This window comes from Paenibacillus sp. FW126-R14, assembly GCF_058789495.1.
On sequence record NZ_JBYTBS010000013.1, the window covers coordinates 1 to 57,671 of the forward strand.

The following is a 57,671-nucleotide window of genomic DNA, read 5'->3' on the forward strand; positions in this document are numbered from 1 at the left end:
AATTGTGATCGGCCTGCTGCTTTGTTTATTCATTTTGCTGCAAAAAGCATTAAGTGAACGGAGATGGTTCGCAAGAAGAAGCATGGAAAGATAGACTGAGGACTTTGAAGGGCAATGAATCATTGTCAGGCAAAGTCCTTTTAGCCTAAACAGGCGAGAACTCCCCCCACACGTCGCAACAAGAGTCTTCAGTCCCCAGGCACTATGCTCGGCAGGAGGATTGTGGGAACTACAGGGCGTTATTTTGTGAAAATAGCCCATTGGGCGAGGGAAAGGGAAATAGGGTCCGCTATTTCACCATTCTGAACACATATTTGTCAGGTTGAGGTGAAATAGGACCCTGTAGTTCCCCTCCAGCCCCCAAAATTCGGCTTTTTGCCGAAATAAGGGAATAGAGTTCCCTTCGATCAGGCGGATCTCAAGAGGAGCTTGTCCCAAGCCTACTTGCTAGTTGCAGCTACGAGGAGGGCTTAATCTTTTTTAGCTGCATGTATATTGTACCTTTCGTGAAAGCGTTTTATAATACAAGAAATGGACTAGCATGGTTACTTTTGCCAATAAAGGAGACTCCCATGTTTGGTAGAGCTTTCATCTCATTATTTAAAAGTAAACTGTTGATTCTACTGTTTCTAGGTATGATTTTGATCATATATACGTTTGATTCCGCTCAAAATTCTTCCAATTCCTTTACTTCCGGCGAGGAGAAGTCAGCGGCCAAAAACGTTGTGAATCAAACGTATCAAGAACCGGCACCCGTCCGGCGGATCGTATTAGGATTTTCTCAGCTAGGCTCGGAAAGCGCATGGCGGAACGCCAACACGATGTCGATTCGGGAAGCGGCGGAAGAAGCAGGCATTGAGCTGCATTTTGAAAATGCCGATCAATCGCAAACGAAGCAGTTCGAGGCCATTCGCTCGTTTATTAAGCAAAAAGTGGATGTCATCGCGATTGCCCCTGTCATTGAATCCGGCTGGGAACCGATTTTGAAAGAAGTGAAGCAAGCCGGCATACCGCTGATTATGCTGGACCGTTTAGCGAATGTGAGCGATCCGTCGTTATATGTGACTTACATCGGCTCTGATTTTTACGAAGAAGGCCGAAAAGCAGGCAAATATGTGATTGATAAAATGGGCAGTAAAGAAAACATTGGTATCGTGGAGCTTGTAGGCACAGAGGGTTCAACCCCATCCATTGCCAGGGGAAAAGGTTTCCGGGATGTCATTAAGGACCGTGCGAATTTTAAAATATTAAAAAGCGAGCCCGCCGATTTTACTTTTGAGCAGGGCAAAAAGGTGATGAAATCTTTTTTGACAAAGATGGGCGGGGAAATCCGTGTTCTTTACTCGCATAACGACGATATGGCGTTAGGGGCCATTGAGGCGATCGAGGAGTACGGGCTGCGGCCAGGCAAGGACATTATCATTATTTCCGTGGACGGAACGAACAAAGCGTTTGAGAAGATGGCCCAGGGCAAAATCAACAGTGTTGTGGAATGCAACCCTTTGCTCGGCCCTAACCTGATGCAAGCTGTCAACGAGCTAATTCAAGGACGCAGCTTGCCCAAGAGGATTGTAACGCCGGAAAGCGTCTTTACGGAGACCATGGCGGAGGCGGAAGTTGGGAAAAGGAAGTACTGAGAGGCAGGAAGCCGAAGGTCTGAGAAGACTTTCCGGCTTCTTATTTTTTGCGGATAAAAACGAACTTTTATAACCAAATAATCTATTGAGAGTGGGTCTGCGATTACATAAAATGAAGGTGTGAAATTGATGTAAAGGAGGGGACAACCATTCATGAACAACCAGAATAAAATGGCCGTACTCGCGTTATCCGTTGTCATGCTTTCAGGGGATCTGCTTTCCGGACAGGCTGTTTTTGCTGCAGCAACCGACACGAGGGCCATTTTGGATGCTTCGAAAGTTTTGTCGCTTGAATTTGAAAATAACGTCATGGACAGCTCGGGTAAAGGCAACAACGGAACGATCACGGGGACGAATTATTCCTATGTCGCCGGTGTTAACGGAGGCAAGGCTTTAAAGCTAAACGGAAACACGTTTGTTAATCTTGGTAAAAGCGGTTCGCTGCAGCCGTCGGATTTAACCGTTTCCTTTTGGTTTAAGCCCAATGAAAAGATGACCGGCGAGCAGATGCTGATGTGGAATAAAACCGCCTGGTATAGCAACGGTTGGTACTTAGGATCGGAAAACGACAGTAAACCGCTGGCTCTGTCGATAGGCTCGTCAGATGCCAATAAGCAGCCGTATAAGGTTAGTGTCAGCGGTTCAAGGGCGGACTTTTTCCCATTGGATACGTGGACTCATGTGGCGATTACGTATGACAGCGCTACGAAAAAGGTCAATGTTTACCGAAATGGCATTAAGCAAAGCACGACGATTGATTACGGCATCGGGACGGATGGCGCGGACGGCATCATTAGATCCGATGAAACGACACAGAAATCGCTCGGGTATAATGGGCCTAACTATAATGGCTCTTACGGCAAATTCGCGATCGATGATTACGAGATCTACAAAACGGCCGCAAGATATGAGGACATTATTTCATTATTTGAGGAACAGTCAGGAACGGCTTTCGACTACGAGCAAGTGGCGAGAGCCGATGCGGATGCGATTACGCTGCCTGCGAAAACGTTGGGCAACCTGTCCCTTCCTCTTGTAGGAAAGTCGGAAGCATCCACCATAACGTGGAAATCCGACAATGAGGCCGTCATTGATAAGCTCGGACATGTCCAAAGGCCAAAAGCCGGTGAGAGTGACGCAGGGGTTACCTTAACGGCAGAGGTTATCTTTAGCTCCAAAAAAGTGACGAAACAGTTTAACGTCATTGTGCCTGCCATGAGAGCAACGGATTCATTGCGGAATGCACCTATGGCCAATGTTACTCTAACGGATGACTACTATACGAATGCATTCAATAAAGATGTTAATTATTTATTATCTTTGGAAGCGGACCGGCTGTTGAGTGCGTTTCGCACGACAAGCGGGCTGCAAGCGAAGGCTGCGGTTTATGATGGATGGGAAAATACGGAAATTCGTGGTCATACCTTAGGTCATTATTTGTCAGCCATTTCAATGGCTTATGTCAATGCTACGGGCGAGGATAAAGTTCGCTTAAAAGCGCGGGTCGATTATATCATCGATGAATTGGCTGCCTGTCAGGATGCCAATGGAAACGGTTACGTTTCGGCATTTCCGACTTCTTTCCTGGACCGGGTTGAAAATGGGCAGGCCGTTTGGGTTCCGTGGTATACCATTCACAAAATTTTAGCGGGATTGGTTACGGCAGCCGAGTATGGCGATAATCCGAAAGCGATCCAAGTCGCTGAAAAGTTTGGCGAGTACATCTATGACCGCACATCCAAGTGGACGGAAGCTATGAAAACCAAAGTGCTTAAAGTCGAATACGGCGGTATGAACGACGTTCTCTATGATATTTACGGTCTTACAGGAAATGACCATATGAAGAAAGCAGCAGAAAAGTTCGATGAGTTGAGTTTGTTTGACTCCTTTTATAATAATGTGGATGTTTTGGATGGCAAGCACGCGAATACGACGATCCCCAAAGTCATCGGCGCTCTAAAGCGTTATTCCGTTATGGAAGAGGGAGAAAGCGAAGAATATTACTTGCAAGTCGCTGAAAATTTCTGGGAGATGGTCGTCAAACATCATACCTATCTGACAGGCGGAAATAGCGAGAATGAACATTTCGGTCCTTCGGATGTTTTGGATGCGGAGCGCACGAACGTCAACAACGAAACCTGTAATGTGTATAACATGCTGAAGCTTTCAAGAGAGCTGTTTAAAATTACGAAGGATAAAAAGTATGCCGATTATTATGAGAACGCTTTTACAAATGCGATCATGGCATCCCAGAACCCGGAAACCGGCATGGCGATGTACTTCCAACCGATGGATACCGGCTATTTTAAAGTGTTCAGCAGTGAGTTTTTTCATTTCTGGTGCTGTACGGGAACGGGGATGGAGAATTTCTCTAAACTGAATGACAGTATTTATTTCACGGACAAAAACAGCGTGTACGTGAATATGTACATTTCCTCGAGCATTACATTGCCGGACAAAAACATGACGATCACCCAAGTGTCCAACCTTCCGAATACGGGGGTAGGCGACAAGGCAAACGGACAAGTGAACTTCACCATTCATACGACTGGCGCAGCGAATACGGCCCTGCGGTTTAGAATTCCGGATTGGGCGAAGACGAATCCGGTGGTTAAGCTGAATGGGACGACGCTTGCTAACTACTCCGTTGATAACGGTTACATGATCTTGCAGCAGGAGTGGACAGATGGAACGAACATTTCTTTGGACTTCCCGATGGAAGTCGTTCTGTACGATCTGCCTGACGCGAAAGATACGGTTGCTTTCAAATACGGTCCGATTGTGTTAAGCGCCGGTCTTGGGACTAACAATATGACGACCAGCACCCACGGCGTTAATGTGTTGAAGCCAAACAAAGATACGTCGGCCAAAGATTTTATCACGATTACAAGCGGCGATATCCAAACATGGAAACAAAACGTTACGCAAAATCTGGTTAAGACACCAGGCAAGCTTGAATTTACGTTAAAAGGAACAGATGCTGACGAAGGCGTTCTGACGTTCACGCCGCACTTCCAAAGATATAAGGACCGGTACGGCATATACTTCGATTTGATCACGGCCGACTCCGAAAGCTATCAGAAATCGCTGCTCTCGGCGAAAGAAGCAGGCAGAGCTGAGGCCTCCAGCGTAAGCTTCGTCATCGTGGCTAACGATCAATACGAGCTGGCGGCAAACCGTCAGACCGTCAATTCCACGGTCGGTATTTATAACGGCAAATCATACCGGGATGCAACGGCAGGAGGATGGTTCAGCTATGACATGGAAGTTAAACCCGGTGTCGCCAACTATCTTTTTAGCACGTACTATAGCGGCGATGTGGGCAGAAAATTCGATATTTACGTAGATAATACGAAGCTCGTATCTGAGGCCATTGAAAATAAAAACCCGGGCAATTTCTATAACCAAACCCGGCAAGTTACGCAATCGCTCGTGGAAAACAGCCGCACGAAAATCGTGCAAGAAGCAGATGGGAACGGGAATCCCGTGTCCAGAACCGTGCATTATGTGACCGTCAAATTTGCAAGCACAGGAGGTTTGGTAGGCGGATTATTTGATATTTTCCGTGTTATCACAGATTATAAAACCAATCCGAACTTAAAGAGCTTGGCTTTTGATAAAGGCGTTTTATCCCAGTCTTTCGATCCTCAAGTAACCAACTATACGCTCACGGTACCTTCAACTGCGACGACGGTTGCAATGACGGCTTCGCCAAATGACGAATACGGTTTAATCTATGCCGGCAATATTCTCATCAATGACAAATCGGAGCGCTCGATTGCCTTGACGGGAGAGACAACAGAGCTAGTGCTGACGTCCAAAGCGGAAGATCACGCCACTTCCAAAACGTATACCGTTCATATTGTAAAAAAAGATGTGGCTCCAGTAACCCAATTGCAGTTAACAGGGCCGGCAAGTCTTGTTCCCAATCAGGTCTTTGATATGACAGTTGGCATAAATACGGTCTCACAAAGCGTGTATGCGCACGACTTTACGTTTAACTATAATCCTGCCCAGGTTGGATTTGTTTCAGCGGAGTCTCTTAGATCAGGTCTGGTTGTCGTAGATAAATCTGCTGGATCGGGACAACTGCGCATCCTTACCGTTGATTTGCACACGGCTCAAGGCAACGGCAATCCGGCAGATCTCTTGAAGCTGCAGTTTAAGGCGAAAGAGACGGCTCAATCGCAAACAGGGAGCATATCGTTATCCAACGTTATTTTTGCAGATGGCACCGGAGCCGAATCCGTCATCCCAAATCCAACGCCATACGCTTACGAAATCAAATCTCAAGTCCCTCCTCCGGTTATCGGGGATGTGAATGGAGACAATGTTGTTAGCGTCGGTGACCTGGCCATTGCAGCTTCGTATTATGGTTTAACTTCTTTAGATCCGAATTGGATTCGAGTTAAAGCGGCAGACATCAATAATGACGGTAAGATCGATATTCTGGATCTTGCGGCCATTGCGAAATTGATTTTGCAGTAATCCGGGATGAAGGAGTGTCGCCTAATGACACTCCTTTTTCACTCCAAATAGGTTAAAATATTGTTCAAATTGGTTGATTTGTTTCCTTATCTATTCTTCTTTTTTGAGCTATCATAAATCAAGAGTATGAAAACGGCTCTATGCCGTTAGAAAGGAGACGCATGCAGGTTTTATGAAAGCGCTTAATCACAACTTAGAGGATTTGGAGCATAGTTATTTCTAATCATTTTTGGAGGTGTATAGGCATGATAAGAAGTAAAACCTTGCGAAAAAGTATTGCATATATGCTGGCATGTGTCCTAGTGATTTCCCTTTATCCGGCAATGCCGGCATCTGCTGCCGATCCGCTTCCCAAAGTGGTCACCATCGACGCCGCAGCCGCCGACACGAATCCAGCCAATACGTTTAAAGGCTATGGCGTCGTATCCGGCAACAACACCTCCCGTTTATTGCTGGATTATAAGGAGGAGAACCCGACGCAGTATTGGGAGATCATGAATCAGCTCTTTAACCAGGATACCGGCGCTGGCATAAACGACATCAAGATCGAGATGGGTAACGATTCCAATACTTCATCGGGTACGGAGCCTGCGACGAAGCGCTCGGAAGATGAGACAGCTAACGTTCGTCGTGGCGCAGGCTTCGTATTTGCAGCGGATGCCAAGACGATTAATCCTCAGATCAAGGTAAGCATACTCCGCTGGACACAGCCGAATTGGGTTCAACCTTGGAGCGATGGCAATACCGATCCTTCTGTTCCTGCAACCCTGGCATCCTATGAGCGGATGTACAAGTGGTATAAGGACACCGCAATCGCGATAAAAGAAGCATATGGTTATTCACTCGACTACATCAACCCGGACCGCAACGAAACCAGTACACCCAATGTAAATTTCATCAAATGGTTTGCTAATCGGATGCGCAGCGACAGCAGTTTCCCCAACTACGATAAAATCAAAATTATCGCCTCTGACGAGAACACCACGTTGAATATTCCAACTAGAATGCTGGCGGACGCCGAGCTCATGAAAGCCGTAGATGTTATGGCCTACCACTACAATTTGGCAACAAGCGCAGACTATCTGAAGGTAAACGAGCAAAATCAGAAGGAGGTTTGGTACAGCGAAGGCGTAGCTCCACAGACCTTGGCCAAATACCGGGCGAATTCAGACAGCGTATTTGGCGGCGTAGCCAGCGCATTGGACATTGCCGGACGCTTCATTGCGATGTATACCCAAGGTAAGCGCACGCACTATATGTATCAGCCTGCCGTAAGCTCTTTCTATAGCGGCGCTCCATACAGCTCCAAAGAAATTATTGCGGCCAGAGACCCATGGTCAGGCTACTATACACCTGATGTGGGCATTCAAACTACGATGCATTTTACCCAGTTTGCCGCCAAAGACTGGATGTACATCCCTAATGCCAGTGCCGGTGTAATTGGAAGCCGGGGCAATAGTGAGATGGATGGCAACGTGACGGATGCCGAATATAACCGTCTTGCTTTTGTAAGTCCGGACAAGAAGGACTTTTCTGTCGTCATGGTCAATGACAGCGATCGTGTGGCTTATTACCAGTTTGATGTGAAGAAGACGATTGGCAATGCGGGCAATCCCGTACAAGTATGGGAGACTCGCGGACCTGACGCTGCACAAGCGTACGATGCCAACTGGTATAAAAAGCTTAGCAACGTTTCGGCCACAGACAACGGGGATGCATTTACATATAAGCTTACCGTTAAACCGCATTCCATGGTCAGCTTGACCAGTACGGTCAATAACCCTAACACAGGCAATGCCCGTACTGAGTATGCGCGTAAGAATAACATTCCGGCGCAATCCGTTTTGGACGTTGCGGGCAGCAGCCCTGCTATTCTTTACGAAGATGATTTTGAGTACAGCGGTTACTCTGCAGTCAACGGTTTAAGCTACTTGGAACGCCGTGGCGGTACTCCACGATACACCGCCGATCAAGGAGGGGCGTTCGAGGTATATAAGGGCATTGGCAAAGATGGTTCCAACGGTATGAAGCAAATGATTTACACAGCCAACAAGCCCGGTACTTGGGCTACTACGCCTTTTTCCTATACTGTGCTTGGCGACGAGAGATGGGCCAATTATTCAGCATCCATCGATTTCAAAATGGATTTGGACCCTGCCCATACAGGGGAGAACTATGTCGCTGTCGGTGTTCGTCATAAACTTAACGGTACGACAGCCGATTCGGAATCCGGCTATAAATTCCGGATCTATGCCGACGGCACGTGGCGCCTAATTCGCCTGACAGCAGCAGTGGCTAGCGGAACGATTGCGAACTTCGATCCCGCCAAGTGGCACACGATGTCGATTAAAGCCGCTGAAAAATTCATCACGGCTTCGCTCGACGGAGAAATCGTCACCAGTTATACCGACAATGCCAGCGGATCGCCTTTGACCGGTCAGGTCATGATTCAAAGCAGTTTGCGCCAGTCGGTCTTTGACAATTTGAAAGTTGAGGCCGTTAACGGCTATGTGCCTTATGTGACTGAACGAGTGGATGATCTTGATTCCCGTATCGTGTATCACGAAGGCAGTCTCCCGTGGCTCCATAACTTAGGAGGCGGTGCCGGCCGTCTGAATCGCACGATTACAAACAGCGGCACGAGCATTATGTTTGGCAGCACAACCCAGATTGAGGGTACGCTTAACAGATGGTACATGGTGAAAAATGAAGGAAACACAGCGGCTTGGAGCTCTAATACCGCAAATGCCTGGGCAGGCGAAAATGGCAGCTATGCCTCCTTAACCTTTACCGGCACAGGGGTTTCGGTCTACGGTCTCGGGCAAGGGACTAGCTCTGTTGTCAGAATGGATGTTTATTTGGACGATTTCGGAACAGGCTACAATCACGACACGACGAAAAGAGTTGTTACAAACAAAGCATTCAGCAACGGCTCCAGCTCCCAGCTTATTTATCAAGTAAGCGGACTTGCTCCGGGCGTGCACAGGGTTAAAATCGTGAAAACCGCAGCAGCCTCCGGCAGCGGCAATTACATTTCGATTGAGAAAGCCGTTATTGCAGCCGACGCGACCACTCCGACTTATTTGGAGCTGCCGTTCACTGGCACAGGCTTTAACTTGGTGGGCGATACAGGCAGCGGGACGGCTGACATTTATGTGGACAACCAGCTGGTTGATCCGAATGTTGTCATCCCTGCCTCTACGATTAACCGCACTGACGTCTACACGTACCGCGGGCTGAAGGATGGTCCCCACACGCTGAAGGTTGTAGTGAAAGACGGCAATCTGTATATTGACTCTATTGATATTTTGGGATCCGTTTATGGCACAGTTTCCAAAACAGCGCTTAGCGCTTTGACAACCCAGTCAAGCAGTTATAACGAGGGAGATTATATGGCGGCAGAATGGACGCCGTTTGTGAATGCGTTGGCTGCGGCTCAAACCGTGCTGGCTGATACGCAAGCGACCCAGTATGCGGTCGATAGCGCTTTAAATGCGCTTCAAAGCGCAGCGAATGCATTGAAGTTGAAGAAGCAGCCGGTAGCTGTAACAGGCTCATATCCTGCGATCGTTGCCACCAAAGTGGGAGAGGCAGTCACAGGTCTTCCACAAAGCATTAAAGTTACGCTTGCGGACGGCACGACGGATGTGGATGCCAGCATCAACTGGCTAAACAATGCAGCAAGCCGATATACAGCTCCATACTCTACGGTACAGCTGACCGGTGAGATCGTTGGCGGCAAGAACCTTGTGATTAATGTTCAGGTAGAAATTGTACCTAGCAACCTGGTTTACTTGATTGATGCCGGTGTCCCGGGCGATACAACGCCGCCTTATGCCGCAATCAAAGCTTTGCTGGGTAACGGCTTGCTCAATGATAAAGCCGACCAACCATCCACAAGCGATGCGGTATGGGGGCATACACCTGTGGATGCCAATTACAAGTACAAAGCACTTGGCGGTTCTGTGGTTGCCACCGACAAAAGTCAGACCGGTGTCTACGGTTCGGATACAATGAACCAGCCTCTGGGTTATGTTTTTCCTCTGAAAGCCGGTGATTACACGGTTACTTCTTTCCACAGGGACTGGTGGAGCAATGGCAACCGGACGATGGATATTAGCTTGAACTATAAAGATCAAGATGGCAATCCGCTGAAAGTTCCGGTACGGTCGGGGCTGATTGCCGGTTCCGACGGCGTCATGGTGACTTACGATTTCACGCTTCCTGCCGATGGTACGGTGAAATATATTGTGAATAACACCTATACCGGGAATCAGGCTGCTCTGATCTCCTACGTAGGTATAGCGAAACGAGTAGTCCCTGTGCCGATAGATAAATCTGCCCTGCAGATGAAAATCACCGAGGCACAAAGCTTAACGATGTCAGAATATACAGCGGAAACTTGGTCGGCTCTTCAAAATGCATTAAGCGCAGCCATCACAGTGAACAATTCGGCAAGTGCTGTTCAGACTGAAGTGGATGCGGCGACGGCAGCTCTGCAGGCGGCAATCAGCGGTTTGCAGGCCGTGCCTAAAGTTCCGAAAGCTTCCTTCTCCGTACCAGACAGCGTCTATACGGGGCAAGAGTTCGACGTGACTTACGGTCTGACCGGCTTGAGTGAGCCGATTTATGCACAAGACTTAAGGATCGCGTATGATCCGGAAAAAGTGGAATACCTCTCCTCCCATACGTTGAATCCGGGCATTCAAATAGTAAACGAGCCAGGCCTTCAAGCAAATGGCGTGCGTTTGATCGTGGCGAGCTTAGGCAGTGAGAATGCGGTGACAACTGGCGGCGATCTGATTAAGCTGCATTTCAAAACGAAGTCGCTCACGGCCTCGACGGTAGCAACGATTTCTTTAAGCGATGCCGTTATATCCAATGCTGCGGGCAAGGAAACACCGCTAGCGGGAATTTCCCGCAGCGTACAGATTAGCTTTGTTGACAAAGCAGCATTGAACTTGTTAATTAACAATGCTCAAAGCAAGCATGATTCGTCAACGGAAGGAACCTATGCCGGTCAATATCCTCTAGGTTCAAAAGCTGCGCTGCAAACGGCTATTAACAGCGCTCAAGCAGTTGCGGGCAACCTGAAGGCGACTCAGGCAGAAGTCGATCAAGCGGCAGCTAATTTGAACGCAGCATTACAAACATTTGCGGGATCCGTCCTTACAGGCATTCCTGGAGATGTGGACGGCAACGGTAAAGTTAGCATCGGCGACTTGGCGATTGCAGCTAAGTACTACGGTAAAACGTCGGCTGACGAGGATTGGGATCTTGTTAAATTCGCCGATGTGAATCATGACAACGTCATCGATATCAGCGACCTTGCGGCTATTGCAAGATTAATACTCGGCATTGAATAACGGTCAAATGAAAAGATTTGGGAGGATGGCAGAAATGCCTCCTTTCCAAATCTTTTTTTGGTTACCCTTCCAGCCCACCAGATCCATAGTTGCAGGTACGAGTAAGTATAGTTTACTTTTTTGTGCGAAGGGGGAGGAGGCAACGATCGGGGGGCAGAATGGGGAACTACATGGCGATTGGGCGACTAGTTTGAAATCAAGACCCTGTAGTTCTCCTCGAACTCCAAGATCCCGCTTTTCGCCCGAAATAAGGGAATGGAGTTCCCTGATTCAGCTGACGGACAGCGAAGCCCTTATTCGATGGAAGAATCCCTCTTCGTACATGTAACGGACAGCGGCGCTGTTACTTGCTCAACGGGGGACTGATCTCGCCTCGAAATCGGCAAATACAGTCTCTCGTGTCCGCTAAAAGAGAGACATGACGCTTTTCGCGAAGATAACGACCGCTGTGTCCGAAGCGTGATGAAACCCAGGATTCCATCACCGCTTTAGATAAAAACCCAGCCGCAGGCTAGGTTTATTGTGCATGCTACAGCACATTTCGAATGACAAATAAGCAAAATTTATCCAATTAATTGAGATAACTAAATAAGTGCAACATTTGATTAAATAATCACATTTTAATTCGGATATCGGCACTTTAATATAAAGGTGAAAGAAACTACCCTATTGAGATGACGGCTCTATTTTATTAAATATTGATTGGGGAGGATCTGTATGTACAACTTATTAATTGTTGATGACGAACCAAGACATAGGGATGGACTCGCAAAACTTATAGGTAAGTTAAGGCCGGAATATCATGTTTTTAAGGCAAAAAACGGGCATGATGCACTTGCCATAATGGCAGACAACTCCGTTGATATTGTTTTTAGCGACATTCACATGCCGCAAATGAACGGACTGCAGCTTATGGAGCATTTTGATAATACGGACAACCCGCCTAAACTTGTGATTCTCAGTGGTTACAAGCAATTCGAGTACGCGCAAGCAGCGCTAAGATTGGGCGTTTGCGAGTATTTGTTGAAGCCGATTGATGTGAATACGATAAATCACACGCTGGACAAAATTGAACAATCCATTTTCAGAAGTAAAAATGCAAATCAAAATGATACTCATCCTACGGAAGCAAATCAGGATAATCACGACGGGGAAAAAGTGAGAGCCATACAGAAATGTCTTCAATATATCGAGCAAAATTATGCAGAGGATCTATTCCTGGAGTCGGTTGCCAGACATTTCAGCTTCAACACGAGCTATTTCAGCCATTATTTTAAAGTAAACACCGGAACGTCCTTTACGCAGTATTTGCTTCAAACCCGTCTCGGAAATGGGAAAGCGCTGCTGGAAGAAACGACGTTGAAAATTTATGAAATTTCCAAGTTAATTGGCTTTAAGGAAACGAGGTATTTTAACAGGGTATTTAAGAAGGAATTCGGTGTAACCCCTTTGAATTACAGACGGGTTTTTATGATTGATTCGAATATGAGCATGAAACAATGAAATAAAAAGCTAGAAAGGTACCAAATCTAAGAAATTTCCACAAACCCAAAATCTTTTGAATATAAAGATGTAAGCGCATTCGTTATACTACGAGTATTACGTGATTAGGCGGGGTTAGTGGTACAGGATGCCCCCAAGCATGTAATGACTAATGAACCGGAGAGGAGGTCTTGCTCTCAAGAAAGGGGTAATCATTTTGACTTCTTACAAGAAAGTAAATCAACATGTTGCGCTGTGGAAAGGATTATCGATCGCATCATTTTCGCTGCTGCTTGTAACGGTATTGATTGTTTTTCTAAACAAAGAGCATGACACTACAGTTGCTACCGTGAACGGTGTGAAAATTGGCAAAGATCAGCTTTATCATGCGCTTGTTGATTACGAAGGACCCAAAATATTGGAAAAGCTTATTTTAGAGGATTTAATTATGAAAGAGTCCAAAGCAGCGGGGGTGAGCGTGACCGAAAGTGAATTTAATGAAGCATTTGATAAAGTTAGAAAAGCCTACAGCACAGAAGAAGATTTTCAAAATAACTTGCTAAAAGACGGGTACACGGAGCAATCGATGCGCACGGAACTTAGAACTCAGCTGTATATTCGCAAGCTGCTTGAGCCCCGAATCCAGGTCGATGACAATGATGTTAAAGCGCATTATGCCGAACACATGGCCCATGACCCGGCTTCCAATACGAAGAATGAGTCACAAGTCATAGCGGAAATTCGCGATGAATTGGTAAATAAAGAAATTCTGGATCTCATGGAGCCTTGGTTTGAGGAACTTCGTTCCCGTGCCAATATTTCCATCTCATTGCCTGGGATCAAAATGATTTCCCCTAAGGAGGTAGCTAAACAGCAATGATCACTTACTCATTAAAGAGAGTTGTATCCATTGTTAATATTTTCATTATTTTTGCAGTAAATATGCTGCTCGGTTTTACGGATATCACGCCTCATGCACACGCTGTAGGAACAACGGATGGCTTGATTGCGTGGTATAAATTTGACGATGTGAACGGGACTGTGATCAAAGACGCATCGGGAAATGGAAATAATGCGACTGCAGCAGGTGAAACGTATAGCTTTTCGGATTGGGAGCAGGGCAAAGCGATCTCGTTGAGTGGCGGAACAAGCACGGCGGGTGCCAATGTCAAGCTGCCGAACGGCATTTTCAATGGCGTGAAAAATTTTACCATCTCAACATGGGTGAATTTGCGCGCAACAACGAATTATACCCGTATATTCGATTTCGGATCCGGGAATACGACCAGCTATATGTATTTAACGCCAACCGGAAATAATGACGGAGCGAAGGGTCTTGCCTTCGGTATTACAACTAGCGGATGGTCCAATGAACAGAAGGCGCAGAAGGGAACGGCTCTAACGACGAATGCTTGGAAGCATGTGACGGTTGTGTTAAATGGAAGTACCGTGACAATTTATGAGAATGGACTCAAAGTCGGGGAAAATACGGCATTGACTTTGAATCCAACCAGCCTCGGAGCGACGACAGCCAACTATATCGGGAAAGGGCAGTTTGCCGATCCAACGATTAATGCCCTATTTTCTGATTTCCGTATTTATAACAGAGCCCTCGATGCTTCCGAAGTTGCAGGGTTAATCAATAAGCCTGACAGCGAATTAGTGGCTGCTGACATTGCCGCCTTGCTTGCGGGAGTAAATCTTAGAACGGTGGACGCCGATTTATCGTTAATCAAGAAAGGCCCATACGGTTCAGATATCTCATGGCAATCGAGCGCCCCGAATGTGATTAGCACAGATGGCAAAGTGACGCGTCCGGCTCCAGGCCAATCCGACGCAGCGGTTACTTTAACAGCAACCGTTACAAAGGGAAGCGCGCGCGATACCAAAGTTTTTGAGGCTGTTGTTCTGGCACAATTATCGGATTGGCAGAAGCTGCAGTTAGATAAGGATGCCATTAGTTTGGGGAGCACTAGCGCAGTAATCAAAAACTTGGATTTACCGACGGAAGGACGCAATGGATCCAATATTACTTGGCAATCCGACAACACCAATGTGATTCGAAATGACGGCACGGTCATTCGGCCGGCAGCCCGCTCAGGCAATGCAACAGTTAACCTCACAGCTACGATCACGTACGGAAACGAAAAGGATACGAAAACTTTCGTTGTGACGGTGTTGGAAGAACCGTTTGTGTTGACGCTCAGTGCTATTCAAGCTTTGAGTGTGGATACGGTCGTAGGCACAGCGCCTGTTTTGCCCAACACGGTTATTGCGGCATATAACGACGAGGAAACGACTCGCCAGTTAAGCGTCGGTTGGGATAATGTGAACGCTGCGGATTATGCGGCAGAGGGGACTTTCACCGTTCAAGGGACGGTTGAAGGAACGAGCATCAAGGCTCTTGCGACGGTCAAAGTGAGATCTTTAAGCTTTAGCTCAGCGTTCAATATGAGCAGCTTGCAAGGCGGTCAAATGCTTACTGCCAACATTACCGGTACGAACAAGGGAAGTGCGGCTGTATCCTCCTTGGCCACGCTCGCTCTATATGACGGCGCCGGCAAAATGGTTGATAAAGCACAGGCGAGCAAAAGCGTAACGGTTGGAAATCCCGTGAGCTTATCGGCTAGCCTAACGTTACCGTCTGATGTGGCAGGCTACACAGCCAAAGTATTCGTTTGGGACGGAACGGATCTGCAAACGTCTCGCTTGCAGCCACTTAGCGGAGTAGCCCAATTGACAAGCGTGCCAGGGATTCCAGCGGGAATAACCGCTGCGCCGGCTGCCGATATTCCTCAGATTGAGATTGCATGGCAATCATCGCCTGAGGCGGCCAGCTATGATTTGGAGATGGATGGAACCACGATCAGCAACGTAACTAGCCCGTTCGTACATCAGGGCTTGCTGTATGGCTCCACGCATTCTTACTCCGTGAGAGCAAAAAACAGCTCTGGCGTTAGTGCTTGGAGCAAAGCCATAAGCGCACAAGTAAATGCAGCCCCAGGTACGGCAACCCGTCTGATAGAGCCGTTTAGTTTAGGCGATGTCACCTTGCAGGACAGTATCTTTACAAAGCTTAGAGATAGCGAATATTTATATCTCGATGGTTACAGCTTGGATAAATTGTTGTTTGCTTTCCGTGCGGCTGCCGGACTTGATACCAAAGGGGCAACCGCAATGGGAGGCTGGGATTCTGCAGCAGGCAAACTAAGAGGCCATTCTACAGGTCACTTCTTGTCTGCATTCGCTCAGGCTTATGCCAGCAGCGGCGAGGCCAAATGGAAAACGAAGATTGACTACATGATCGACGAGTTGGCAAAAGTACAGGATGCACTGGCCACTCAACCGAATGGCATGGAGAAATCAAATCTCGGCAAAAGCAATCCATCCTTAGTTGGCAATAACAGTCCCGGTTATTTGAGTGCGTATGGGGAATGGCAATTCATTTTGTTAGAAAATGGTGCTGTGTACAACGGAACCGAAACCGATTTTAATACGATTTGGGCTCCTTACTATACGCTGCACAAAATTATGGCGGGCTTATTGGACTGCTACAAAGCGACTGGAAACGCCAAGGCGTTGAACATTCTTGTTAAAATGTCGGATTGGGTGGATGGCCGTTTGACCAAGCTGCCGCAATCCACGCTTAACAGCATGTGGGGCCGATACATTGCCGGCGAGTTTGGCGGTATGAACGAAACGCTGGCTGAAATCAGCGCAATAACCGGCAATACGAAGTATTTGGGGACAGCAAAACTATTTGACAATTCCAAGCTGTTTACGCCAACTGCAAACAATCAAGATACGTTAAACGGCCTTCATGCCAACCAGCATATTCCGCAAATTATTGGCGCTTTGAAGGTGTATGATCGAACTAACGATCCTTCATATTATCAAGTAGCCAGCAATTTCTGGGGCATGGTTACGAAGCATCGCCAGTTCAGCAACGGAGGCAGCGGTGTCGGCGAGTTGTTCAAGGAATCCGACAAAATCGCTTCGTATATTCTGGAAGGCGGCAATAGCAAAAACAGTCAGGCCGAGGATTGCGCTACGTATAACATGCTCAAGTTGACAAGAGAGCTGTTCTTCCATAATCCGGATGCGAAATATATGGACTATTATGAAAGAGGTCTCTATAACGGCATTCTTGCTTCCAAGGATCAAAGCGCATCGAACAGCGGCGTTGTGTATTTCATGCCTCTGGGGCCGGGCAGCACGAAGGGCTATGGCCGCACGAGCTTTACCTGCTGTGCAGGAACCGGGTTGGAAAGCCAAACGAAATATCAGGATTCCATCTATTTCCGCTCGAATGATAAGAAATCGTTATATGTTAACTTGTATATGCCTTCAACGTTGAATTGGACGGAAAAAGGGATATCCATCGTACAAACAACCAACTTCCCAAGTGAAGAAGGCAGCACACTTACTGTGAAGGGCAGCGGACAGTTGGATATCAAGCTTCGTGTGCCATATTGGGCTGTCAACGGCTTCACTGTCAAGGTCAATGGGGTTGCGCAAAATGTGACAGCCACACCAAGCACGTATGTCACCCTGAGCAAAGTATGGGCTAACAACGATAAGATCGAAATCGCTATGCCTTACAGTTTGCGAATTGAAAAAACACCGGACGATCCATCGATGGGCAGCATTTTCTATGGACCTCTCTTAATGGTTGGCAAAAGCACCAGCACCAAGTTTATTGACTTGAATCTGAAGGAAAGCAATCTTTCCCAATCGATTACGCCGGTAGCAGGCACACCTCTGAACTTTACTACGAATGGGATTACGCTGGTTCCGATGTACACCGCCTATAATTTCGCTTATCACGCTTATTTCAAATTAACTCTGCAATGAGTTTTCCAGAAGGAGGGGAAAGTGTGTCAAAACGAATCATTTCTGTTATCACGACCTTAGCTGTGCTCATCTGCATGCTGGCAATCGTTCCATTGGCGGCAGCCGAAACATCAGCACAGATTAATCATGTTGAGACGAAGGTAGACGCAGCAGCGCAAGTGGTCACATTCCAAGGGGATATCAGTCTGGGCAAGGGAAAAGATGTTACGATTATGGTAGCGAATCCGCTTGGTCAACTGGACTATTTGAACCAAACCGTCAGCGGATCTGATGGGAAGTTCGCCTTTACGTATAAACCAACCAGCGCTATGGAAGGTACGTACACGGTCAAAATAGGCGGCGAAGGAGTGAATCTTCCATACTCCGGAAGTTTCCAACTCTTAAATACGGCGCCAGTGTCAGCGACATTGACAGGGCCGGCCTCGGTTACAGGCGGTCAAGGATTAGATTTGAAACTTGGCGTTAGCAATTCTCCGTCGAAGTTCTCCATTCTAAATGTCGTCCTGAATTATGACCCGAATCATTTGCAATTTGAAACGGTGACCGATCATGGACATATCTCCTTGGCGGAAGCAGCGATTAGCTCGCTGAAAGCGAACTTTAACGTGCTTGTGACAGGTGTAAAGCCTGACAAGGGGCAAATTCTAATCATCATGTCCAGCATCGGAGCGGGCAATGAGGTGTCTGGCGGTGAGCTTGTGGCTGTGCATGCGAAGGCAAAATCCGTATCCTCTTCGGTGAGCAGCAGTGTGTACTTGTCCGATGCAGCCGTTTCATCTGAGGGATCTCAGATCGATTTGGCCGGAGCTTCATTGGCGCTTCAAATCCAACCTTTGAACAAAGAGGCATTGAACGCTTTGATTCAAACAGCTCAGAGCAAGCATGATGGGGCTGTAGAGGGCACTCAGGCCGGTCAATATCCGTCCGGTTCCAAAAATGTGCTGCAGCTCGCTATTAACAACGCCAAAGCTGTAGCAGATAACGCTTCGGCAACAGAAGCGGAAGTGCAAGCGGCTGTGAGCAGCTTGGATGCTGCATTGCGCACATTCATCCTTTCGGAGAATCCTTCCAATCCGGATCCGGGCCAAGTGGACAAAGCAGCGCTGAACACGGCGATTGTCAGTGCCGAGAGCAAGCTGAATGCCACGGTCACAGGAACTAAAGTCGGACAGTATGCAAGTGAATCCAAAACCGCCTTGCAGGCAGCGATTGCGAGCGCCAAAGCGGTATACGACAATTCCTCCGCTACGCAAGCCCAAGTGGATGCAGCGAAAGAGGAAATGGATGCGTCACTGCAAGCGTTCGTGAACAGCATTATTACTTTGGTTCCAGGTGAAACGAAAATTACGATTAAAGACTTGTCCGTCATCGCTAAGTACTACGGTACGACTTCTGCCGATGCGAACTGGAGTCAAATTGAGAAAGCGGACATCTTCGGCACCGGCAAGATCGATATTCAAGTACTTGCAGCAGTGGCAAGAATGATCATTGACGAGTGGCTTTCAGAAGATTAAGTTTCTCGCATTAACAGGTTTGTTCTAAAATTGTAAAATTAAGGCTGGCGGCAGAGCGGTTGTCGTCAGCTTTCATTTTTTGTTGGTAATTTACAAAATATCCCATTCCTTTATTTAGGGTAAGCATTACGCCATAGTATTCTCAAATTGATGAAAAATATAGGGATACCCCATTCATATTTCAAATGCAAAAGGGCAATGTTAAAAACAAGCGTACATCCTTGATGAAAGAAGGCGAACAACCATGCTGCGAATGCTTGGGAAGCTATTTTTGAAGCTGCTGTTAAACGGTGTTTTTATCGTTCCTCTTTTGATGTATCTAACACAAGCTACACTGGTTGAGGCGATATTTGCCACGTATACGTTTTCGCTTATGTCTTATATTGCAGTCGATCAACTGCTGTTAAGAGTCACCAACAATGGGGCTGCTACTTTAGCCGATATAGGTATGGCTTTTGTTTTCTTTTGGCTGGTAGAACAATACTTCTTCCATTGGTCTTTAAACTTTACGAATGTAGCGATCGTTGCATTGGTGTTCGGCATTATCGAGTTCTTTATGCACAGCTATTTTCAAAAGGACAGAGGCAGACTTGATCGGCATAGTTTTAGCGATAACTAACGTATAGCGTCTACATGAAAGGGATTTGAGCTCTGGAGGTTGCCGAAGCTCCTCCGGAGACAAGTGTCGAAGCAGAAGCGCCGCGGCCAAGGGGAATCCCGTTTAGGGGTTGACGCAATTACATATCTTGTTTATAGTGTTTGTATACCTATACGGGTATACGTAATAATCGTGGTGATAAAGGTGGTGTAAAAAAGAATTCTCATATAACAAAATAGCTAGAAGCTTTTTTTTTGCTCTTTTATATACCCCCATGGGTATTAGATGAGTCATTTAAAGGAGGGAACCAGACATGAACGAAAATCAAATACAAGGCATAACCGCGGCTAGTTTAGCTCAAAAGGTCCTAAGCCCTACTCCTGTTTTTATTTTAGATGTTCGTAATGAAAATGATTTCAACGATTGGAAAATCGAAGGCAAGAACGTCACGATTCGCAACGCGCCCTATTTCGAGCTGCTGGATGGGGTAGATGAGATTGCTGATCAAATCCCGGATGACCAAGAAGTTGTGGTTGTTTGCGCGAAAGAGGGCTCGTCCAAGTTTGTGGCGGAACAGTTGATCGAGGGTGGCAAACGAAATATCGCTTATTTGATTGGCGGCATGAAATCCTGGAGCGAGCATCTGGAGCCTGTGAAAATTGCCGACTTGCAAGAGGGGGGAGCGCTGTACCAATTCAAGCGGTTAGGGAAAGGATGCTTGTCTTACATGATCATTTCAAGCGGCGAAGCCGCAGTTATTGATGCGGTTCGTACTACCGCGGTATTCGAGGATTTTGCGAAGGAAAATCATGCCGTCATCAAACATACCGTGGATACGCATCTACATGCCGATCATATCTCGGGCGGCCGGCAATTAGCCGAGGCAGCGGGAGGATCTTACTGGCTTCCGCAAAAAGATGCGGCAGAGGTTATATTCCCCTACGAGAAGCTGGAAGAAGGCAGCTCTCTTGTTGTTGGCCGTACGAAAGTCGAGATCCAGCCGATCTATTCGCCGGGTCACACGATTGGAAGCACATCGCTCCTTATTGATAATAAATATTTGCTTTCCGGCGATATTTTATTCGTGAAGTCGATTGGCCGCCCTGATTTGGCTGGGAAAGTGGAAGACTGGGTCACAGACCTGAGAACGACTTTGTATGAGCGATATAAACAGCTATCCGACGATTTGATTGTGCTTCCTGCCCATTTTGGCAAGATCGAGGAATTAGGTGACAGAGGGCAGGTGACAGCACGACTAGGTGATTTGTATAAGCAGAATCCGGGTTTAAACATCTACAGTGAAGATGAGTTCAGACGTACCGTTACTGAGAATTTGCCGCCACAACCGAACGCCTATCAGGAAATACGTCAAACGAACATGGGGCGAATAGATCCGACATTGGAGGAGCAGCGTGAAATGGAAATTGGACCCAACCGTTGTGCCGTTCATGATGACAAAACAAAAGAGACGAGATTCCCTCATACCGCTACGAATGACGAGATACATGCCAGAGCGGAAGCGGGAGAGAAGCTCAATATCCTGGATGTAAGAGAGCCCGCTGAATATGCTTTCGGACATATACCCGGGGCCATCTCGCTCCCCTTAGGGGAACTTGAAGAAAAGATGCCGCAGCTTGATCCGCATAAGGAATATTACGTGATATGCCGCAGCGGAAACCGTAGCGATATGGCATGTCAAATGCTAGCAGCGCGAGGTTTTACAAGGATCAAGAATGTAATGCCAGGTATGTCGCAATGGGAACATGACATAGAGCAGGACTAACGGAATTTTCAAATCATAAGGAGGATTATAAAATGGCAGATTTAATTGTTGACGCAAAAGGATTGGCATGTCCAATGCCGATTGTCAAAGCGAAAAAGGGGATCGATTCGTTGGCATCGGGTCAGGTTATGGAGCTGCAAACGACGGATAAAGGGTCGATGAGCGATTTTCAGGCATGGGTCAACCGGACGCAGCACGAACTTCTGGAAGCCAAAGAAAAAGACGGGATTTTCACTTTTCTTGTTAAAAAGGGGTAAGAAGAAGCATGGGAGATAGTCAGGAGAAAACAACGATTGTTCTATTTAGCGGTGAATTGGATAAAGCCATTGCCGCATTTATTATCGCGAACGGAGCTGCCGCTTATGATCATGAAGTCACGATTTTCTTTACTTTTTGGGGACTGAACGTGCTTCGTAAAGAGGAGAGCATAGCGGTCAAAAAAGGCTTTCTGGAGAAAATGTTTGGTAAAATGATGCCTCGCGGCACGGAAAAGCTTGGACTTTCGAAAATGAATTTCGGCGGCATGGGCCCCAAAATGATTAAACATGTCATGAAAAAGCATCGAGCGTTGTCCTTGCCGCAATTAATCGAGTTAGCTCAAGAGCAGGGCGTTAAGCTGGTTGCTTGTACGATGACAATGGATTTGCTCGGCTTGCAGCAGGAAGAGCTGCTTGATGGCATTCATTATGCAGGTGTGGCGGCGTATTTGGGTGATGCTGCTGATGCTAAAGTCAATCTATTCATTTGACCTTTGGTTCTACTGCCCTTCCTATTGTTTTCTCGGACTTCATCAGCAATAATATACCTATACAGGTATAATGAAAGGAAGGCCGCATATGAAATACGATGACGATGTCAAAAAGAGATTAAAGCGCGTGGAAGGACAAATTCGCGGCGTTTTGAAAATGATGGAGGAAGAACAGGATTGTAAGGACGTGGTCAGCCAAATTTCCGCTGTCAGAAGCGCCGCTGATAAAGCGATTGCCTATATCGTTGCGGTCAACTTGGAGCAATGTATCCTTGAAGAGAAGGCGGCCGGACGCGATTCGAGCATGATGGTCAAACAGGCTGTCGAATTGTTAGTGAAAAGCCGCTAGAGGGGAAGAGGTTATGGCATGGATTTTAGAACCATTTTTAATATCGTGGCGTTAGCGTTTTTAGTCTGGTTCATTTATTCCAGGTTTGCAAGCGTAAAAGGTTTAATTAATTTGGCGCCTGAACAATTTCAGGATGCAATCAAAGGGAAGAGCGGTTCTATTCTGATTGATGTGCGTGAACCTAACGAAGTCAAGCAGGGCTTCATCCCAGGGGCGGTCAATATACCATTATCCCAACTGAAACAACGGATGGGTGAAATTCAAAAAAGTGATCGTGTATACCTATATTGCCGCAGTGGAATGAGGAGCAAACAAGCAGCCCGAATTTTAAAAAGGAATGGTTTTAACGAATTATCTCATTTACAGGGCGGGATTATGTCTTGGCCAGGAGAGTTAACCAAATAAACAAAAAATCATTAGCCCTTGCGGTTAATGATTTTTTTATTACTCAGCAGTATGAATCGTATAAGCGGCAGCCTCTTATTTTGGGTATTTTACGAGCCGATGCCTCTTTTTCGTGTGCCTTTTGGCATGTAGGATAAATTGGAATTGACAGATCGCTCTTGGGGAGTAAAATAAACAGAGTGAATCGATAATGATAATCAATATTATGGTTTTCTTGTTTGGGAAAATTCTCAAGTTGGGTGTGATGGAAGTGCGGAAATTTCTGATTACCGGTTGGATGGCTCTCATTTTGCTGCTGTCTCTTCCTATTTCGGTAAGTGCTAATGGGGAAGAAGATCTGAAGAAAGCGGATCTGAACATACAACAAGCCATTCAATTAGCGCAGAGCGGTAAAGTTGAGGAAGCATCGAAGCTGTTTGATGTCTTTCAAACAACCTGGCTTACGATAGAAGATGGCATTAAAGTAACCTCGCTGGCGGCTTATCAAAAGATTGAACAAGCAATGGGAGAAGTCTCCTTTGCCACGTTGAAGCAGCCTGTTGATCAAACTAAGCTAACGAATACGTTGAAAGATTTGCATGAATTAAATGACAGCTTCATATCCGGTAAGCTGGATGTTTTCGGCAAGGTGGCGCAAAGTTCCGAGAAAATCACGATCGCGTCTTTGGTTACATTGCTTGAAGACGTACAGGGCCAACTGAAGCAGAGCGATGTTGAAGGAGCAAAAGCCAACATTCAGAAGCTCCGGAGCTCATGGCTTGACATCGAAGGCATTGTCCTGACACAGTCTTCAGGGGTATATACCTTAATGGAAAGAGATATGGTTACAGCCTATGCGCTGCTCAGCGCAGAACCGGTTAAGTCGAAGGAAGCCGCGATAACCGTTGACCGTATGCATGAAGCGCTTGGACCGTTGGCAGGAAAAACAAGCTATTCGATGCTTGATGCCACGACCATTTTGTTAAGAGAAGGACTCGAAGCTCTGCTTGTCGTTATTGCCTTGCTAGGGTTTTTGACCAAAGCAGGCCATGCGGATAAGAAGCGCTGGATTTGGTATGGTGTAGCGGGAGGCTTATTCATTAGTATCTTGTTAGGCATTATCGTTCAGCAGTTGTTTTCAACAAGCGCTTTTGGCAACAACAACTTCCTAATTGCCGGTTGCACAGGGATTTTTGCAGCCCTAATGTTGGCTTATATGAGTTACTGGCTTCACAGTAAATCTAATATTTCCAATTGGCAGCAATACATACGTAATCAAAGCGTAAAAGCGCTAGCGACAGGAAGCCTCTTTTCTCTTAGTCTGTTGGCTTTTCTAGCTGTATTTCGCGAGGGGACAGAAACGGCGCTTTTCATGATCGGGATGGCCTCATCCATTTCGATATCCTCTTTGGTGGGCGGCATTCTAATCGGAGTTGGGATCTTAGCAGTCGTTGCTTTCTTGATCTTGAAAATCGGAATGAAGGTGCCGATGCGTCCTTTCTTTTTAATCTCGAGCGTGTTCGTTTTCTATCTCTGTTTTAAATTTGCCGGTATGGGAGTGCACGGCTTGCAACTGGCAGGGTACCTGCCTGCGACAACGGCATCGTGGCTGCCAAGCTGGGAGTTCGTTGCTTTGTACCCAACGCTTGAGAGTGCGATACCTCAGTTCGTCCTTCTTATTTGTGCACTGGTTGCCGTACTCATAGATGCTCGCAAAACGATGCAATTTAGGAAAACAGCTTTAATCATAAAAGAAAATCAAACCCCGGAGGGAATATCCTAATGAACAAACATAAACAATTTATTATTTTACTGGCAGCAGTTGCACTTGTTGCGACTGGATGCAGCAAAGGCTCAACGGCACCATCTTCAACAACGAGCGCAGCTCCTGCTGCAAGCCCGACTCCGAACGTAAGCAAAGTACCGGCAAAAGAAGGAGCGGCAGCTTTTCTAAAGACCATCGATGGGGTAAAAGGACAACTGGATCAAAAGCAAGTTAGCGATCCTAAGAAAGTATCCTCTTCCTTAGTGGCTGAGTGGGCAAGCTTTGAGGATGAGGTTAAGCTGAAATACCCTGAATTGTATGTAAAAGTCGAGAAGTTTTTAACGCCGTTAGAAGCCGGATTAACACAAGATAAGCTCGACTATGCGCTGTTGGGGCAGCTGAATGACAGCTTGAAAGGTGCGCTGGCAGAGCTAAGCACTTCATTCAATGAAAATAAAGGCGCAGTAAACGAAGCGGCAATTGCAGGCTCGCAAGCTTTGCAAGAGGCTGCAAAAGCGTATAATAAATATGTACAAGAACAAGGCAACCAAATGGTCACACTGTTGGAGCAATTAAACGCGGCAGTGAAAAGCGGGGATTTGAAAAAAGCGCAGGAAGCGTACGTTGCCGCCCGGATGCCTTATGAAAGAATCGAGCCTGTCATCGAGAAGTTCAAAGAGCTTGATGGCGTAATGGACGCGCGCGTTGACGATTTCAAAGATGAGAAAGATCCTGAATTTACAGGTTTCCACCGTATTGAGAACTTGCTATTCGTTCAAAAGTCAACTAAAGATGCAGAGCCGTTCGCTGCACGATTGCTCGAAGATGGCAAGAAAATGCAGCAAAGCATTGCTGCAACGAACATTGAAGCCGCAGATTTTGTTACGGGCGTAGGCGAGCTGATGGAAGAAGCGCAAACGACGAAAATTACCGGTGAAGAAGAGCGTTGGAGCGGAGCGACGGTTCCTGTCATCAGAGCCAATGTCGAAGGCGCTCAGAAAATTTATGATCTTGTCAAAGAAGAATTGAAGAAGAAAGATGCTGCGCTTGACGAGAAAATCAGCAAAAGCCTATCGAGCGTTATCGAGGCTATGAACTCCTTATCGCCAGTGGGAGCAACATGGAACGATTTTGGGAAAGTCGAGCAAGCGAAGCAAGTGGATTTGAAAAATAAATTGGAAGCACTGGCGGAACCGCTTGTAAAAATGCCTGGAACATTGGGGCAATAATCCGCAAAGGGGTATGACATTGTCATGGGAGATAAAATAAATCGTCGTACGTTTCTAGGGATGACAGCCGCCGGTGCCGCCGGCTTGATACTCGGTGAATTCATGGGTAAAGAGCGGGAGCCCGAACTCGTAGCGCCTGTGACCACACAAGCGGCTAACGATGAAAGTAAAGCGGAGCTGGTACCTTTCTACGGTGCTCATCAAACCGGCGTCGTAACTCCGCAGCAAAACTTTGCCAATGTTGCCGCATTCGATATAACGACTGACGACCGGAAGCAGCTGCAGGAATTATTCAAGACTTGGACGGAAATGGCAGCTACCTTGATGGCGGGCAAGCCACTAGCTGAAGAGCCTCAAGAGGGCAAATTTCCTCCGATCGATACCGGAGAGCAAATCGGCCTGAGCACAGGTAAGCTGACCTTAACTTTTGCTGTTGGCGCAACCTTTTTTGAAAAAGAAGGAAAGGACCGCTTCGGACTCCAATCGCGCAAGCCTCAAGGTTTGACGGAAATGCCGATTTTCCATAAAGACTCTCTGCAAGAGCAGTTGACGCACGGGGACATTGTCATTCAAGCCTGTTCCGACGATCCGATGGTGTGTTTCCATGCCATTCGGAATTTAGCTAAAGCGGCGCGCGGCGTTGCTCATTTGAGATGGCAGCAAACCGGCCAATTAGGGATCAAATCCGATGGCACCAAACGTAATTTGTTCGGTTTCAAAGACGGTACGAACAACCCCGCGCTTAACGACGATTCTTTTATGAAAAATAACGTTTGGCTTGACGGTGCTGACGGAACTCCATGGCTTGCCGGAGGAACGTTTATGGTCGTCCGCCGCATTAACATGCGGATCGAAACGTGGGATCAGCAGCCGTTCACGAATCAGGAGCAAATCATCGGCCGTCAAAAGGTTTCAGGTGCGCCGATGGATGCTCAGAAAGAATTCGATCAACCGAATTTCGCCCAAGATGCCAATGGAGATAAAACGGCTCTGGATTCGCATATCCGGCTTTCCAATCCGAGAGACGGAGAGAAGTCGGAGCGTGAACGGATTCTTCGCCGGGGCTATAATTTCATGGAGAATTTGGATAGCGTAGGAAGAATGAATGCAGGGCTATTATTCGTATGTTTCAACAAAAACTTGCAAACGCAGTTTGAATCTATTCAAAAGCGGTTGGCAAACCCCAAAAAACCCGATCAAATGCTAGCTTATACCGTGACGACCGGCGGAGGCTATTTCGCGGTTCTTCCGGGTGTAACAGGCCCAGGTACTTATTTGGGACAAAATTTATTCGGATAACCGGCTATGATATGAAACGAGAGACAGATGTCTTTCGTTTTTTTATTTGCAGAGAGATTTCTCATAATATTTTCATCATTTATCATTATAATAGAGTGAATGGTGCATTTCTTGGGGGAGGGTGTGATCGGGCATGAGTAAATTAGTAGTCTCCATACTCGTCGTTCTTTTCGTGTATACAATCTTGCCTACACTTATGGTCCGCAGCATGGGTCGATTCGGCGTGAATGGCAGGGGGAAGAGAACGAACGGGATAGCTCTTACATTCGATGATGGTCCTGATCCTGAGTATACCCCTCAGCTGCTTGATCTTTTGCAAACATTTCAAATAAAATCGACCTTTTTTGTGCTCGGATCTAAGGCGGAGAAATACCCGGAACTGATCGTTCGAATGCACAAGGAAGGGCATTTGATCGGGATTCATAATTATGAGCATTGGGCGAATGCGTTAATGACGCCAAAGAAAGTCAGGCGGCAGCTGGACGACTCGGTAACGGCTATCGAAAATATCATAGGTGTGAAACCAGTTTACTATCGTCCGCCGTGGGGAATTATTAATATATTTGATTTGTTATTATTGAAAAGATTTCGATTAGTCTTATGGTCGCTGATGGTCCGTGATTGGAGCAGCAGAGGAGGAAAAGAAAGAATCAAATACAGACTTCAGAAAAATTTGAAGCATACCGATATTATCGTTTTGCATGATAGCGGGCAGACGTTTGGCGCTGATCATAATGCTCCGATGTATATGCTGGAAGCATTGGGCGAATTTTTGGAAGAATGTACGCGGCGAGGGTTCACCTTTCTGCGCGTCGATAAAAAACTGGATAAGGTTTAACCTGAAAGGATATTTGATTAATGAATTTGAACATGCAGCTTAGTCGTGCATTATTGATAAGTCTTTTAAGTGCAATCTGTTTTGGAGCTATAGCGTTGTTGGTAAATGGTGAAAAGTTGGTTCAATTCGATCGTTCGATCATTTCATATGTTCAAGGCATGGAGCATCCGCTTCTTACGAGTATCATGAAATTTTTCACTTTCATAGGCGGAGGGTATCCGGTTGTCGTTATTACGATCGTTATTATATTTTTTCTGTACAAGGTCCTGCATCATCGAAGAGAACTGATTTTATTTCTGTGGGTCGTCATCGGATCGGCGCTTTTAAACGAAACTTTAAAGCTTATTTTCGGGCGCGCCAGACCAACGATACACCGCATCGCCGAAGCAACCGGCTTTAGCTTTCCCAGCGGGCATTCCATGGCTGCTTTTAGTTTATACGGCGTTGTCGCTTTCTTGCTTTGGCGGCATATCGCAACGCGACTCGGCCGCGGAATACTTATTCTAGTCAGCGTCGCGATGATCCTGGCCATAGGAGTCAGCCGAATTTATCTTGGCGTACATTATCCAAGCGATGTGATTGGAGGCTTCTTAGCCAGCGGGAGTTGGCTAGCTGTTTCTATTTGGTTTTATCAGCGGTATCAGGAGAAACGATACGAAGCAAGAGTTAAATAAGCATCTTTGCTAAGGTGATTATGTATGCAGGGAGATCTCTTACAGGATCTCCCTTCTTCAATTAAATGGCGGCGAATCGAATGATTCTAATAAGCAGAAGTCTTCTAAGCACGACAATTCCCCTGTTGTTCATAGTATGGAATTAGTCAAATTCGCAATTGGAGTCCGGGTTGTCGCGGGCCATATTTTCGACTTGCTTGCAGGGACGTTTAAGATTATGATGGATTTGTAGATAGAGGTGAGACCATGCCTATTATTCAAGCGCTGGACAGAGCACTTAAGATTTTGGATTTATTCGACGAGCATACGACAGAGCTGAAAATTACAGAAATCAGCGCGAGGATGGAGCTTCACAAGAGTACGATTCACTCGTTATTGAAAACGCTTCAGCTGCACGGTTACATCCATCAAGATGCGGAAACAGGCAAATACAAGTTAGGGCTGAAGCTTGTAGAAAAGGGTCAGCTCATGCTGCAAAGCTTGGACATCCGAACTGCTGCGCGAAAGCATTTGGCTGCTTTGTCAGAACAGACCGGCCAAACGACCCATCTCGTCATTCTGGATGGCAAAGAAGGCGTATATTTGGATAAGGTCGAGGGGGAAAAGGCGGCAATCCGGTATTCCCGAATAGGCCGTAGAATTTCTCTTCACAGCAGCGCGGTAGGCAAAGTACTGACAGCTTTTAGAACGAAGGAAGAGATCGATTCGCTTCTTCGTGATTACCGGTTCTCCAAGATGACTGAAGCAACGATCACGGATAAGGATGCTTATCTTCACGAGCTGAATCAGGTAAGAGAGCAAGGGTATTCGATTGACAATGAGGAGAACGAACCGGGCGTTCGGTGCGTGGCGGCTCCCGTTTTCCAGTATAACGGCTCGGTTGCGGCTGCGATTAGCCTATCAACATTAGTTTCAACGGTAGATGATGCATTGTTGAAGCAGTATATTGCTCTTCTTAGGCAAGAAGCGGCAACGATTTCACAGACCCTGGGGTTTCGGCACGTTTTGTAAAGCATGTCGAGTCCAGGCATTTTTAATCGCAATATTTGAGAACCTAGTTTTATAATATAAAACAAATAAGAGGAGTTAGCAATCTATGAGAATTATCCGTTTTGTACATGAAGGCTCTGTTCAGCTAGCCGCCGTGAATGACAACGACCAAATTTTTGCCCTGCCGCAAAGCGATTTTCTAGCCTTGATCAAGGAAGCAGACGACAGGAAGCTCTCACCTCTTCAATTGGTTTTCCAAACTATCGAAAATAGTAAAGCGCTTTCAACTGCGTTGAATCAGCTCCAGCTTCTCGTTCCGGTTGAAGCGCCGGAAGTGTGGGCTGCCGGGGTTACTTATGAGCGAAGCCGGGATGCGCGGAATTACGAGGCGACTGAGGGCAGGCTCGATGCTGCGACATTTTACGATAAAGTGTATGATGCCGTACGTCCGGAAATTTTCTTCAAATCGACGGCTGCGCGCACGGTAGGTCCGGGCGGCAGCGTGCAGCTCCGAAGCGATTCCGTGTGGCAGGTGCCGGAACCGGAACTTGGGCTCGTTCTGAACGCATATGGCGAAATCATCGGATATACGATCGGCAACGATATGAGCTGCCGGGATATTGAAGGCGAGAATCCGCTCTATCTGCCTCAAGCTAAGGTATGGAAGCGTTCCTGCTCATTGGGACCCGCAATCCGCTTAGCCGAAACGGTAGACAATCCTTACAGCTTGCAGATTGCCAGCCGAATTTATCGCAATGGGGAGCTAGCCGTTGAGGGAACGGCGAATACAAGCCAGCTCAAACGGAAGCTGGAGGAATTGACCGAATTTTTGATGCGGGATAATGAATTGTTTGACGGAACAGTGCTGCTGACGGGGACGTGCATTGTCCCGCCGAACGAGTTTACACTTGCTCATGGAGACAGGATCGAAATTGAGATTTCCGGAATCGGAACTCTGATCAATCAAGTCATAGGTGCAGGAAGCTAATTAACATTTTTAAATTATCATACATTCAAGGAGGAATTAATATGACATCCGTATTTGTCGGAGGACAAACGTATTTGAATTATTTGAACGGGGAGTGGCGTCCGGCTGCTACAGGGCAAACCGTTCCAAGCATGAATCCTGCAAGAAAAAGCGAAGTCGTAGGCTATGTGCAGTCATCTTCATTGGAAGATTTGAACCAAGCGGTTGCGTCCGCGAAAGCGGCGCAGCCTGGCTGGAGAAAGCTGCCCGGCTCAGTCAGAGGCGATTACTTGTTTAAAGCGGCCAATGCGCTGGAAAGACGCATCGATGAAATCGCGGAGACGATGACACGTGAAATGGGCAAAACGCTCCCGGAAGCCAAAGGGGAAACGGCACGGGGAATTGCCATCCTGCGCTATTATGCCGGTGAAGGGATGCGGAAGATCGGGGACGTCATTCCGTCCACGGACAGCGAAGCGCTGATGTTTACGACCCGTGTGCCGCTAGGCATTGTTGGCGTGATTTCACCATGGAATTTCCCTGTGGCGATTCCGGTATGGAAAATGGCTCCTGCCTTAATCTATGGCAATACGGTTGTGCTGAAGCCGGCTCAGGAGACGGCCGTGACGGCTGCTAAAGTCGTGGAATGCCTGGCGGAAGCGGGGCTTCCTGCGGGGGTTTTGAATTTGGTGACGGGCAGCGGATCCGTTATCGGGCAAGGTTTAGCCGAACATCCGGACGTAAACGGAATTACATTTACCGGCTCCAACCAAGTCGGCAAACGGGTGGGTCAGGCGGCATTAGCCAGAGGAGCGAAATATCAGCTTGAGATGGGCGGCAAAAATCCGATCATCATCGCTGCCGATGCCGATCTGGATTTGGCGGTTGACGCCACGATCTCCGGCGGAATCCGGTCGACTGGGCAGAAATGTACAGCCACAAGCCGGGTCATCGTGCATCGTGATGTATATGAATCTTTTAAAGAAAAGCTGCTGAACAAATTAAAAGGTTTAACCGTGGGACACGGCCTGGATGCCGGTACGTGGCTCGGCCCTTGCGCCAATGAAAATCAACTGCATACCGTGCAATCCTACATTCAAAAAGGGATCGAGGAAGGAGCCGAGCTGTTGTTCGGCGGCGCATCCCCGGATGATCCGGACCTCGCCGAAGGCTTCTATATTCAGCCTACGGTGTTCGATAAAGTAACACCGGAGATGGCGATTGCCCGGGAAGAAATATTCGGCCCGGTCCTTGCGCTGATTCAGGTCGAATCGCTGGAAGAAGCTATTCAAGTGGCTAATGATTCGGATTACGGTCTGAGCGCTTCCATTTATACGCAAAGCATTAGTCATATTCTGGCGTTTATTCAAGATATGGACGCCGGTCTGGTAAGAATCAATGCCGAGACAGCCGGGGTGGAGCTTCAGGCGCCGTTCGGCGGCATGAAGCAGTCCAGTTCGCATTCGCGCGAACAAGGCCAGGCGGCCATTGAATTTTTCACCTCGATCAAAACGGTCTTTCTTAAAGCGTAAGCGTATTTCGTGGGCTATGAAACCTGGTTCGGAAGGGTGAAGGTGGATGACAGAGCAATTACAATCGATTATGACAAGTGAAAATAACGATTTGTATCAGATTCATACGCACGCACAGGGCCCGCAAGGCTCATTGCCGCTATCCAAAGAAATGCTGCTGCATGCTCCAAGCGGAGATTTGTTCGGGCTGACCCAAAATGTGGGGATGGGCTGGAAGCCTTCTCGTTTGAAAGGCAAACAGTATCTTTTGTTGAGCACGCAAGGAGGCATACGCAAGGAAGACGGCAGTCCCGTTGCCCTTGGCTATCACACCGGCCACTGGGAAGTCGGCCTGCTGACGCAGGCTGCGGCTGAGGTGATCGCAGGCAGCGGGGGAGTTCCTTTTGCCGGCTATGTGAGCGACCCTTGCGACGGCAGGTCCCAGGGGACGGAAGGGATGTTCGACTCGCTTCCGTACCGCAACGATGCAGCGATCGTTTTCCGGCGGCTCATCCGCTCATTGCCGACGCGCAAAGGCGTGCTCGGTGTGGCAACCTGCGACAAGGGACTGCCCGCCATGATGATTGCGCTGGCCGGCATGCACGAGCTCCCTTGCGTCATCGTGCCCGGCGGGGTGACTTTGCCGCCGACGGAAGGCGAGGATGCCGGGAAAATCCAAACCATCGGCGCAAGGTATGCCAGTGGCGAAATCAGCCTGGAAGACGCCGCCGATCTGGGCTGCCGGGCTTGCGCCACACCGGGGGGAGGGTGCCAGTTTCTTGGCACGGCGGCTACTTCGCAGGTGGTTGCAGAAGCAATGGGCATGACGGTGCCCCATGCAGCGCTGGCTCCATCTGGCCAGCCCGTCTGGGAGGAGATGGCAAGGCAGTCGGCCCGCGCCATGATGACGCTGGAGGAGAAAGGGATCCGGATGAAGGATATTGTGACCGAAGCGTCCATCCACAATGCGATGGTTGTGCATGCGGCCTTTGGCGGATCGACCAATTTACTGCTGCATATCCCCGCTTTCGCCCATGCGGCGGGTCTGCCCGTGCCGACCGTGCAAGATTGGATTCGGATCAATAAAACCGTGCCTAGATTAGTCAGCGTTTTGCCGAACGGTCCGGAATATCATCCGACGGTGAGAGTGTTTCTGGCCGGAGGGGTGCCGGAAGTGATGCTGCATCTGCGGCGTTTGGGCGTACTGCAAGAACAAGCGTTAACCGTAACCGGCGAGACGCTGGGCACAGTGCTGGACTGGTGGGAAACGAGCGAGCGCCGGGGGCGGATGAGAAGCTTGCTTATGGAAATGGACGGCATCGATGCGGACAATGTCATTATGAGTCCGGAACGTGCCAAAGCGCGAGGATTAACCTCCACCGTTACGTTTCCTATGGGCAATTTGGCTCCGGAAGGATCGGTCATTAAATCGACGGCGATTGACCCCGCAACAGTCGGAGAAGATGGCGTTTACCGGCATCGGGGCAAAGCCAAGGTGTTTACCTCGGAGAAAGCGGCCATCAGGGCTATCAAGAACGGCGTCATTCAAGCCGGAGATATTATGGCGTTGATCGGGCGCGGACCATCGGGTACAGGGATGGAGGAAACCTATCAACTAACCTCGGCTCTCAAACATTTGCCGTTCGGCAAATATGTGTCTTTAATTACCGATGCGCGTTTTTCGGGGGTTTCCACGGGTGCCTGCATCGGCCATGTCGGACCTGAAGCGCTGGCCGGCGGTCCGATCGGCAAGCTGCGGGATGGCGATATGATCGACATCATGGTTAATCGCAACAGTTTGGAAGGGACGATCCACTTTGTGGGCGAAGGCGACGACGTGCTGACCCCCGAAGAAGGAGCCCGCGTGCTTGCTGCTCGCGACCCGCACCCGGAGCTTGCCGCCGACGAAAAACTTCCTGACGATACCCGTTTATGGGCTGCCTTGCAGTCTGTCAGCGGGGGAACTTGGGCAGGGAGCGTGTACGATGTAGAGCGGATTCTCGCCGTCTTGGAAGCGGGTAAGAAAGCTTTGGCCGAGCGGGTGAACTAGGCGAATGTCTGCGCTGGTGCGGGGGAATAGTCGACTGTCCGGCCGGTATCAGGTTAGAGCGGGCAGGTAGGGTAGGGTAACTACAGGGTTCTATTTTAGCAAAAGCAGCGCTTTGAGCGTGGGAGAGGGAACGAGTGTTCTCTATTTGGCAGCGGAGGACAGATATTTGATTGAAAGGTATCTATTAAGACCCTGTAGTTCCCCTTCACGGCGGGCGATCCTTGCGATCCTCCGGGGACGACTCCGAACGCTACTTCAAGCACAGCATGTTAGCCCACAGCTCCCCGCAATTCTGAGGGGGACCCGCTTACCCAGAGCGTCACAAAATACCGTCAGGAGAAAAGCTGCCTGACGGTATTTCTTTTTGCAGCCGCTGGAATATTATTGAAATTGCTCGTAATTTCACTTATAATCAGTATTAAGTATTACTAGTATTACTAGTTGCACAAGTGAATGGAGCTTATGGTAGACGTTGAGTGGAAGGAGGTCTTCTTTTTTTTAGATCGTTGCAGCTCAGTGAAGCATATTTCGCAATAAGAAATCCAGGAATAGGAGAGTGATCCATGTTGTTGAAAGCAAGTCTCCGGGGAGCGCTTAGTTTAAGTTTATGCCTTTCTTTGGTTTTAGGCTGGCTGCCTATGCCAGAGGCCAAAGGGGCAACAGCGGTAAGTGTGGTTGACTGGAACAATGAGAAGCAAGTCATGGACGGGCTTGGAGGTGCTTTTGCCTTTAATAAAGCCGCTGGCATCAAGCAAATTTATGACCAAGACCCGGTTGCCGGCCGTGAGCTCTTAGATTTGGTTTTTAGCCATGAGAAAGGAATCGGGCTTGATATCGTCCGTGTTAATCTTGGAGACGGCGGAATTGTAAACGCTGCCACAAAGGCCGAGTGGGGCAACCGCTTCTATGACGGTCCGACGGACACGATTTGGCCGGAGAAGAATGAAGGCTTCGTCTGGGATCAGCCGGACTGGGCGTCCCGCAAGGCGCAGTTTGACGAGTCGCAAGTCTGGATTATGAAGGAAGCGATGAATTATGGCGTCAAGACATTTTATGCCGACGCTTGGTCGCCTCCGTACTGGATGAAGACGAATAACAGCGTGCTGGGTCAGAGCGGTGCCAAATTAAAAGCGGAAAACTATCAGGATTATGCCGATTACCTCGTTCAATATGCAATTGGGTATAAGCGTGAATTCGGTATTGGGATTACCCATATCGGACCGGCGAATGAGTCTGAGGCGGCGCATGCATCCTATTCGGGATTCGTCATAACCGCAGCGGAATATAAAGATTTTATGCAAAATTATTTGGGACCGACGCTTCAGAAAGCGATCGATGGAGGTAAATTTGCGGAATTGGGCATGGCGCCTCCCGTGATCGTGGCTCCCGAGGGAACGAATTTGAACGCTTCGCTGAGTCTGGGGCGTCCAATGCTCGAGGATCCGGCATCCAGCAAATATGTAGGCGTATTCTCGACACACTTGTACGGAACTTCAAACTTCAATAACGGTCCGATTACTTCTACAGGCGCGGGCGGCGTATACCCGGATCTTTTGCGAAACTTCAAATTATGGCAAACGGAATTCATGACGCAGAACACGGCAAACTCTTCTGCTGCCGCCAATACGCAAATTTATGCGAATCAGACGATCACCGACGGTGTCCAATGGGCAAACCTGCTAACGAACATGTTTACAAGCGATCCTGGGTTCAACTCGTTTCTATGGTGGTGGCCGATTGGAAATAACGGTGCTGACGGTTCAGATTTGATTCGGTTAGCGACGACGGGTTCACCCCAAGGAAACGGCTCCACCGTTACAGGCTTGTACAGAGTATTTAAACGTTTATATACGTTTGGCAACTTCTCCCGATTTATTCACCCCGGCGATATTCGAATTGACGCTACCCGGGTCCCGGCGAAAGGGATGAACGTATCCGCTTATAAGAATCCTAAGAACAACGAATTTGCTATCATAGCCGTCAACAGCGGAACAGAGAATCAAACTGTAAGCTTCAAACTGGACAACTTTCCGGCAGGTACATCCTCCGTTGTGGGCTATCGCACGTCCGCCAGTGAAAATCAGAAGCTTCTTGATGCGATCGCTGTCACGGACGGATCTTTCCAGGCAAACATTCCGGCAAATTCCGTCATCACGTTTGTTCCCCGCAATGATCATAATCTTCCGGGGCTGACGGCTAAAAGGGACATTTTCTCTACCCTTGAAGCGGAAGACAATGACGGGGCATCCGGAACGTTCCCGATCATTCCGGGCGGTGCCAATGAAGCTTTATCCGGCGTATCGAACGGCAGCTATATTAAATTTGCCAATGTCAACTTTGCCGATGGCTCCGCCAACGGCGGTATAGTCAGGCGGCATGTGCTAAGCATGAATGCTGTAGCTGCCTCCATAGACGGGGGATTCATCGAAGTGCGGATCGATGATCCGGCTGCGGGCAAAGTGGTGGGCACATTTAACATTCCGGGCAAAAACAACGGCGACGCCTATGCGTCCTATCCGGCCCAGATCGATACGGGAGACAATGCGGCCAACGGTTATCACGATGTTTACATGGTGTTCCACGGAAACGGCTCGAAGTTGTTCCATATCGACCGCTTTGAGTTTGACCAAAGCGTACTTCCGTCCGGAAACATTTTGACGAACGGAAGTTTTGAAGATGCGCCGGCAGTTGCATGGGAAAGAGCGTATGGCTCGGCAGGCACGACGTTCGATCGAACGACGAACCAGAACTATTCCGCGCCTCCGACAGCGCCGTCTTCGACAACGGCCTATTCCGTGATGGTGACGAATCGGCAGGAAGCAGCGAACGGCATCGCCCAAGTAATAACGAATAAGGTAAGTGCAAACGCGAAGTATAAAGTGAATGGCTTTTTTATGCCTGCAAAAGAAGGAGTGACAGGGAAAATCAACTTGATTGCGCTTGATGCAGCAGGAAATGTGGTGTATACCAAAACGGTTGCCGAGAGAAGCAATTTGAAAGCGATGGTTTGGTCGCAAGTCGATTCCGTGTTTACCTTTGAAAAGCCGGACATGGAGTATGAGAAACTGAAAATCGTATATACGGACTCAGGGACGGATACTTTATATGTAGACGAAGCTGCTTTGGTTCCATATACCGACAATGTATTGTCTATTCGTCCTGTTGACATCGTTACAAAGGCAGGGACGGCACCTCTTCTTCCCACCGTTGTTACAGCCGTCTATAGTTCAGGCGCCCAGTCGCAATTACGTGTTATCTGGGATTTTGTTGACCCGTCCAGTTACACCAGCGAAGGAAGTTTTACCGTCACGGGTACGGTGCAGGGAACCTTCCTGAAAGCAACTGCTTCTGTAACCGTTACGGCGTCATCCGGCAGTTCCGATCCAACTAGCTTGACAGGCCCGGAGCAGGTTTCAACCGGCAATGTGTTTGATTTGACTTTCGGATTGAAGGAATACGGGCGGGATGCGCTAGCTCAAGATATGACGGTGAGCTTCGATGCAAATATGCTGGAATTCGTTGCGCCTGCCTCGCTCAATAAAGATTTTCAAGTGGTCGATTATAAAGTGATTGAGCCTGGGAAAATCCGCTTCATTAACGTGTTCTTCGGCAATCTCCAGGGGGATCCGAATGGAGCTCTCTTGAAGCTGCAATTCAAAGCCAAATCGGATGCCGCAGCCGGAGATACCGATGTGACCATTTCCAATGTCGTATTGGCTGGCCATGATGGCGTTGAGCATGAGATTGCGGGAACTTTGCATCGCATTCACATTGCTATTGTTGAGAAGCAGGATCTGACCCAACTGATTGCGGAAGCACAAAGCGTTTATGCAAACGCAACCGAAGGCAGGCTTGCAGGCCAATATCCTGCAGGATCGAAAGCGGCACTCCATACGGCGATTGACGCCGCTACGCAAGTTGCTAATGATACGTCAGCGACGCAGCAGGATATAGATCAGGCGAAATCTGCCTTGGCTCAGGCGCTGCAATTGTTCCGCAGCTTGGTCATCGTATCGATACCGGGCGATATCAACAATGATAATAAAGTAAGCATCGGCGATTTGGCAATCATGGCCAAAGCCTACGGCAAAACGTCGGCAGATCCGGACTGGAGTTCGGTCGCGAGCTTAGACCTTAATGGAGACGGCATCATCGATATCGCAGATTTAGCTCAATTGGCATTATTGATTCTCAACTGGTAAAACCTTCAATCCGTCAAAAGCAGTTCTGTTGTGGCATTTAACAGAACTGCTTTTTTCAGTAGATATGAAAGTATAAGTTTTATACTCAAGAAATAAAGTTTTTTTCGGAAAGGCTGGAACATGATTGAAATTGCTTTGCGTTTCATTTATAATCAGATTAAAGTATTACTAGTATTACTAGTAATATAAGAAATCTTTAAGACGTTAGTCGTTAATTACGGGAGGAAGGAGGTCATTATTTTCTAGGGTCAAAAAGAATAAGGGATTTCCGGATGGACGGATATCCTGCGCCATTCCGACAATCCCGACGATTCCAGCCGTCTTGCCACTTGTTTCATTCTTCTTGAAAATGGAAGCGATTTCATTTTTGGCCGACCCTCATGCCTACCATGACCGATATGCGTGCATATCCGCCTACCTAAGAAATGCATAATTCAAATTAGGAGGAAGCTGCATGAAAGCCAAGAAAAAAATCTTAAGCGCCGTCTTGGGCGTATCCCTGCTATTCTCAATGGTCCCCGCCGCCTTTGCGACAAACAACTACTATCCGTCCAATCAAGGACCGTCTCAAGCCAAGCCGCCAGCGGGGCGCGAGTATTTCCCCACCGATATCAGCAAGCTGCCCAGCTCTGAAGGGCTGCCCGACCTGTTCAAGCTTCTTGACCCCACGAAGGGCACGAACGGCTATGTGACCACCAAGGACGAATGGACACAGCGCCGCTCGGAGCTCTCTGATCTGCTCCAATACTACTACTACGGCTATGAAATGAAGACTCCGAAAGAGAATGTCACCTATTCAGGCAACTTAGGCACGAGCAACGCAACGCTTACTGTTACCGTTAAAAACCCGGACAATAACAAATCCGGCAGCTACAGCGTAACCGGCATTTATGTCCCGACATACAAACCGGGAGTGGCGGATGCCGATCTGAAAAGCGGCGAAACCAACATCGCGCCTCCTTATCCCTTCGTTATCGGCGTAGGCGGCGGCGTATCCGCCAACATGCGCAACGCGTTCCTGCGTCGCGGTTATGCCGTGATGAACAATCCTACCGGCACGATCTACAGCGACAGCGCTGCCCGAAGCGGGCTGTATACGACGCTGTATCCTTTTAACAAGGATACATACGAAGGCAATTCCGGCGCACTGATGGGCTGGGCTTGGGGAATTTCCCGGACCATTGACGCGCTGGAAAACGGGGCGTATCAAGGACTGATCGATCCGACCCGCTCAGTTGTCACAGGGGTTTCGCGCAACGGCAAGGCCGCTGCTATCGCCGGTGCGTTCGATGAGCGCATCAGCATTGTCGTGCCTGTCGATCCGGGACAGGGAGGCATAGCGTCTATGCGATATACCTCCGAAGGGCGTATTTACAACTATAACGTGCCGAACAGCAGCACCGGTGCTCCCAACGCCGCTTACAGCAACTCCAATATGAACCGGAGCTTCTTCCGCAATGAGAAGCCGACCAACCTGCTCAGTACCGCCGAGGCTCATTGGCTGGACGTCAAGGCTGAGGAGTTCCGCTATGATCTGGACAGACTTCCTTTTGATTCGCACGCGCTCGCTGCGCTGGTCGCTCCTCGTCCGCTTATCACTTATACCGGAGAGGGCTTTGACTGGCTGAGCTCACCGGGTACCGTGCTTGCCACTGTCGCAGCCAAAGAGGTTTATGAGCTTCTTGGCGTTGGCGATAACATCGCTGTCCGCGTTCATGACGGTGCGCATGCGTTCCAAGATCGCGACCATGCCTACATGCTTGCCGTTATGGACCGTGAATTCCACGGCGGAAAGTACGGCGATCCGCTTAAGGTCGAAGGGCCCGATACGCTCGGCGTTAACGTGAACCCGCCGCTTCATCCTGCTGCAACGTATAACGGGGTGTGGGGCATGTCCGTTTATCCGTATGAAGTAGACAGTTCGTATATTCGCTGGTCGCAACCGGGCAACTATATGCTCTATACAACGAACGAGATGCTGACAGCAGACTATCCGGCAACGATCAAGGCTTACTCCGACGCTCCCAAGGTCCAGTTGAACACAGGAGCAGCCAACTATACGGCTGATGTTGTTGGCGGCGTTGCGACATTTACACTTAGCGCCGATAAGGTCAAGGCAGGCCGCTATGCGCTCTCGACCGTCGGCAGTGCGAAGAATAACAAGTCCGTCTACCTTCAGAGCTATGACCTCACAGGGATTCTTCGCACCAGCATTACAGGCGATGACACTGGCGATCAACGTTGGGTCTTCGGCTTTACAAGCAAAATTGATCAGAAAGCGATCAAGATTTTCGCCAACAACGTGCCGGTTCCATCCAGCGTGAACGAAGCCTTGGAGCCCGGCTGGATACTGACCTACGGCGCTTCCATTAACACCGGCTACTCGAGCGCCGACGCCGATAACACCAACAAGCACTCCTTCTTTCAAGAAGAAGTCCCAGGCTTCCCGGTCACTTATACGGCAGGCACGAACAGGGTTGTTCGTTTGGAAGACGTAAAACTCGAATCGCTGCCAGGCTTTAATTTCCAGTTTTCTTACGATCTAAATAAAGCGAAGGCCGTGCTGCCGCCGTCCTGGCCATCCACGAACATCAAGATTGGCCCAAGTCCCGACTGGCCGCAATATCCGAACAAAAATACCGATACCGGGGTAAGGCCCGAATCGCTTCCTTGGCCGACCACCAAGCTTGGCGCGGTTACGTTTAATCCCAAAAACGCCGTGATCACACCTGACACTAAGAGCGTATCCATTGCTTTTGAGAATCCGATGGATGGGCAGAATTTCGGTTTTGGTACCAACTTCGCCGAGGACTACACCGTCACTTGGAGCGAAAACAACACCGTGGTCACCATTGGCTTTGACAAGCCTGTCGCTTCAGGCGGCAAGCTCATTCTTGCCCAGCTGAAAGATGCGGCGGGCAACGTCAATGTCCAGCCCTATGTTTTTGATATAAAAGCAAAGAATGCAACGAGCCTGACAGGACCCGACAGCGCTTCGGCTGGCGATGTGTTTGATTTGGCCTTTGGGTTGAACGAATACAGCCAAGATGCGCTGGCTCAGGATATGACCGTAACCTTCGATACGTATAAGCTGGAATTCGTTGCTCCAACCTCGCTCAATAAGGATTTTCAAGTGATCGATTATAAAGTGATTGAGCCTGGCAAAATCCGCTTCATTAATGTGTTCTTCGGCAATCTGCAGGGGGATCCGAATGGAGCTCTCTTGAAGCTGCAATTCAAAGCCAAACCGGATGCCGTAGCCGGGGATGCCGATGTGACCATCTCCAATGTCGTGATGGCTGGCCGTGATGGCGTTGAACATGACATTGCGGGAACTTCGCATCGCATTCACATTGCCACGATCGAGAAGCAGGATCTGACTCAACTGATTGCGGAGGCACAAGCCGTCTATGCGAATGCAACCGAAGGCAGACTTGTAGGCCAATATCCTGCAGGATCGAAAGCGGCACTCCATACGGCTATTGACGCAGCCACGCAAGTTGCTGATAATACGTCGGCGACGCAGCATGATATCGATCAGGCGAAGTCTGCCTTGGCTCAGGCGCTGCAATTGTTCCGCAGCTTGGTCATTGTATCGATACCGGGCGATATCAACAATGATAATAAAGTAAGCATCGGCGATTTGGCGATCATGGTCAAAGCATATGGCAAAACGTCGGCAGATCCGGACTGGAGTTCGGTCGCGAATTTAGACCTTAATGGAGACGGCAAAATCGATATCGAAGATTTAGCCCAGTTGGCCATGTTGATTTTCAATTGGTAAAAGAAGAGAAAGAAAGACAGAGGGAGACAGGCAGCTGTCTTTCTCTGTTTTTATCCTTGTTATGTCGTGGGATATTTTTGAAAAAAAGGTGTTGCAATCGGTTACAAGGCTGAATTATAATGAAGTCATTGGAAGACTAGTAATACTAGTTAGACTAATTAGATCAATAAGTTTAGTGGTATCAGGAATATAAGTTTAAGTGGTTCAATCGGTTAGACCGCCTTCATTTGAATACGCAATCAATACTTGAAGATGCTGCTAATGAGACTAAATACGCAAAAGCGCAATGGTTAGTCAAAGTTATGTAAGCGTTTCAATTTTGATATAGAGCTTCTCATTCATTAATTTCATGGAAAGGATGAACGCTTATGCAAATTGAAATTAGTCGGACTACATCCTCAGTGGCAGTTAAACGAAGACGTTTGTCTTTTTTTCGGCGCCAATGGCAGCTATATGTCCTGATGATCGTACCGATGGCCTACTTCATTATTTTTAAGTATATTCCGATGGCGGGAGTTGCAGTTGCGTTTAAGGACTATAACATCTTCAAAGGCGTATGGGGCAGTGACTGGGTAGGATTAGACGTCTTTAAAGAAGTTTTCTCGCTGCCTCAATTTTACAGGGCGTTCCGCAACACGCTGCTCTTAAATGTTCTGGGATTGCTTACATTCCCGGTTCCGATTATTTTGGCCATCATGTTGAATGAAATCCGAATTAGCTGGTTCAAGCGGGTAAGCCAAACGTTAATGTACCTGCCTCACTTTATTTCCTGGGTAATTGTCGGCGGTATGGCCATCGAGCTGCTTTCCACGAATACCGGCACGATTAACGAAATGATCAAGTCGATTGGCGGCCAACCGATTCCGTTTCTGGAAAAGCCGATATACTGGGTCTCCACTTATGTAGGAACCGGTTTGTGGCACCATGCGGGATGGGGAACGATTCTGTATTTGGCGGCGCTCACAGGAATTAATAAGGAATTATATGAAGCTGCCGAAGTGGACGGTGCTTCCCGAATGCGAAAGATCTGGCATATTACATTGCCGGGCATAAAACCGACGATTATTGTTCTGTTCATTTTACAGATCGGCAATATGGCGAATATCAGCTTTGAACAGCCTTATGTTCTGCAGAATGGGTATGTCAAGGAAGTTTCCGAAGTCATTAGTACGTATGTCTACACGGTCGGGATTCAATCAGCGAGATTCGCGCTCGCTACGGCTGTCGGCTTGTTTCAGTCGGTTGTCGGCCTCATTTTGCTCTTGTCAGCTGAATTCATATCGAGAAGAGTTAACAATCAGGGGATTTTCTAGGGGGTGAATATATGTATCGAAGTCCTACGAATAGATTTGTAGACGCTGCTATTATCGTTGTAATCGGTGTATTCTGCTTGTTTTGTGTCGTGCCGATGATTCATATGTTCGCTTTGTCATTAAGCGGAAACAGGCCGATTATGTCTGGTGAAGTCACCCTTTGGCCGGTTGAATGGAACTGGGGCGCTTATAAGTCGGTGCTTGGAGACTTAGCCATGCTGCGTTCGCTTCTGTTTACGATCCTGCTCGTTGCCGGATACACGCTTGTAACGATGGTCGTAACCGTTATGGCTGCTTATCCTTTAAGCAGAAGGGATTTTAAAGGGAAGCATATCTTCTTCTTGTTGATTATTATCACGATGTTTTTCAATCCGGGAATTATTCCGCATTATTTGTTGGTGAAGCAGCTTCACATGCTAAATACGGTATTCTCCTTAGTTATACCGATATTGGTCAATGCGTTTCTGCTGATTATTTTGAAAACCAACTTTTCGCAGCTTCCGGCTGAACTGGAAGATTCCGCTTGGATGGACGGGTGCGGGCATTTCAGATTTTTGTTGAAAATCGTGCTTCCGCTATCGCTGCCCATATTGGCGACGATCGGACTTTACTCTGCGGTGGATCGCTGGAATATATTTCAGGATGCCTTATTTTACATCAATGATCAGCATTTGTATCCTATCCAATTGAAGCTCTACGAGATGGTCATCAACAGCCAGACGAACGATGCTTCCGCTCAGGAGGGCTTTAATTCCTCGACGCCGATCCCTCAAAGCTTGCAGGCTGCCAGCATCATGTTCTCCACTGTGCCGATCCTGCTCGTATATCCGTGGCTGCAGCGTTATTTCATATCGGGGATGCTTGTCGGCGCCGTAAAAGGTTGATAGTTACCCTTCGGCGGACAGCAAGCTGCCAACCGAAGGTTCTATAATAATTAGTCAAGTTAAAGGGAGGCAACACAATGCGGAAAATGATTCATAAATCAGTGCATACGACATTGACAGTAGCCATGGCATCCTGCTTAGCACTAACTGCCTGCAGCAGCAATACTCCAAGCGGCACGACCGAAAGCAGCACTACGCCAGCAGCCAGCAATAACGCAGCAACGCCTACACCGGCGCCTTCAAAACCGATTACTCTGACCGTGGAGCTATTCGATAGAGCGAATACTCCGGCCGGCGCTCCGCCGATCACCGACAACTTTATGACCCAGTACATTCAAGAAAACTTCGGCAAGCCGAACAATATTACGGTCAAATTCGTAACGGTACCGCGTTCCGAGGAGGTTAAAAAGCTTAACGTATTGATGGCGTCTGATTCTGCGCCGGATATTGTCTTTACTTATGATAAGCCGACAGTTCAGAACTATGCGCAAAGCGGCGGCTTGGCGGATTTGGGGCCGGTTGTTGATAAATTTGGTCCTCAGCTGAAAAAGGTGCTAGCGCCTTCTTTACCGGACGGCATGTTTAACGGCAAACAGTATGCCATTCCTGCCCTCCGGGTTATCCAGGCCCAGACTACAACGTTTATCCGCAAAGATTGGCTGGATAAGCTGAACATGCCGGTGCCGACGACGACCGACCAATTCCTGCAGACGATGAAGGCGTTTAAAGAAAAAGATCCAGGAAATACAGGCGGCAAAGTAATCCCGTATTCGTATATCGATATTTTCCACATGCAGCCATTGATTCAATCTTTCTGGGATTGGAGCAAAATAACGCCGGCCGATCTGTACGCTACTCCGAACTGGGAGCAGCCGGGTAATAAAGACGGTCTCAAGTTCTTGAACCAAATGTACAATGACGGCCTGATTGATAAAGATTTTGCGTTGGCGTCCGACTTCAGCCAAGCTTTCGCCCAGCAAATGGTGAATGGAATTGCAGGTGCGGCTACGCCTAATACGAATGAGCCTGTTTATAACGGCTATTATTCGAATATGAAGAAGAACAATCCGAGTGCCGAACTGGTAGCGATCGATCCGTTCTCCACGAAAGACGGCAAACATCCGAAGCCGAAATACCCGGCCTACGGCGCGTATCTGATGGTTCCAAAATCAAGTCCGAATGTTGAGGCGGCAGTTAAATATTTGAACTGGATGGCTGAACCGAAAAATATTCTTGCACTTCAAAACGGTAAGGAAGGCGTTTCTTATAAATTGGATGGCAACGGCGTACCGATCAACCTGGATACTCCGGAAGCGAAACAAATTCTGTACAACTACTATGACTATGCCATTATCTTAAACGGTAAATATGTGAGCCCGGATGAGCCGCAGAAAAATATCGAAGCTAACGCAGCCGATCCGAACTTCAAAGATTTCACAGTGCAGAGCATTAAAGCCGGATCTAATGATGCTTATACGATCCCTCGTGTCGACACGCCAATTCAGGCTGAAGTGAAGTATGCAACGATTTTGAAGGAAAAAGAAAAAGAAATGTTGACGAAAATCGTTACCGCCAAAACCGCTGATTTCAATAAAGCATACGACGATCAAGTTAAAGCCTACATGGAAATGGGCGGTACAGCGGTTAAGGAAGAAAAGAAGAAAGCTTACGCGGAGTTCTACAAGGATCAAAAGTAACTTCATGTAACGGATGGCTCGGTTCCCTGCTTAACGGGGAACCGAATTTATTATTGCGAAGGAGCTGGGAGTCATGATTCGTGTTGCTGTTATTGGAATAGGTGCTATTTCGGCTGCCCATATGGAAGCTTACCAAACTTTGGGGGAACGCTGTCAAATCGTCGCCTTGTGCGACATCTACACAGATAAGGCGGAGCAGTTCAAACTGAAGCATAATCTGGATTGCATGATTTATAGCGATTATCGCGAGATGCTGTCACGGGACGATATTGATCTGGTTTCCGTCTGCACCCCGCCGTATACCCATGCGGATATTGCGGTCTATGGGCTTAAAGCCGGCAAGCATGTCATTGTCGAGAAGCCGATGGCATCCTCCCTTGAGGAATGCGACCGGATGAACGAGGCGGCTGAGGTTTCCGGTAAAATACTTTCGGTCGTTAGCCAAAACCGCTTCGGCGATTCGGTCATGAAATTAAAAACGGTATTGGATTCCGGATTAGCCGGTAAAATTGTGCACGCTCAAGTAGACTCGTTCTGGTGGAGAGGATACGTATATTACGATCTTTGGTGGAGAGGCACATGGGAAAAAGAAGGCGGAGGCTGCACGCTGAATCATGCCGTCCATCATATCGATATGTTTCAATGGATGATGGGCATGCCGGACCAGGTTACGGCAGTGATGAGCAATACGTCGCACGATAATGCGGAAGTCGAGGATTTGTCGATCGCGATTCTGTCCTATCCTCGGGCATTGGCTCAAATAACAAGCTCGGTTGTGAATCACGGGCAGGAGCAGCAGTTGATTTTCCAAGGGGAGAAAGCGCGTGTGTCGATGCCTTGGAAGGTGACGGCTTCCGTGTCCAAGGAGAACGGCTTTCCTCAGGCATATCCAGAGCTGGAGCAAGAAATCGCTGCTGTTGCGAACCAGGTTCCTGCACTGCGTTACACGGGGCATCAAGGTCAGATCGACAATGTTTTGACGGCTATAGAGAACGGTCTGACGGATGTGTTGGTCACAGGCCAAGAAGGCAGAAAAACACTCGAGCTGATCACTGCCATTTATCAATCTGCCAGCACGGGCACATCCGTAGGGCTGCCGTTGAAGCCGGATAGCCCGTTCTATACCCTCGAAGGGATTCTGGCGAACGCTCCACGCTTTTATGATAAGAAAAACTCGGTTGCCGGTTTCAGCTCGAATGAAATCACAGTCAGCGGAGAGCAGAGATAAGGAGCTGGGAGCATGACCATAGATTCTAAAATGAAGTTCTCCGTTACTTTAGATCATTCTGTTACGTCGCTGCCAACCGTATTGAAGGTCGATTTGGACGAAGAAACCTATAACAGGATTGCAGTATGGGCCGGGGAGGCGGACATGTATGCCGTTGACGAGACCAACGGGGTTGAATTGGCTTGCCAGCTTAACCGGTTCGGTAATTGTGCAACACCATGGGAAGTTACGGAAGAGCACGCTCTTTATATCCTTTTAAAAGAAGATCAATGGCCAGCGAAGGGGATACTTTCCTTCATAACGAAGCCCCGCAGTCAGGGAGTGCCCAAAGATCGGCAGTATAATCCTTGGCATGAGCTTCCGGGAGTTTATCTGGATCATCAGGAAGAGAACAGCCGGGTCGTTGTAAGCATTGAGGGCAAGCTGTTCACCCGTTATTTATATTCGCCGCAAGTTGGCAAGCCGTACTACTATCCCTTAATTGGGCCCTACGGTAAAACGCTGATTCAGGATGCGCCGGACGATCACCTGCATCATCACGGGCTTTGGTGGGGACACGACGATGTAAACGGGCATAAGCTTTACCATGAGTTTCGTGGCGAGGGCCGCCAAGTGCATAAGGCATTTATGGTCAAGTGCGGCGGCCCGGTTTTTGGTCAATTGACTACGTTGATCGATTGGCAGGATGAGCACGGCAATGTATTGCTGCAGGAGACTCGCAGTATGAGAATATACAATCTGCCTCCCGAATCAAGATACGTAGATCTAACCACACAGCTTCATGCTGTAAACGGCGATGTAAAGTTCGGCGACACGAAAGAAGGCGGCTTCCCTTTCATTCGCGTTAACGAGCAAATCAACGGTCATCATAGCGGGATTATTTCGGCTGCCAGCGGACAAATGGGGGAAGCTGAGATTTTTGGAACCGTCACGGAGTGGGTGGATTACAGCGGCAAGCTGTTTCGCAGTATGCGTAGTGAAGAGGGGACGGCTGTCAAGGAATATGCCGAAATGGGCATTGCCGTATTTTCCCACCCGGAGAACGAGACTTACGCCTCCCAGTGGTTTGTTCGCGACTACGGCCCGTTCACGCCAGCCAACTTCCATTTCTGCGGCGGGAAAGTGCTGAGCAGCGGAGACACCCTGACCATGAATCACAGGCTATTCATCCATCAAGGGGATGCAGTCGAAGGGAAGGTAGCGCAGCGGTATAACGAATATGCCGAAGAGGTACGAGGAAATCTGACTTTTCATGAGTAGAAGGCATAATTAATTTAAAATAAATGCGATGAGTCTGTCATGATGGCAGGCTCTTTTTCATATTGCGGGAACAATTATCCGCTATTTGCTATGCAGGGAGGCATTTGGCCATTTAGAGGGAACTCCGTTCCGCTAATAGGCTCTTTTGAATAGGTAGGAAGGCTGTTCGTGGCAAATAAGACCTCGTAGTTCCCCCACCAAGCAGAAAATAGCCCGCCAAGCCCGATAGCGCCCTGTAGTTCCCTATCGTTTGGGAAATTAGCAAGAAAATAAAGCTGTAAAGTATGATATAGTAGAAATGCGTCAATGGTTCGAGCGAGTCATGCTATAAACCGTTTAGGGGAGAAATTAATGGTCAAGTGGAAACGCTTTCAGTTACTCTTGTTCACAGGCATCTTTCTTGGAACATTGCTTACTTCGTGCCTGCATATGAACCCCCAACCCCAACCCAAAGACCAACTTCCTCAGGGGGAAAGCAAAGTCAAATTAAGGATCGCATGGTGGGGCTCCCAAGAACGCCATGAGGCAACCATGTCCGTTTTACGCTTATATACGCAGAAATTTCCGAACATTACGTTCGAACCGGAATATTCCGGTTTAGAGGGCTATTTAGATAAGATCAACACCCAAGCTTTAGCGAAAAATCCGCCCGATATCGTGCAGCTCGATGCAGGCTGGATCTCGGATTGGGCAAGCCGTCAAATACTGGTTCCGCTGGAACCCGGCGTGAATTTGTCCAAGGTGGATCAGAAGCTTTTGTCTTCCGGGCAGTACAAAGGGATATCCTATGCGGTGCCATTAGGCTCTGTTGCTTACGGCATGATTTATGACCGTTCGGCTTTGGAGAAGCTGGGCATAGAGGCGCCGCAGAACGGATGGACCTGGGACGACTTCTTCCAAATGGCCAGGGAATCAAAGCCCAAGCTGCCGAAGGGCGTTTATTTCACTAAAGATTTTGCCGGGGATTACTTTGCCTATTCCGCCTTTCAATACAGCAAAGGGAAAGATAAAGTGATGACGGACGACGGGAAGTTCAATATTGACGAGAATACTTTTCTGGAGTGGACCCAAACATTTGAGCAAATGCGCAAGGACGGCATTGTTCCCCCGCCGGAAATCAATCTCTCCGATAAGGAATTTGATCCCGGTCTGGATTTGATGGTGGCAGGGAAAATTACGATGAGAATGTCCTTCTCGAACAATTTAGGGGGCTGGGACAGTTTAAAAAGAGGCACCTATGCGCTTGTCACCATGCCCAGGTCGCAGCAGGCGGGAGGCTGGCTCAAGCCCTCCATGTTCTTCGGAGTTTCTTCTGGCAGCAGTTATCCCGAAGAGGCCAGAAGGTTTATCGATTGGTTTATCAACGATCCGGAAGCGGGAGCCCTATTAAAGACAGTCCGCGGACTGCCCGTCAATCGCGAGATTGCCGCTTCTATTGAGAAATACATGAGCGAAATCGACAAGGCCGGACTCAGCATGTTTTATACGACTTTAAAAAACGGTCAAACCTATAGTCCCGGTCCAAACGGCTGGATCAACTACGTTGACAGGGATTGGCCGCTGGTTAGGGATCAGCTCAGTTTTGGCAAAATCACGCCCAAAGAAGCGTTTGAGCAGCTGAAAGCCGCCGCGCATAAGTACGAGAAATAATGCTGCCTAGTATTGAAATGGCATTTCCAATCTTATATACTATACATTATATGCACTAGTATTACTAGTAACATCATAATTCAATATCTGCAAAGGTAGATTAAACATATTAGAGAATTCAGGAGGAGTGCTGCACTGTGGACATGAAACTTTCCGTTTCTTCGCGTGACAACAAAGGTCTGCTGATCAGGGACCACGTGTACAACACGCTGAAGAACAACATTATGGAGTTAAAGCTTGAGCCCGGCCGTCTCATTTCGGAGAAGGAAGTTATCGAGATGCTTCAAGTAAGCAAAACCCCCATTCGAGAAGCATTGGTGCTATTGGCTCAGGAGGATTTAATCGAGACGGTTCCTCAGAAGGGGACGTATATTTCACTTATCGACCTCGGTCTTGTGGAAGAAGCCCGGTTCGTACGGGAAACGCTGGAAAGGGAAATTGTGCGAAGAGCTTGCCAAGAGCTGAAGACCGAACAGGTTATGCAGCTGCAGCATCTTCATTCCCTTCAGCAGTTATGCGTCGACGAGAAAAACTACGAACGCTTTTTTGAATTAGACGAAGAGTTTCATAAGACCATTATTGTAGGCTGCGGTAAAACCCATACATGGAGCATGCTGGAGCAAATGAACGTACATTACAACAGAGTTCGCATTCTGCGTCTTGCGGATGACGAAGACTGGGGACTTATTCTTGAGCAGCATCATGGGATTATCCAAGCGATTCGCGAGCGGGACCCGGATCGTGCGGAAGAGGTCATGGGCGAGCATTTAAGCAAAGTCCGATTTGAAAAAGAAGAACTAAAGAAAAAATATCCAACTTATTTTAAATAACAAGCTTACCTAGAAGACCTGTCGATCATCGGCAGGTCTTTGATTGCAAATAGCGTGAATGGGGAAGGGAGGATGGTCATCCATGCACAATCCGTTTAAGAAATATAGAATCGATCGATTGTTCTTCTACAGCTTTGCCACGTTAATCGTCATTGTGTTGGCTTCCACGGTCCTGATCAGCTTCCGAATGTCGTCCAATGAGCTGGCACAAACGACATCGCATTATCAGCATAAACTTCTGGTGGAGTTGAATAAGGAAATTTCCTCCAGGCTTCAAACGATTGAACAGATTTCCCTCTCGCTATCTCGGGACGAGCAGCTCATTTCCTATTTAAGAGTGCAGAAGGATGAGTATCAGCGATATCAAGAGTCCAGGAACGTGGCGCAAACTTTGGCCAATGTTACCTACTCCATCCCCATGATCCAGGAAATTGATCTGTATATGGATCAACCTGTATTCGGAGATTCCAAAAGCTATATCCAATTTATGGAGAGATCTGAGGCTTCCGGCCGAATATGGTTTGATGCCTTGCAAGATAACGATACAACTTGGTCTAATGAGCATTTGATTCCCAGCTTCCAAGGGACGGTGCCTGTTATGAGTTATGCCAGAAAAATTATATATGATAACAAATACTTAGGCATTTTAGTCATTCAAATTAAGGCTGAAAGCATTCGCTCTACGCTGGCTGGACAATCAACGGAGGCTAACCGTCTTATCCTGAGCGATACCGGCAAATTATTGCTGCATACGGGGGATATTTCCAACCATGTACAGTTGTCTGAGTGGCTGGATCATAAAATAGATGATTCCGGGTATACCCGGATACGGGGGGAAGCCGGCTTAGCAGATAATTTACTTGTGTATTCCAAGTCGCCAAGCTCGCAGTGGGTGCTGGTCGAGGTAACGCCATGGGAGCAAATCTCGGCCGGCGGATATAAGCTTGCTGAAGCCGTAGGAATCATAGGCATAGTAGCTATTCTGCTAACTTTGATCCTTGCATTGTGGCTTAGCAAGCAGTTTACCAAACCCATCAAATATTTAATCAGTATGATGTCAGCGTATTCGTTAGGAGGAAAGAAAATCAATGTGCCCCAGGATTATGAAAATGAGTTCGGCTATTTGTTTTTGGGATATTCCAAACAAAACGAGCGGATAGAGGAGCTGTACGATTCGCTGCAGCGCCGTCATGAACAGCAGCGCAAAGCGGAGATTGAGGCCTTGCAGGCGAATATCAACCCTCATTTTTTATATAACACGCTGGATCAATTAAACTGGATGGCCATTACCCGGGGGCAGCATGAAATCAGCCGAATTATCGAACTCATGGGGCGAATGTTCCGCATAGGTCTTTCGAATGGAGAAAGCTTCGTGACACTGGGCGAGGAAGTGATGCATGTGGAAAGCTATTTGGAGATCCAGCAATTGCGCTGGAAAACCGGCCTGGCGTACTCCATGGCGATCCATAGTGACATCAAGCAGTTGTTCCTGCCCAAGCTGATTTTGCAGCCATTTGTAGAGAATAGCATCATCCACGGTTTTGCCGTTCGAAGTGAAGGACATATCCATATCGGCATTGAAGTAAACAATGATATCTTGAGCATCGTTATTGAGGATGACGGGGTTGGATTGCAGAATCAAATGAAGCCGGACAGTCCGCACCAACGCCATACGGGAGGCTATGGGGTTCGGAATGTCAAAGAACGCATCAAAGTGTATTTTGGGAGCAGGTACGGAGTTGCATTGACGCCCCGTGATGAAGGGGGAACGCGAGTTCACATCACATTGCCGGCACTGACCTCGCGTCCCGATCCGGCAGCCTGGGGAAAGAACATGGATTAATCGGAATGGATTTTATAATAATTTGTGCATTAACCGCATTTAAGCCTGTGTGAGATCATGTTATCATTCGATTAGGAGGACGCCGAACTATGTGGAGAATCGCAATCATCGATGACGACCGCCAAGTGCTTCACGGTATGAAGTCCGCGATACCTTGGGAAGAGCTGAATGCAGAATGCGTGGGGGAAGCCTTGACCGGAGCAGACGGCCTGAAGATGGTATTGGAGGTTCAGCCGGATATCGTCATTACGGATATTTATATGCCTGTCATGAACGGTATCGATATGATTGAGCGGCTGAGAGAAGATGAATTTCGAGGCAAAATCATCATTCTGAGCGGGTATTCCGATTTTGAATTCGCAAGGCAAGCCTTACGGTTTCAAGTAAGCGATTATGTGTCCAAGCCGATTTCCTTGCAAACGCTTAACTCTGTTCTTACTAAAGTGATTCGAGAGCTTACTGATGAGGAAGAACAGCGTATGAAGCAGGTTGATCTTGCGCAGAAACTATCGATGTACGAACCCTTTGTCCAAAAGGAGTGGGTGCAATCCGCAGTAGCGGGCACACTTAGCAGCAAATGGAACGAGTCTATGCTGCCGCCGCAGTTTCGTAATTGGCAACATCAAACGCACCTTGTACTGGGCATCGAAATTGTCCGTGATTTACGTGCAAATGAAGTATTGTTGACCGATTGGAACTTATTCCGGTTTGCCGTTAACAATATCGTGTCTGAGTTAGCAGGGGAGCAGTTTGAAGGATTCGAATATACGAATCTGCACAGCACACGCTCGGCGCTGCTGCTGCATCTGGAACCGGATGAAGAATACACCGACTCGTTAGAGAAGCTGAGCAAGCTCTCAACCCGAATCATTGAATCTATAAGAGCTCATTTAAAATTGACCGTTCGGGTCGGTATTGGAACCATCAAATCGAATTGGACGGATATCCCCGATTCGACCGAAGAAGCATTCCGTGCCATGGATCTAAAGGAGCAGCGCCCCACCCCGATCTACGATGTATTCATGTATAGCAGCGCAGTCAAAGGCGAGAAGGAAACCGCCAGCATTCGCCCGGTGAAATTTTATTCCGAGCTGGCCGGGGCGATAAAGGTATCTCAAGAGGTTAGGGCCTACGAGATTATCACGGCGTATTTAGAAGTCATCAAGAGGGATATGGAGTCGATCACTCCGGATTATTTGCAGATGCTGGCCGGGGAGCTTTGGGGTATTTTTGCTTACTGCTTGTACGAAGTGGGGATGGTGCTTGACGATATGTTCCCCAACGAGCAGGTGGTGATGGAAATGGCCGGAATTACGAAGCCGGAGCATTTGGCGAAATGGCTTAACGATAAAATTTCGGTTATTTGCACAAGCAGAGAATTCAAGGGGAACAGTAAACATCAGCAAGTCGTCGATTCCATGATTCAATATATTCATGAGCATTATATGGATGATATTAATCTCATTGATTTTACGAGCAAGGTGTACATTTCACGCAATTATCTCGCGATTATATTTAAAAATGCAACAGGAGAAACCTTTAACAATTATTTGACGCGCGTACGTATCGAGAAGGCTAAAGAATTGCTCTTGGAACGCAATATGTTGGTTTATGAAGTGGCCAAACGAGTCGGATACAAGAACGTTCCTTACTTTAGCAACTTGTTTAAGAAATATACCGGCCTGAATCCAACCGACCTAGTGAAATGAATTAATGTCATCTATCTTTTCTTTAGGGGTGAATCCAATGTTTCTGCAGACAAATGATTTAAGCGGTTCCGCTCGAGACCACGTTTATGAAGCGCTGAAGGAAAACATGATTCAGTTGATATGGAAACCGGGGATGCTGATCTCGGAAACGATGGCGGCGGAAATGATGCTCGTAAGCCGCAGAATGATCCGCGAAGCTTTTGCCAGACTTTCCAAGGACAAATTAGTTGAGATTATTCCCCAGAAGGGCTGTTATATTTCGAAAATCGATTTAGCGCATGTAGATGAATGCGGTTTCATTCGGGAGCAGCTGGAGGCGGAAGTTATCCGTTTGGCTTGTATGCGGATGACCTCGGATCAAATCGCCATGCTGCAAACTTTGGTGGGGCAGCAGGTGCGTGCCATCGAGGCGAAGCAATTTAACAAATTAATCGAGCTTGATGATCTGTTCCATCAATGGATTTTTATCGGGGGGAACATGGAGCGGACCTGGGCAGTTCTGCAGCAGAAATCAATGAATAGCAACCGTGTCCGCTTTTTGATGGAGCCGAATGCCGGCTACTGGGAAACCATGGTAAGCGAGCATCAGGTGATCCTGCATGCCATTGAAAGCAAGGACCCCGAACAAGCGGTAGGCGTCATCAGGAGACATTTTAAGCTGCCGGGTTTTGACAAGCTTGCTCTATTACATAAATATCCGAACTATTTCAGTTCGTAAAAGCGCGGGATGCTGGAGGGCATCCCATAAATCCATGCGCTACGAAGATGGCGAGGGTGGGTAACTGGAAAACTTCCCTCTAATTGGATCGAATAATAATGAGAGGCTGTTCCTCGGTCATTTGATGACTATTGGGACAGCCTCGTTTGCGTCCGTTGATATTTCGCAGCGGCGGCGATGACACGGATGGGCTGATTCCGACGTTTTAAGAACGGACAGAACCCGGTAAGAAAAGATACCAAAAAATAGAGAACAAATCCGAAGTTTCTCACCTTTCCTTATCCTTGAAAGCCCTTACAATAAGAGAGGTAATTTATTAATCAAGGGAGGTTTTCGAAGATGAGAAATAGGCTGATTGCAGCAGCCATGGCGCTCATTCTAGGGTGGAGTACCGTTTCTCCTCTGGGACAGCCGATGGCTTTCGCACAGGGGCAGACGGATATTTCGGAAGGGCAGACCAATCTTGCTTTGGGCAAAAGCGTGGAGGTTTCTTCGAGTTACGTCGGCTCCGGGTGGAAGCCGGAGCTTGCGGTTGATGGGAAAAGAACGGGAATAAACACGGCGAGCGGCGACAAAGGGTGGACTAGTCAACCTTTCTCGGGTTCCCCGCACCCGGAATGGATCATTATCGATTTGAATCAAGCGGAGAGCATCGACAAGGTTGCCCTATGGCCGAGAAATGACGAAGGCACGAACGTTGGCGTCGGATTTCCTGTTGATTTTACGATTCAGGTATCAACCGATAAAGTGAGTTGGACAACCGTAACGACGGAGACCTACTATCCGAAGCCAACGGCTGGCGGGGCGCAGACGTTTACATTCACGCCCCAATCCGCCAAATACGTGAAGGTTGAAGGGACGGTTCTGTCCAAAGACGACTTTCAAGTATACGCTATGCAGCTTGCGGAAGTCGAGGTGTATCAAGCGGCCAGCCAGCTGTCCGACGCCGATGCGGTAGATGCGGCAATCGCGGGGCTCGATTTGACAGGAACGACCGCCGTTGTTGGCGACATTCAACTGCCCAAACATGGAACAGAGGGTACGGAGATTGCATGGACGAGTTCAAACCCTGCATTTATGACAAATGACGGGAAACTGTTGAAGAGCCCAACGTCAAACGAAGGCGACTTGACATTGACGATGACGGCGGTGGTAACGAAAGGGGCGATCAGGAAAACCAAGGATTTTACAATTACCCTAAAAGCGCTGCAAGCCAATCTTGCTATTGGACAAAAAGTGGAGACCTCTTCGAGCTATGTGGGCTCTGGATGGAACCCGGAGTATGCGGTTGACGGGAAAAGAACGGGCATTAACACGGCAATAGGGGCAAAAGGGTGGACCAGTAAGCCTGCCACAGGCACGCCAAGCCCGGAATGGATTATGATCGATTTGAATCATGTAGATAGTATCGACAAGGTTGTTCTATGGCCGAGAGATGACGAAGGCACGAATGTTGGATTGGGATTTCCTGTTGATTTTACGATCCAGGTATCGCCCGATAAAGTGAATTGGACAACGGTCGCGACCAAGACCAATTATCCGGCTCCGACGCTAGGCGGAGGTCAAACGATTGCGTTCAATTCCGTATACGCCAGATATGTAAAGATTGAAGGAACGAAGTTGGCCGTCGATAACTTTAATACTTATGTTATGCAGCTAGCTGAAGTGGAGATTTATCAAGCGATCAGTCACCTGTCCGACGAAGATGCGGTGAATGTAGGGCTTGAATGGCTTACGCTGAACGGCTCGACAGATGTATTCACCAACATGCAGTTACCGACATTCAGCATGGAGAACACGCAGGTAACGTGGGAAAGCTCCAATCCCGCCTATCTGCGCGAGGATGGCAAGCTGATGAAACGTCCGGCATGGAGTGAAGGCAGCCTTACGGTGACGCTGACGGCAACGGTGACAAAAGGCAATGCCAGTAAAACAAAGCTATTTCCCGTCACGCTGAAAGCGTACCCGAACGTCGCCCCGGAGCCTCCGGATACGTTCAAGGTTGCCGTCTTTTGGCCACCGACTAA

The 57,671-nt window shown here is 48.0% G+C and carries 35 protein-coding genes and 1 pseudogene (1 of these 36 running past the window's edge); all 36 read left to right on the forward strand.

Annotated features, from left to right (window positions below):
• Window positions 1-572: 572 nt before the first annotated feature.
• Window positions 573-1,637: an ABC transporter substrate-binding protein gene (locus AC3WRW_RS11265; RefSeq protein WP_492546412.1), complete on the forward strand. Its 1,065-nt coding sequence runs from the start codon at window positions 573-575 to the stop codon at window positions 1,635-1,637.
• 153 nt (window positions 1,638-1,790) lie between these two features.
• The gene (locus tag AC3WRW_RS11270) at window positions 1,791-6,125 is read left to right on the forward strand and encodes a beta-L-arabinofuranosidase domain-containing protein (protein WP_492546413.1); all 4,335 of its coding nucleotides are present in this window, start codon (window positions 1,791-1,793) and stop codon (window positions 6,123-6,125) included.
• A 245-nt stretch (window positions 6,126-6,370) separates the two neighbouring features.
• Window positions 6,371-11,491, forward strand: a complete 5,121-nt coding sequence (locus AC3WRW_RS11275; protein ID WP_492546414.1) for a cohesin domain-containing protein — start codon at window positions 6,371-6,373, stop codon at window positions 11,489-11,491.
• Window positions 11,492-12,208: 717 nt separating this feature from the next.
• Window positions 12,209-12,994 carry a response regulator transcription factor gene (locus AC3WRW_RS11280; RefSeq protein ID WP_492546415.1) on the forward strand — a complete coding sequence of 262 codons (786 nt, stop codon included), beginning with the start codon at window positions 12,209-12,211 and terminating at the stop codon, window positions 12,992-12,994.
• A gap of 151 nt (window positions 12,995-13,145) precedes the next feature.
• The gene (locus tag AC3WRW_RS11285) at window positions 13,146-13,853 is read left to right on the forward strand and encodes a hypothetical protein (protein ID WP_492546416.1); all 708 of its coding nucleotides are present in this window, start codon (window positions 13,146-13,148) and stop codon (window positions 13,851-13,853) included.
• Window positions 13,850-17,827 (forward strand): beta-L-arabinofuranosidase domain-containing protein, encoded by a 3,978-nt coding sequence (locus AC3WRW_RS11290; protein ID WP_492546417.1) that lies wholly within the window; start codon window positions 13,850-13,852, stop codon window positions 17,825-17,827. Before AC3WRW_RS11285 ends, AC3WRW_RS11290 begins: the two co-directional genes overlap by 4 nt.
• Before the next feature lie 23 nt (window positions 17,828-17,850).
• Window positions 17,851-19,341, forward strand: coding sequence for a cohesin domain-containing protein (locus AC3WRW_RS11295; RefSeq protein WP_492546418.1), 1,491 nt, complete (start codon window positions 17,851-17,853; stop codon window positions 19,339-19,341).
• Between the two features lie 244 nt (window positions 19,342-19,585).
• The gene (locus AC3WRW_RS11300) at window positions 19,586-19,960 is read left to right on the forward strand and encodes a DUF2512 family protein (RefSeq protein WP_492546419.1); all 375 of its coding nucleotides are present in this window, start codon (window positions 19,586-19,588) and stop codon (window positions 19,958-19,960) included.
• A 292-nt stretch (window positions 19,961-20,252) separates the two neighbouring features.
• Window positions 20,253-21,392 (forward strand): annotated as a pseudogene (locus AC3WRW_RS11305) (MBL fold metallo-hydrolase); the annotation flags it as partial.
• Between the two features lie 48 nt (window positions 21,393-21,440).
• Window positions 21,441-21,722, forward strand: coding sequence for a rhodanese-like domain-containing protein (locus AC3WRW_RS11310; RefSeq protein ID WP_492546497.1), 282 nt, complete (start codon window positions 21,441-21,443; stop codon window positions 21,720-21,722).
• 32 nt (window positions 21,723-21,754) lie between these two features.
• Entirely contained in the window at window positions 21,755-21,979 is a 225-nt protein-coding gene (locus AC3WRW_RS11315; protein WP_492546420.1) for a sulfurtransferase TusA family protein, read from the forward strand.
• Between the two features lie 8 nt (window positions 21,980-21,987).
• Window positions 21,988-22,470 carry a DsrE/DsrF/DrsH-like family protein gene (locus AC3WRW_RS11320; protein WP_492546421.1) on the forward strand — a complete coding sequence of 161 codons (483 nt, stop codon included), beginning with the start codon at window positions 21,988-21,990 and terminating at the stop codon, window positions 22,468-22,470.
• Window positions 22,471-22,558: 88 nt separating this feature from the next.
• Window positions 22,559-22,819, forward strand: a complete 261-nt coding sequence (locus AC3WRW_RS11325; protein WP_492546422.1) for a metal-sensitive transcriptional regulator — start codon at window positions 22,559-22,561, stop codon at window positions 22,817-22,819.
• 18 nt (window positions 22,820-22,837) lie between these two features.
• Window positions 22,838-23,224 (forward strand): rhodanese-like domain-containing protein, encoded by a 387-nt coding sequence (locus AC3WRW_RS11330; RefSeq protein ID WP_492546423.1) that lies wholly within the window; start codon window positions 22,838-22,840, stop codon window positions 23,222-23,224.
• Between the two features lie 244 nt (window positions 23,225-23,468).
• Window positions 23,469-24,986 (forward strand): FTR1 family iron permease, encoded by a 1,518-nt coding sequence (locus AC3WRW_RS11335; protein WP_492546424.1) that lies wholly within the window; start codon window positions 23,469-23,471, stop codon window positions 24,984-24,986.
• The gene (locus AC3WRW_RS11340) at window positions 24,986-26,197 is read left to right on the forward strand and encodes an EfeM/EfeO family lipoprotein (protein WP_492546425.1); all 1,212 of its coding nucleotides are present in this window, start codon (window positions 24,986-24,988) and stop codon (window positions 26,195-26,197) included. The genes AC3WRW_RS11335 and AC3WRW_RS11340 overlap by 1 nt, the downstream gene beginning before the upstream one ends.
• Window positions 26,198-26,221: 24 nt before the next feature.
• Window positions 26,222-27,496 (forward strand): iron uptake transporter deferrochelatase/peroxidase subunit, encoded by a 1,275-nt coding sequence (efeB, locus tag AC3WRW_RS11345; RefSeq protein WP_492546426.1) that lies wholly within the window; start codon window positions 26,222-26,224, stop codon window positions 27,494-27,496.
• A 133-nt stretch (window positions 27,497-27,629) separates the two neighbouring features.
• On the forward strand, window positions 27,630-28,334 hold the full coding sequence (locus AC3WRW_RS11350) for a polysaccharide deacetylase family protein (RefSeq protein ID WP_492546427.1): 705 nt from the start codon (window positions 27,630-27,632) through the stop codon (window positions 28,332-28,334).
• Window positions 28,335-28,429: 95 nt separating this feature from the next.
• Window positions 28,430-29,008, forward strand: coding sequence for a phosphatase PAP2 family protein (locus AC3WRW_RS11355; protein WP_492546428.1), 579 nt, complete (start codon window positions 28,430-28,432; stop codon window positions 29,006-29,008).
• A gap of 246 nt (window positions 29,009-29,254) precedes the next feature.
• Window positions 29,255-30,019, forward strand: a complete 765-nt coding sequence (locus AC3WRW_RS11360) for an IclR family transcriptional regulator (RefSeq protein ID WP_492546429.1) — start codon at window positions 29,255-29,257, stop codon at window positions 30,017-30,019.
• A gap of 85 nt (window positions 30,020-30,104) precedes the next feature.
• Window positions 30,105-30,986 carry a fumarylacetoacetate hydrolase family protein gene (locus tag AC3WRW_RS11365; RefSeq protein ID WP_492546430.1) on the forward strand — a complete coding sequence of 294 codons (882 nt, stop codon included), beginning with the start codon at window positions 30,105-30,107 and terminating at the stop codon, window positions 30,984-30,986.
• A 41-nt stretch (window positions 30,987-31,027) separates the two neighbouring features.
• Window positions 31,028-32,497 carry an alpha-ketoglutaric semialdehyde dehydrogenase GucD gene (gucD, locus tag AC3WRW_RS11370; RefSeq protein WP_492546431.1) on the forward strand — a complete coding sequence of 490 codons (1,470 nt, stop codon included), beginning with the start codon at window positions 31,028-31,030 and terminating at the stop codon, window positions 32,495-32,497.
• A 46-nt stretch (window positions 32,498-32,543) separates the two neighbouring features.
• Window positions 32,544-34,526 (forward strand): YjhG/YagF family D-xylonate dehydratase, encoded by a 1,983-nt coding sequence (locus AC3WRW_RS11375; protein WP_492546432.1) that lies wholly within the window; start codon window positions 32,544-32,546, stop codon window positions 34,524-34,526.
• A gap of 563 nt (window positions 34,527-35,089) precedes the next feature.
• On the forward strand, window positions 35,090-38,728 hold the full coding sequence (locus AC3WRW_RS11380; protein WP_492546433.1) for a carbohydrate-binding protein: 3,639 nt from the start codon (window positions 35,090-35,092) through the stop codon (window positions 38,726-38,728).
• Window positions 38,729-39,182: 454 nt separating this feature from the next.
• Window positions 39,183-42,512: a glucuronyl esterase domain-containing protein gene (locus tag AC3WRW_RS11385; RefSeq protein ID WP_492546434.1), complete on the forward strand. Its 3,330-nt coding sequence runs from the start codon at window positions 39,183-39,185 to the stop codon at window positions 42,510-42,512.
• Window positions 42,513-42,880: 368 nt separating this feature from the next.
• The gene (locus tag AC3WRW_RS11390; RefSeq protein ID WP_492546435.1) at window positions 42,881-43,825 is read left to right on the forward strand and encodes an ABC transporter permease; all 945 of its coding nucleotides are present in this window, start codon (window positions 42,881-42,883) and stop codon (window positions 43,823-43,825) included.
• A gap of 11 nt (window positions 43,826-43,836) precedes the next feature.
• Window positions 43,837-44,709, forward strand: coding sequence for a carbohydrate ABC transporter permease (locus AC3WRW_RS11395; RefSeq protein ID WP_492546436.1), 873 nt, complete (start codon window positions 43,837-43,839; stop codon window positions 44,707-44,709).
• A gap of 77 nt (window positions 44,710-44,786) precedes the next feature.
• Window positions 44,787-46,406 carry an extracellular solute-binding protein gene (locus tag AC3WRW_RS11400; RefSeq protein WP_492546437.1) on the forward strand — a complete coding sequence of 540 codons (1,620 nt, stop codon included), beginning with the start codon at window positions 44,787-44,789 and terminating at the stop codon, window positions 46,404-46,406.
• Between the two features lie 73 nt (window positions 46,407-46,479).
• Window positions 46,480-47,634, forward strand: coding sequence for a Gfo/Idh/MocA family protein (locus tag AC3WRW_RS11405; protein WP_492546438.1), 1,155 nt, complete (start codon window positions 46,480-46,482; stop codon window positions 47,632-47,634).
• A 12-nt stretch (window positions 47,635-47,646) separates the two neighbouring features.
• Window positions 47,647-48,894 (forward strand): DUF6807 domain-containing protein, encoded by a 1,248-nt coding sequence (locus AC3WRW_RS11410; RefSeq protein WP_492546439.1) that lies wholly within the window; start codon window positions 47,647-47,649, stop codon window positions 48,892-48,894.
• A gap of 531 nt (window positions 48,895-49,425) precedes the next feature.
• Window positions 49,426-50,544, forward strand: coding sequence for an ABC transporter substrate-binding protein (locus AC3WRW_RS11415; RefSeq protein ID WP_492546440.1), 1,119 nt, complete (start codon window positions 49,426-49,428; stop codon window positions 50,542-50,544).
• A gap of 143 nt (window positions 50,545-50,687) precedes the next feature.
• Window positions 50,688-51,374 carry a GntR family transcriptional regulator gene (locus AC3WRW_RS11420; protein ID WP_492546498.1) on the forward strand — a complete coding sequence of 229 codons (687 nt, stop codon included), beginning with the start codon at window positions 50,688-50,690 and terminating at the stop codon, window positions 51,372-51,374.
• 82 nt (window positions 51,375-51,456) lie between these two features.
• Window positions 51,457-53,217: a cache domain-containing sensor histidine kinase gene (locus AC3WRW_RS11425; protein ID WP_492546441.1), complete on the forward strand. Its 1,761-nt coding sequence runs from the start codon at window positions 51,457-51,459 to the stop codon at window positions 53,215-53,217.
• An 89-nt stretch (window positions 53,218-53,306) separates the two neighbouring features.
• Window positions 53,307-54,926 carry a response regulator gene (locus tag AC3WRW_RS11430; protein WP_492546442.1) on the forward strand — a complete coding sequence of 540 codons (1,620 nt, stop codon included), beginning with the start codon at window positions 53,307-53,309 and terminating at the stop codon, window positions 54,924-54,926.
• A gap of 37 nt (window positions 54,927-54,963) precedes the next feature.
• Complete coding sequence (locus AC3WRW_RS11435) at window positions 54,964-55,644, forward strand: GntR family transcriptional regulator (protein WP_492546443.1); 681 nt, start codon at window positions 54,964-54,966, stop codon at window positions 55,642-55,644.
• 339 nt (window positions 55,645-55,983) lie between these two features.
• Window positions 55,984-57,671, forward strand: partial view of a discoidin domain-containing protein gene (locus AC3WRW_RS11440; protein ID WP_492546444.1) — the 5' end (the start) only. The gene runs 3,487 nt beyond the window's last position; only the first 1,688 of its 5,175 coding nucleotides appear in the window; its start codon is at window positions 55,984-55,986; its stop codon lies beyond the right edge, outside the window.

Coding starts and splice junctions, on each gene's coding strand:
- AC3WRW_RS11335 (WP_492546424.1), top strand. CDS start 23,469: ATGGAAGTGCGGAAATTTCTGATTACCGGTTGGATGGCTCTCATTTTG.
- AC3WRW_RS11280 (WP_492546415.1), top strand. CDS start 12,209: ATGTACAACTTATTAATTGTTGATGACGAACCAAGACATAGGGATGGA.
- AC3WRW_RS11330 (WP_492546423.1), top strand. CDS start 22,838: ATGGATTTTAGAACCATTTTTAATATCGTGGCGTTAGCGTTTTTAGTC.
- AC3WRW_RS11340 (WP_492546425.1), top strand. CDS start 24,986: ATGAACAAACATAAACAATTTATTATTTTACTGGCAGCAGTTGCACTT.
- AC3WRW_RS11320 (WP_492546421.1), top strand. CDS start 21,988: ATGGGAGATAGTCAGGAGAAAACAACGATTGTTCTATTTAGCGGTGAA.
- AC3WRW_RS11350 (WP_492546427.1), top strand. CDS start 27,630: ATGAGTAAATTAGTAGTCTCCATACTCGTCGTTCTTTTCGTGTATACA.
- AC3WRW_RS11390 (WP_492546435.1), top strand. CDS start 42,881: ATGCAAATTGAAATTAGTCGGACTACATCCTCAGTGGCAGTTAAACGA.
- AC3WRW_RS11420 (WP_492546498.1), top strand. CDS start 50,688: ATGAAACTTTCCGTTTCTTCGCGTGACAACAAAGGTCTGCTGATCAGG.
- AC3WRW_RS11290 (WP_492546417.1), top strand. CDS start 13,850: ATGATCACTTACTCATTAAAGAGAGTTGTATCCATTGTTAATATTTTC.
- gucD (WP_492546431.1), top strand. CDS start 31,028: ATGACATCCGTATTTGTCGGAGGACAAACGTATTTGAATTATTTGAAC.
- AC3WRW_RS11410 (WP_492546439.1), top strand. CDS start 47,647: ATGACCATAGATTCTAAAATGAAGTTCTCCGTTACTTTAGATCATTCT.
- AC3WRW_RS11300 (WP_492546419.1), top strand. CDS start 19,586: ATGCTGCGAATGCTTGGGAAGCTATTTTTGAAGCTGCTGTTAAACGGT.
- AC3WRW_RS11385 (WP_492546434.1), top strand. CDS start 39,183: ATGAAAGCCAAGAAAAAAATCTTAAGCGCCGTCTTGGGCGTATCCCTG.
- AC3WRW_RS11265 (WP_492546412.1), top strand. CDS start 573: ATGTTTGGTAGAGCTTTCATCTCATTATTTAAAAGTAAACTGTTGATT.
- AC3WRW_RS11360 (WP_492546429.1), top strand. CDS start 29,255: ATGCCTATTATTCAAGCGCTGGACAGAGCACTTAAGATTTTGGATTTA.
- AC3WRW_RS11400 (WP_492546437.1), top strand. CDS start 44,787: ATGCGGAAAATGATTCATAAATCAGTGCATACGACATTGACAGTAGCC.
- AC3WRW_RS11275 (WP_492546414.1), top strand. CDS start 6,371: ATGATAAGAAGTAAAACCTTGCGAAAAAGTATTGCATATATGCTGGCA.
- AC3WRW_RS11380 (WP_492546433.1), top strand. CDS start 35,090: ATGTTGTTGAAAGCAAGTCTCCGGGGAGCGCTTAGTTTAAGTTTATGC.
- AC3WRW_RS11415 (WP_492546440.1), top strand. CDS start 49,426: ATGTCCGTTTTACGCTTATATACGCAGAAATTTCCGAACATTACGTTC.
- AC3WRW_RS11435 (WP_492546443.1), top strand. CDS start 54,964: ATGTTTCTGCAGACAAATGATTTAAGCGGTTCCGCTCGAGACCACGTT.
- AC3WRW_RS11405 (WP_492546438.1), top strand. CDS start 46,480: ATGATTCGTGTTGCTGTTATTGGAATAGGTGCTATTTCGGCTGCCCAT.
- AC3WRW_RS11315 (WP_492546420.1), top strand. CDS start 21,755: ATGGCAGATTTAATTGTTGACGCAAAAGGATTGGCATGTCCAATGCCG.
- AC3WRW_RS11395 (WP_492546436.1), top strand. CDS start 43,837: ATGTATCGAAGTCCTACGAATAGATTTGTAGACGCTGCTATTATCGTT.
- AC3WRW_RS11365 (WP_492546430.1), top strand. CDS start 30,105: ATGAGAATTATCCGTTTTGTACATGAAGGCTCTGTTCAGCTAGCCGCC.
- AC3WRW_RS11285 (WP_492546416.1), top strand. CDS start 13,146: ATGAACCGGAGAGGAGGTCTTGCTCTCAAGAAAGGGGTAATCATTTTG.
- AC3WRW_RS11425 (WP_492546441.1), top strand. CDS start 51,457: ATGCACAATCCGTTTAAGAAATATAGAATCGATCGATTGTTCTTCTAC.
- AC3WRW_RS11270 (WP_492546413.1), top strand. CDS start 1,791: ATGAACAACCAGAATAAAATGGCCGTACTCGCGTTATCCGTTGTCATG.
- AC3WRW_RS11325 (WP_492546422.1), top strand. CDS start 22,559: ATGAAATACGATGACGATGTCAAAAAGAGATTAAAGCGCGTGGAAGGA.
- efeB (WP_492546426.1), top strand. CDS start 26,222: ATGGGAGATAAAATAAATCGTCGTACGTTTCTAGGGATGACAGCCGCC.
- AC3WRW_RS11430 (WP_492546442.1), top strand. CDS start 53,307: ATGTGGAGAATCGCAATCATCGATGACGACCGCCAAGTGCTTCACGGT.
- AC3WRW_RS11375 (WP_492546432.1), top strand. CDS start 32,544: ATGACAGAGCAATTACAATCGATTATGACAAGTGAAAATAACGATTTG.